The organism is Micromonospora sp. 15K316 (assembly GCF_004348525.1).
GTDB lineage: Bacteria > Actinomycetota > Actinomycetes > Mycobacteriales > Micromonosporaceae > Micromonospora.
Window position 1 is genome coordinate 1 of record NZ_SMKG01000004.1, and the last position, 57,671, is coordinate 57,671.

The window sequence follows — 57,671 nt, forward strand, 5'->3', positions numbered from 1 at the left end:
GGGTCACGGTCTCCACGGCAGCCTCCTCGGTCGATGGACGGCGTTCGAACGTGCGCAGGGCGGATGAGGACACGAGGCGTCACCGATCGCATGGTCCATGGCGATCGGGCTGAGGACGGAGAGGTCGTCGCGGGGGCGGCGGAAGGGGTCCGCGCGCCGGAAAGCCTACGGTCCGCAACCAGATCGAGTCACGCAGTTACGGCGTGTCGAACAGACGTGTCAAATCCGGCCGGGCGTCGATGACCGGAAGGCGACGAACTCGTCGCGCCCGCGAAGGACCGCACCGCAAGTAGACTTGCCGTCTCCGCAACAGAGCAGGTGCAGACGAGATGACCGATGAGGACGTGGATGCCGCGCTGGCCGGGGTCGGGCCGCGCCTGCGACACCTGAGGACCCGACGCCGACTGACCCTCACGGAGGTCAGCGAACGCACCGGCATCTCGGTGAGCACCCTCTCCCGGCTGGAGTCCGGCGTCCGCCGGCCCTCGCTCGACCTGCTCCTACCCCTCGCCAAGGCGTACCGGGTACCGCTCGACGACCTGGTCGGCGCGCCCCAGTCCGGCGATCCGCGGATCCACCCCAAGCCCGTCCGCCGCGACGGGATGATCTACATCCCGTTGACCCGCGACGCCTCGGGCGTGCAGGCGTTCAAGCTCATCCTCCCGCCCCGCAAGGACGAGAAGCGGGTCGGGCAGCGGGTCCACGAGGGCTACGAGTGGATCTACGTGCTCAGCGGGACCCTGCACCTCGCGCTCGGCGACAGCCTCACCACGCTCACGGCGGGCGAGGCGGCGGAGTTCGACACCCGCACCCCACACAGCATCGCCAGCGCCGGCCAGCAGCCCGTCGAGCTCATCGCGCTCTTCAGCCCGCAGGGTGAGCGCATCCACATCCGGGACTCGTAGACCCACCTGCGGTATTTGCAGGATCAGCAAAGCTGTTTGCAAACTCGATCGTCGGCGCGGAGAGTGGGGCCGTGAACAGCGAACGCCGCAACGCCACGCGGCTCCCGGCGCGTCGACGCCGGCGACCCACCGCCGTACCCGCCGGGCCGCCGAGCTGACCGAAACCGCCCGACGGACCGCCACCAACCATCCCGGTCACGTACGGCCGGATCCGGCCGCCGCGACCGCCCGCGCGCCACTGAGACTTCCTCCCGCGCGTCCGCGCTCCGGGTTCCACACCCACGGCCGACCGCCGTCCACTCCACCCCGCTCGTACCCCGAGCCGTCCGACGCTGCGCGCGGTGCGCGTCACGGCCGGTCCTCGTCATCCAGAAGGAACGCTTCCGATGTCCGTGCACCCGACGACAGCGGGCCACGCCCCGCACCCCACCGCCGAGCGACCCGACGCACGCCGATGGCTCGCGCTGGGCGTGATCGCCCTCGCCACCCTCATGGTGGTGCTGGACGCCTCGGTCATCAACATCGCCCTGCCCCAGGCGCAGCACGCACTGCACATCTCCGACGCCAACCGGCACTGGGCCGTCACCGCCTACGCGGTCACCTTCGGCGGCCTGCTCCTGCTCGGTGGCCGCCTCGCCGACGTCGTCGGCCGCAAACGGACCATGCTGATCACCCTCGTCGGCTTCGCCGTCGCCTCCGCCCTCGGCGGGTTCGCGGCCAACCCCGCCATGCTGGTGGGCGCCCGCGCGCTCCAGGGCGTCTTCGCCGCCGCGCTCGCGCCGGCCGCGCTCTCCCTGGTCGCCGTCACCTTCGTCGACCCGGCCGAACGCGCCCGCGCCTTCGGTGTCTACGGGGCCGTACAGGGGCTCGGAGGCGCGATCGGACTGCTGCTCGGCGGCACCCTCACCGAGTACCTCGACTGGCGGTGGTGCCTGTTCATCAACGTCCCGATCGCGGCGTTCGCCGTCCTCGGCGCCGTCCCGACCGTCCGGGAGAGCCGCGTCGCCGGTGCCCGTCGCCACGACATCCCCGGCGCGGTGCTCGCCACGGCCGGCTCGGTCGCCCTGGTGGTCGGCTTCACGATCGCCGGCGACGGCGGTTGGCTCCGTCCCACCACGCTGCTCACCCTCGGCGCCGCACTGGCGCTCCTGATCGGCTTCGTGCTCCGGCAGGCCCGCACCGACCATCCGATGCTGCCGCTTCGCGTGCTGACCGACCGCGACCGCGCCGGCTCGTTCGCCACCGCCGTCCTCGCCGGCGCCGGCATGTTCGGCATGCTGCTGTTCCTGACCTACTACCTGCAGGTCAACCTGGGTTACTCGCCGATCGAGGCCGGCCTGGCCTTCCTGCCCTTCACCGCCGGAATCATCCTCATGGCGCTGGCGATGCCCACCCTCCTGCCCCGCAGCGGCCCGAAATCGCTCATGGTCACCGGCATGGCCCTCGCGACTGTCGGCATGTTCACGCTGACCACGATCGACGGATCGCCCGCCTGGCTGGGCGGCGCGCTGCTGCCCGAACTTCTCCTGGGCGTGGGCCTCGGACTCGTCTTCACCCCGATGAACAGCGCCGCCCTGACCGGCGTCGGCCCGGCCGACGCGGGTGTGGCGAGCGCGGTGCTCAACGCCACGCAGCAGCTCGGCGGGGCGTTCGGGGTGGCGTTGCTCAACACCTTCTACACCACCACCGCCCGGACACACCTCGGCGACGACCCCGCCGATCAGCTCGGCGCGTACCTGGCCGGATACCGGTCCGCGTTCCTCGTCGCCGGGGTCCTCTTCATCGCCGCCACCGCCGTCAGCCTCACCGTCCTGCGCGGCAGGTCCGCCCGGGAAGAGGCATGAACCAGGATGCCGGTGGCTCGACGGCGCCGACGGCCTCCGGACGCCTCGCCAGTGTCGGGTGCCCGCCCGCGGCACCCGGGTGGGCACCGGAGCCGCCCGGCCTCAGCCCTGCCGGTTGCCCTGCTTGAACGCGGCCACGATCCACGCCACGAAGCCGACGGCGGCGAGGACGACCAGCAGAACGGCGATGTGCCAGGGCTTGATGTGCATGGGCCACCCTTCCAGGACGATCTCCGGTCGATCGCTCGGAACGCAGTCTATGGGGCGGCGCACCCCCGGGAATTCCCGCCGAAGGCGTCCGGTCGCGGTCGACGGGGCCTGATGATCGTCGCCCGGTAGGGTGGAGACAGGTGTGCCGGGAAGTCTGGTCGGCGGTTGACTCAGCGACCCCTGACCGAGGAGTTCCCATGGCCCCGCCGCCCACCGAGCGCACACCGAGCCTGCTCAGCCGTGGCAGCTGGCCGGAGGTACGCCGGATCGGCGACATCCTGCGTGCCGAGACCGTGGGCGGGATCCTGCTGCTGGCCGCCGCCGTGATCGCTCTCGCCTGGGCCAACTCGCCCTGGTCGGAGGCGTACCGGCAGATCAGCGCCTTCACGGTCGGCCCCGCCGAGCTGCACCTGGACCTGTCGTTGGCGCAGTGGGCCGCCGACGGCCTCCTGGCGATCTTCTTCTTCGTCGCCGGCTTGGAGCTCAAGCGCGAGTTCGTCGCCGGTGACCTGCGTGAACCTCGACGGGCGGTACTGCCGGTCGCCGCGGCGCTCGGCGGGATGACCCTGCCGGCGGTGATCTACACGGTCTTCAACGCGGGTGCCGGCGGCGGGGCCTTGGCGGGCTGGGCGATCCCGACGGCCACCGACATCGCGTTCGCCCTCGCCGTGCTCGGGGTGATCAACACGCATCTGCCGGCGGCGATGCGGACGTTCCTGCTGACCCTGGCGGTCGTCGACGATCTGCTAGCGATCGTGATCATCGCGGTCTTCTACACCAGTTCGCTGCACTTCGGGCCGCTGCTGCTGGCGCTCGCACCGCTGGCGGCCTTCGGCGTGCTGGTGCAGCGGCGCGTCCGCGCCTGGTGGCTGCTGCTGCCGCTGGCCGTGGTGACCTGGGCCCTCGTGCACGCCTCCGGGGTGCACGCCACGGTCGCCGGGGTGGCGTTGGCGTTCACCGTGCCGGTGCTGCGCCGTAAGCCGGGACCCGGCCCCGGCCTGGCGGAGCACTTCGAGCACCGGTTCCGCCCGCTCTCCGCCGGTGTGGCGGTGCCGGTGTTCGCGTTCTTCGCCGCGGGGGTGTCGATCGCGGGCGCGGGCGGCCTGGGGGCGACCCTGACCGACTCGGTCGCCGTGGGCGTGATCGTCGGCCTGGTCGTCGGCAAGGCCGTCGGCGTCTTCGGCGCCACCTGGCTGGTGCAGCGGTTCAGCCGGGCCCGGCTGGCCGAAGGCCTCGACTGGTGGGACGTGTTCGGGCTCGCGCTGCTGGCCGGGATCGGTTTCACCGTGTCGCTGCTGATCGGCGAGCTCGCCTTCGGCGCGGGTAGCGAGCGCGACGACCACACCAAGATCGGCGTGCTCCTCGGATCGGTGCTGGCGGCCCTGCTGGCCACCGTCGTCCTGCGCGTGCGGAACCGCCACTACCGGCGGCTCTGCACGATCGAGGAGCGCGACAGCGATGCCGACGGCGTGCCGGACGTCTATCAGGAGCGGCCCGGCCTGGCCTGATCGGCGCCGGCCGCTCGGCACGCCGGCCGCCGCCGCTCGGAGTTCCGGCGGAGGTTCCGGCCGCTCCGCCGAGCGTGCTCTTCCTCACCTGGGTGACCCTCGGGGCGGCACGGACGCCGCCGGGAACGTGGGCTACACTCCTTGATTGTTGCTTGCGCAAATATAGCGCTCGCAACTATCCAATGAAAGGACCTTCGATGGCTCAGGCAAAGCTCGCCGTCATCTACTACTCCTCCACCGGCACCATCCACGCCATGGCCAAGCGGCTCGCCGAGGCCGGCGAGAAGGCCGGCGCCGAGGTGCGACTGCGCCAGGTTCCGGAGCTCGCCCCGGCGGAGGCCATCGCCTCCAACGCCGCCTGGAGCCAGCACTTCGACGCCACCAAGAACGAGCCGAAGGCGACCGCCGACGACGTCGTCTGGGCCGACGCCGTGCTCTTCGGCACCCCGACCCGCTACGGCAACGTGGCCAGCCAGCTCAAGCAGCTCATCGACACCCTCGGCCCGCAGTGGGCGCAGGGCCTGCTCGCCAACAAGGTGTACGCCGGCTTCACCGCGTCCATGACCGCGCACGGCGGCCAGGAGTCGACGCTCCTCGCCCTCTACAACACGATCTACCACTTCGGTGGCCTGATCGTTCCCCCGGGCTACACCGACCCGCTGAAGTTCGCCGACGGCAACCCGTACGGCGTCTCGCACATCACCGGCGGCAGCAACGACGCCCCGCTGGGCGACGCGCAGTTCGCCGCGCTCGACCACATGGCCGAGCGGGTCGTCAGCATCGCCAGCAAGCTGAACGCCTGATTTTCACAGACGTGGCGCCCGGCTCGCGGTAACGCGGGCCGGGCGCCACGCGCTGGTCGCGCCCCCGGTACGTCAGGCGGAGATCGACAGTCGCGAAATCCACCGCGCCACCCACGCCTGACAGTGCGGATGCAGACGCCGCCACCGCCGCCGAAAGCCTGGCCTGAGGCGACGCGACACAGACCGATGACGCATGAGCGCTGCGTCCTTCGACAACGGGCTCCGCTCCTCCTACCGCGGGAGGAGGCCGCCTCGTCCCGAGGGTCGGCGGTCGGGACCGCGGGTGGGCGCTCGGCGCCGCCGACTCCGCGACCGTGAGGGCATGACGTACTCACCGATCTCGCTGCGGCGGGCCTACCGCTGGCACCGCCCGCTCATGTTCGTGGCCGCCACGATGGTGGCGCTCGGGCTGGTCTCCCTGATCGGCCTGGCCGTCGACGACCGGGTGCTGGTCGGGGCGCCGATCTGGCTCAAGCCGTTCAAGTTCGCCGTCTCGCTCTTCATCTACCTCGTGACGCTGGCCTGGCTGATCTCGTTGCTGCCGCGCGGCCGGCGGATCGGCTGGTGGGCCGGGACCGTGGTCGCCGTGACCGGCTTCGTCGAGGTGGGGCTGATCGCGGTGCAGGCGGGCCGCGGCCGGCAGAGCCACTTCAACGTCGCCACCACGCTGGACACCGCCGTCTTCGGGATGATGGCTCTGCTGATCGCCGTGCTCTACACCGCCTCGCTGGTCCTCGCCGTCCTGCTGATGTTCCAGCGCCTGCCCGATCCGATGATCACCTGGACCCTGCGCCTCGGCCTGCTCATCGCGCTCGCCGGAATGGGGCTCGGCTACCTGATGGTGATTCCGACACCCGCTCAGGAGGCCGCCGACCCGGTCACCCTCGTGGGGGCGCACAGCGTCGGGGTGCCCGACGGCGGGCCGGGCATGCCGCTGACCGGCTGGAGCACCACCGGCGGGGACCTGCGGATCCCGCACTTCGTGGGGATGCACGCCCTCCAGGTGCTGCCGCTGCTCGCGATCGCCCTCGTCGCGTTGGCGGGGCGGCTCCCCCGGCTGCGCGACGGGCGGGTCCGGCTCCGGTTGATCGTGGTGGCCGCGATCGGGTACGCCGGCCTGCTCGCGCTGGTGACCTGGCAGGCGCTGCGTGGTCAGGCGCTGATCCACCCGGACGGTAAGACGCTGGTCGCGGCCGGGGTGCTCGCCGCGGTCACGGCCGTCGGTGCCCTGCTCGCGCTACGCCGGCCCGCGCCGGCACCGTCGAATCAGGACCAACCACCGAAGGTGTACGCATGAGCCGGGCATCCCTGGCCGCCGTCTCCGGCCGGCCCGGCGTTCTCCCCGCCACCGCCCCGACGGGCCTACCCTGACGTGGTGGTCCTACGCTGGGTGTCGCGGCTCTTCGACGACCGGTACGCCTGGCTGCGGCTGTCCCTGCTGGCCCTGAGCGGCGTCGGTTACCTGCTCTTCCGCCCGGTCGCCGACGGCCCCTACGCCCCTGTCGACTGGACGTTCGCGACCGCCGCGCTCGCGTTGTGCCCGCTCGGCGTGCGCTGGCCGTTCCCCACCGCGCTCGCCGCGGCGCTGGTCTTCGCCGCGGCGGGCTGGCTCGGCCAGGCCGAGCCGATCGTCCCTCAGGTGGGTGCCACCTGGGCGGCCCTGGAGCTGACGCTGCGGGCACCGATGCGACAGGTGGCCGTCGGTGCGGGGGCGCTGCTCGTCGGCTATCTCGTCGACTCGCTGGACGAGCTGCCGTCGGGCCTGCCGACCTGGTTGTACGGCGTGACCGTCGTGGTGGGGGTGCCGCTGCTCGTGGGTCTGAACGTCCGGGCCAGCCACCGGCTCGCCCGGCAGGCCGAGCAGCGGGTGGCCGTCGAGGCGCAGGCGGCGCGGGCCGGTGAACGGGCCGCGATCGCCCGCGAACTGCACGACCTGGTGGCCCACCACGTCGCGTCGATGGTGCTCCGGGTCGGCGTCGCCCGGCACGTCCTGAGCGGCACCGACCCGCGGGTCGCCGAGGTCTTCGACGACCTGCACAGCAGCGGCAGCACCGCCCTCGCCGACCTGCGGCGGTTGGTGGCGGTGCTGCGCAACCCCGCCCTGGCCGGAGACGGCACGGGCTACGTGCCGATCGAGCCGGGTGCGCTGCCCGAGGCGCTCGCGGAGGCGGTGCACCGGGCCGTGAAGGGCGGCCTCGCGGTGGAGGCGACGATCGACCCGGAGGTGGCGACCTTGGACACCGTACGCGGGTTGGCGGTTCTCCGGCTGACGCAGGAGGGGCTGGCCAACGTGGCCCGGCACGCCGGCCCGGCGGCACGGGCACGGGTGTGCGTGCGGATGCACGACGGGAACGTGCACTGGGAGGTCAGCGACGACGGCGGCGGCCGTGGCGAGGACACCGGTCCCCGGCGGGGTGGCGACGAGGGCGCAGCCCGGCGCGGCTCCCGGCGCGCCGAAACCGGCCCGGCGGTGGTCGAGGGCGGGCACGGGCTGATCGGGATGCGGGAGCGGGTCGAGCTGCTCGGCGGCAGACTGGTCGCCGGGCCGGACGGCCCGGGTTGGCGGCTGCGCACGGTCCTGCCGGCGGGGGCGGGCCGATGATCCGGGTCCTGCTCGTCGACGACCAGCGGTTGGTCCGCGCGGGGCTGCGCATGCTCTGCGACTCCGCGCCGGACCTGACGGTGGTGGGTGAGGCGGAGAACGGGCAGCAGGCTATCCGGCTGGTCGAGCAGGTCGCGCCGGACGTGGTGCTGATGGACCTGCGGATGCCGCTGATGGACGGCACCACGGCGACGGCGCGGATCCACGCGAGCCGGCCCGCTGTCCGGGTGCTGGTGCTGACCACCTTCGACGACGACGACCACCTCTTCCCCACGCTCGCCGCCGGCGCCTGCGGTTTCCTCGTGAAGGACGCCTCGCCGGACGAACTGCTCGCCGCGATCCGTCAGGCGGCGGCCGGCGAGACGCCGTTCAGCCCGGCGGTGCTGCGTCGCCTCGTCGACCAGGCGGTACGGGCGCGGCTCGGCGACGCCCCGGCCCCGTCGCTGCCGGCGACCGTGACGGCGCGGGAGCGGGAGGTGCTCGCCTGCATCGGGGCCGGACTGTCCAACCGGGAGATCGCGGATCGGCTGCACCTCGGGGTGACCACCGTGAAGACGCACGTGACAAGCCTGCTGGCCAAGACGGGCGTGACGAACCGGATCCGGCTCGCGCTGCTCGCCGTGCAGTGCGGCCTGGTCGTCGCGGACTGAACCGCCGGGCGGCCGGGGCATCGACCGGCGAGCGGCGGGGCTTCGAGGCGGCGGGGAAACCGGGGCGGCCCGGCTTCGAGAGGCCGGCGTTCGACGGCGGATACCCGACGAATCCGGTTGGTGACAGCGCACATCCCTTCACCTCGACCGCCGGCGCTGACACTCTGCTACCGAGATATCACCGAGCGAATGGGCGGAGCGATGACGAAGCGTTGGTTGGTCACGGGATGCTCGAGCGGACTCGGCCAGGCCCTCGTCGCCCGGCTCGCCGCCGAGGGTGAGCAGGTCGTCGCGACGGCTCGACGGCCCGAGGCCCTGGCCGAGCTGGTCGCACGACACCCCGACAACCTGGCGACGGCGGCGCTGGACGTACGGGATCCGGCGCAGTGCGCCGCGGCGGTCGAGCGGACCGTCGCCGCGTTCGGTGGCGTCGACGTGCTGGTGAACAACGCCGCGTACGGGCAGTTCGGCACCTTCGAGGAGGTCTCCGACGCCGAGCTCGCCGGGCAGTTCGACACCAACCTGTTCGGGCCGTGGCGGTTGACCAGGGCGGTGCTGCCGCTGTGGCGGGCACAGGGCTTCGGGCACGCGATCTTCGTCAGCTCGGTGGCCGGCATGGTGCCCTTCCCCGGCCTCGCCGCGTACAACGCGAGCAAGTTCGCGCTGGAGGGCGCGGCCGAGTCGCTCGCCGCCGAGGCCGGCCACCTCGGGGTGAAGGTGACGATCCTCCAGCCGGGCGGCTTCGCCACCGGTTACAGCGCCAACCTGGTGATGGCGGAGACCCGGATCGCCGACTACACGCCGGCCAGCGACGGCATGCTCGGCGCGCTGCGCGCCATGAACAGCAACGCGGAGATCAATCCGCCGGAGCTCTTCGCCGACGTGGTGTGGCGGCTCAGCCGGATGGAGGCGCCGCCGCTGCGCCTGCCGGTGGGGGTGGATTCGGAGGCCTTCCTGGAGGCGTCGTACAACGCCCGCCGCAGCGAGTACGACCAGGTCGTCAAGGCCGGCCACCACCGGCTCGCCTGACCGCGGGACGCCCGTCGCCGACCCCGACGAGCCACGATCACCGATCGTCGGGGGTACGGCGAGCAAGGAGCTCCGGCGCCAGGCCGCTCTCACGGCGCGCCGCCCGTCCCCGGTGTCGGGATCCGGCCGGGAAGCGGCTCCCGCCCGACGCGCCGTGAGAGCGGCGTAACAGGTGATCATGCGGCGGTTACCGCCGTCGCGGACGTACCGTGAGATCGTGCCGAAAGACGTGATCACGACCGCCGACCTCGCCGAATTCCGCCGTACCGCGCTCGGGGCGGCCGACCCGCTGGGGATCGCCGCCGACCTTGCCGACGCGGTGGAGCAGGGCCGGTTGGCGGAGCCCGACAGCGCCGGGGACGCGCTGACCCTCGCCTCCGAGATCGCCGAGATCCGGTCGCGGCTCGACGCCGCGCTGCGCTACGCGGACCGGGCCGTCGCGGCGTACCCGTCTCCGGACGACCCGAAAGCCGGGATCGCCCGGGCGGTGCGGGCGCGGATCCTGTTCCGCACCGGCGGCCGGGACGACGAGGCGATGGCGGAGTTGACCGCCCTGCGCCCCCTGCTGACCGAGCAGCCCGACGCCCCCGCCTACCTGAGCGCCGCGCTGGAGACCGGCGGCCGGGCCAAGACCTCCGAGGAGTGGCTGAGCGAGGCCCTCGACACCCTGCTCGGCCAGCGCGCCGCGGCGGCCGGGGAGGCGCAGGCCATCACCTCCACCGAACCCGCGGTGGAGGTCGGCCCGCCCGAGGCCCCGGGGGTGACGTTCTTCCTGCTGCAGCAGCGCCACCGCGTGCGCCGCAACCTCAACCTGCCGCACGACCGCAACGACGACCTGGCCGACCGGCTGGAGGCGCAGCTCGTCCGGCGCGCCCAGCAGACCGGGGAGACCGATCTGCTCTTCTTCCCGCAGGCCGAGTTCGACCGCCTGCTCGACGAGCAGGCCGCGCTCACCGAGACGTACGGGCCGGACTGGGACGCGCACCGGGCCCGGCTGGAGAAGGAGCTGGTCCGGCAGGCCGACGCCGGCGGCGCCGGGCTGCACGTGCTGCGCGCGTCGGTGGCCGGGCTGACCGGCTACGCCGACCGGCAGGGCGGCGACCTGACCGACCGGCAGACGCGAATCGGGTACGCCGGTGAGCTCTCGGCCCGCCCGGACGCGCGGATCGCCTGGCCACCGGAGCGCAACGACGCCTGCTGGTGCGGATCCGGCCTCAAGTACAAGAAGTGCTGCCTGCCGCGCTCGCGCGGCTGACGACAGGTCCCACCGCCCCCGCGCTGCGGATCCCGGCTCGGACCCGCAGCGCGGGGGCGGCGACGACGGGGCGTCGGGCCGCAACCTCCCGACCGAGCAGCCCGACGGCCCTACCGCCCCCCCCCCGCGGATCTCGAACTCAGTGCGCTCCCGCGCCGATGCGCGGCGGCGTGGCCGTTCCGTGGACCCGCCGGGCGTGCGCGGCGTAGCGACGACGCCCGATGATCGGCATGAGTAGCCGGATCGGCAGCGGGGCCTCCGCGAGCACCTCGTTGACCACCTCGCGGTCGCCCTCGTACATCGCCATCCCCACGGCCAGCGGGATGTCCTTCTTCGGGGTGCTCGCCATCCCGTGCTCGCCGAGCTTCTTCCACTCGGCCGCGGTCACGTGCTTCTCCGCCAACGGGAGGATCTCCTTCTCCTCCATGGCCATGTGCTCGATCAGCGCGACGCGCAGGCGCTCCAGGGCGTCCGCGAGCGCGCCGCCGCCCTGCGCGGTGGTCCGCCAGCCCGGCAGAAGGGCTACCACCTCCGCGTGAGCCTCCTCGATGGCGTGGTGCTGCGCCTCCATGGTCTCGACGATGGCCTCGGCCTCCGCGCCGGCACGCTCGTGCAGCCGGGGCCACAACTCCAGGTCCTCGCCCTCGTGGTGCCGGTGCAAGATGTGGCACAGCAGCTCGGCGTGTTCGCCGACGACGGCGGCGCGCCGGGTGTCCCCGGCGGCGACACCGCGGACGAGCTGCGGAAGCAGGCTGAACTCGCGACGCAGCATGGCGTGCGCCATGTACATGTCACGGATATCGGCCATGGCTTCGGTGTGGTTCCGGTTCACGGCGACCTTTCGAAAGGGATTCGACTGTCCTCGCCCGTGCCTGCCGCGACCCGCCCGATCCGTGGCACGACCGCACCCCAGGTCGAACACCGCGACAAGCACAGACGAGTTGATCCTCTCCGGCGCCGCTTGCGACCCGCTTGGAATCCACCAACCGGCCGGCATCCAGGGCCGGTGTCAGGCGGTCAACGCGGCCGTCGCCTCCGCCAGCCAGTGCGGCGAGCCCCACCGGCGGGCCACCGCCGCCGCGAGCGTGAAGTGCCGCCGCGCCTCCTCGGCGCGCCCGAGCAGGCGGAACAACTCCCCCAGGGTCAGGGCGACCGGACGCACCACGAAGGTCGTGGTGCTGAAGCCGGCCAGTTGGTCGCGGACCGGGAGCAGGTCCTCGATCACCGACTCCGCGAGATCCCTGCGCTCCAACGCCACCACGACCAGCGCGCGCACCGTGAGCAGGAGGGAACGGAAGTAGTCGGGGCGGTAGGTGTGCTCGCCGATCGGCATCGCCCGCGCCTCGTCGGCCCGCCCGTTCTCGATCAGGGCCAACGCCAGCAGGTCGTCGAGGATCGGCCCGAACATCTCCCGGGCCCGCCGGGTCGCCTCCAGATGCTCGCCGAGGCGCCGCTGACTGAGCAGCAGGATCGCCCCGGCGAAGTAGTCGAGGCTGTCGCCGTGCAGCGAGCCCTGCCGCCGCATCTCGGTCGCGGCCTCGGCGTAGTACCGCTGCGCCGCCGCGAAGTCACCGGCCACGTGCGCGAGACCGGCCCGGGAGCTCAGGTGGATCGCCCACGCCTCGTTGAGCTGGTACGCGCGGGCCATCGTCCCCTGCCGGGCGACGCTGGCGCGCACCTCCGCCGGCTCGTTCAGCGCGGCGGCTGCCTGGCCGATCACCTGCTCGGCGAGCCAGCGGTAGGCCACGAGGCCGTGTTCGTCGGCGAGATCGCGCAGCTCCAGGGCCAGTTCCCGCCGCTGCGCCGCCTCCAGCTCGTACGACAGGGTGCGGACCCGGGCGGCCAGCCCGAGGGCGCGCAGCTCCGGGTCGGCCAGTCCACGCGAGATCGCCAACGCCTCCCGGCCGGCCTGCGGACCACGCGGGTCCGCCTCGCCGTCGAGCTCGACGGTCAGCGCCTCGAGGAGCCGACAGCGCACCGTCGGCGCCACGTCGCGCCGGCGCAACAGGCGAGCCAGCAGGTCGACCATCCGCCCGTCCACCACGCCGTACGGGCGGGTCAGCCACGGCGTGGGCACCGTCCACGCGGTGAACGCCGCCACGAGCAGTTCGTCACGGCCGGAGGCCACGGCGACGTCGACCACGTCGGCCCGGGTCTGGCGGGCGGCGGTCAACGCACCGGCCCGCGCCTGCGCGCGCAGCAGCCGGCCCCGCAGGTCGACCCGCAGCGCGTCCCGATCGCCGGTGATCGCCTCGGCGACGTCCACCGCGTGGGTGAGCAGCTCCACCGCCGCGTCGTGGGCGAACCGCCGCTCCGCCAGCTCGGCCGCGCGGACCGCGTAGTCGATGGCGAGCGGCGCGGTCTCGGGCGAGGCGGCGCGGGCGTAGTGGTGGGCCAGGGCGGGGTAGTCGTCCGGACGCAGCCGGCGGATGGCGGCCGCGACCCGGGCGTGCATCCGAACGCGACGCAGCTGGGACAGGTCCTGGTAGATGGTGTCCCGGACCAGACCGTGCACGAACCGCACCCGCCCGGGCGCCGGTTCGGCGAGCAGCCCGGCGGCCAGCCCGGCCTCCAACGCGTCGACGACGTCGGCCTCGTCGGTGTCGGCGGTCTCCACGAGCGTCGCCACGTCCACCTCCCGCCCGGCGACCGCGGCGAGCCGCAGCACGGCCACCGCCGCCGGCGGTAGCCGGTTGAGGCGCCGACGCAGCACGTCGCGCACGCCCTCCGGCACCTCGGAGGTCGCCACGAGCGTGCCCTCGGCGGCGAGCAACCGCGCCGACTCGCGGACGTAGAACGGGTTGCCGCCGGTCCGCTCCGTCAGCGCGGCGACCGTGTCCGCGTCGACGGTCGTCCGGGCGACGCAGCCGACGAGCCGCTCGACCTCGGCCGGCGACAGACCACCCAGGTGGATCCGACGTGGCATCCGGCGGGCCAGCGCGGCCATGGTCTCGGCGAGCCGCTCGCGATTGTCGGCGGGCCGCGAGGCCGCCACGAACAGGACGGCGCCGTCGGCCAGCTCGATGACGCTGCGCACCAGCAGCAACGTCTCGTCGTCGGCGGCGTGCAGGTCGTCGAGGACGACGGCGATCGGGCGACCGGTCGCCGCGACGCGCAGCCAGGCGACGACCGCCTGATGCAGCCGGAACCGACCGGCGGCCACGTCCCCACCCAGCTCACCCTCGCCCAGCAGCGGGGCGAGGGTCGGCGCGAGGTCGCCCGGCGGCGCCTCTCCGGCGAGCTGCCGCAGCGCCTCGACCCACGCCCAGGCCGGGGGCGCACCCTCGACCTCCGGGCAGCGGCCCACCACGACCAGCCAACCCTGGGCGGCCAGCTCGGCCCGGAAGTGGGCGAGCAGGCTCGTCTTGCCGACGCCGGCCTCCCCGCTGACCAACGCGATCCGTGGTCCGGCGACCGTCGCCTCGGCGGCGGTCCGCCGCAGGGTGGCCAGCTCCGCCTCCCGCCCGATGAACAGCTCGTCGGACGCTGCCTCGGGGCAGAACTCCGGCGGACCCGGACGAGTGGAACCGGCCGGTCCCGGCTGCGCCTCGGCCGGCGCGCCGCCGGGTGGCGGCACCAGTGTTCCGGGGACCGGCGCGGGCGGGGCGTCGCCGGGTGGCGGCACCGATGTTCCGGCGACCGGCGCGGGCGGCGGCAGGAGGTCGACCCGCTGGCCCAGGATCGCCAGCTCCACCTCGACCAGCGCCGGCCCCGGATCCAGGCCCAGCTCCTCCGCCAGTACCGCCCGGGCCCGCCGCAGCGCGGCGAGCGCGTCCCCCTGCCGACCCGCGCGCCACAACGCCAACGCCAACAGCCGCCAGCTCTCCTCGCGCAGCGGCGCCTGCCTCGTCAACACCTCCGCCTCCGCGGCCGCCTCGGCCGCCGCGCCGGAGCGCAGCGTCGCGTCGAGCAGCAGCTCCCGAGCGGCGAGACGCAGCTCCTCCAGCCGGGTCACCTCCGGCTGCGCCCACGGTTCCCCGGCGAACTCGGCGTACGCCGGGCCACGCCACAGGTCGAGAGCCCCGCTCAGCAGCAGGCGGGCCCGGCCCGGATCCGACGAGCCGACCGAACGCGCCTGCCCGAGCATCGCCTCGAACCGCTCCGCGTCGACGGCGTCGGCGCTCGCCCGCAGCGCGTACCCGGGCGGGGCGGTCACCAGCACCCGGGCCGGCATCCGACGCTCCCGATCCGGCTCCAGCAGGCGACGCAGGTTCGACACGTACGCCTGGAGGGAGGCGATCGCCCGGGGCGGCGCCGCACCCCGCCACAGGTCGTTGATCATCCGCCCGACGGGGACGACCTCACCACGAGCCGAGAGCAGCAGCGCGAGTACGGCACGCTGGCGGGGGCCACCGAGGTCGACCGTTCCGCCCGTGCCGACCTCGACCTCGAGAGGCCCGAGCACTCGCAGCAGCATGACGGGGTCGATCGTATCGGCGGCGTACCGGGTCCAGGACCTTCCCGCCGGGGAGGTCACCCACGTCACCGAAGGTGCGACCCGACAGCGGGGCATTCACCGCGCCGCTGCGAGCGGCGCACGGTCACCGTTCGTCGATCAGCTCCGCCAGGGCGGCGTCGCCCTGCGCCGGCACCGAACCGTCGCCCCGGACCACCATGACCCGGTGGCAGCCGTCGAGCTCGACGTACGTCTGCGGGTCCTCCCCGGTCGTGGCCCATAGCAGCGCGAAACGGCTGGCCTGCTCCGTGCAGACCCTCACCGGCCCGGCCTCCCGCAGCGCCCGCCCGATCGCTGCGCTGCGCTGCGGCGTCAACACCGTCCCGTGTACGAAGCTGCCGGTGCCCGGCTCGCTCTTGCGCACCTCGTAGACGCAGAGGCGGATCTGCCGGCCGGTGGGGAGGGGAGCCGGGAGCGCCTCGCGCGGGACGCCGGGGTTCACCGTCGTCTCCGTCTCCAGCGCGATCGTGTCCTTCCAGTCCTGGCTGCAACCCGCCGCGGCAGCCTCGGCCGACACCAGCTCGGCGACCGTCCGCGTCGAGACGGTGGTCATCGGCAGCGCGGCGAGCGCGTCGCGTACCTCGGACCGGAGCTTGCCGCACCGGTCGAGCGGCAGGCCGGGACGGACCCAGCGGCCGTCGGCGTCGACCAGCACGAGCCAGGGAGCGACCGACAGCTCCCTGGTGCAGAGCCCATTGGTGGGCGGCTCGTCCGCCAGCCGGAGCGCGGCGGTGAGGCCGTCCACCTCCTCGGCACGACGTTCCGTGAGAACCCGGTCCTGACCGCCGTCGGGACGCTGCTGCGTCTCCTGCCCGCACACGACCACCGCGACCGGGGTGAAGCCGTCGTCGAGTCGGGGCAGCGCTCCCCCGTCCGGGGCCGTGACCATGAAGCCCACCGTCGTCGTCTCCGGCGCGACCTCGACACACGAGCTCCAGCGCCCACCCGGAGCACCCGCCGCCCGGCCCTCGGCCGCGCCCTCCTCGACAGGGGCACAGCCGACCAGCGCCAACCCGACAAGTACGACCGCTATCCGGCCACCAACCGCCCGCACGAACATCTCGCCCCCTCGTGATCCATGACTGAGACGGGCGACGGCTCGCTTCGGATCCCGTGCGCCGGCCACCCGGATCCGAGCCGTGACGCGACTCCACTCCCGCAGCCTCGGCGGCCGATCCGGCATGCCGCCGGGCGCGGCCCGACCAGGTCACCGGCGGGCGGTAGGGTCACGGTGGCCGGCAACCCGGCGACCGGGCCACCCGGCGGGGCGGCCACCCGAACCGGCCGACCAGGCTCGAAGGGAAGGCACCGCAACGATGGCGATTCCGCATCTCACCGCCGCCGACGGCACCGCATTGCCGGCGATCGGCTTGGGCACGTACCGGCTGACCGGTTCCGACGGGGTCGAGTCGATCGGTCAGGCGATCCAGGCCGGCTACCGGCTCCTCGACTCCGCCGTCAACTACGAGAACGAGGGTGCGGTGGGCCGGGCGGCGCGCGCCGCCGGTGTACGCGACGAGCTGATCGTCACCTCGAAGCTGCCGGGACGGCACCACCGCTACGCCGAGGCGTTGACCACGATCGAGGAGAGCGTCTACCGCACCGGCCGCGACCAGATCGACCTGTACCTGATCCACTGGCCCAACCCGAAGGTCGACCTCTACGTGGAGGCGTGGCGAGCCCTGATCGAGGCGCGCGAGCGGGGGCTCGTCCGGCACATCGGCCTGTCGAACTTCCTGCCCGAGCACATCGACCGGCTGCTGTCGGAGACCGGCGTCGCGCCGGCCGTGAACCAGATCGAGATCCACCCCTACTTCCCGCAGCAGGAGGCCCTCGACTACCACCGCGCGCACGGGATCCTCGTGCAGGGGTGGAGTCCACTCGGTCGCGGCAACGACCTGCAGGACAACCAGACCATCGCCGAGGTCGCGGCCGCGCACGGCATCACGCCCGCGCAGGCCATCCTCGCCTGGCACGTGGCCCGTGGGGTGATCCCGCTGCCCAAGGCGGCGTCACCGAAGCGGCAGCAGGAGAACCTCGACATCTTCGGCATCGAGCTCACCGAGGCCGAGATCGCGGCCATCACCGCGCTGGGCCGCCCCGACGGGCGCCTCGCGGGTCAGGATCCGGCGGTGTACGAGGAGTTCTGACGGCAGGATGTCCCTGCCGGTGCTGCCTGGCGACGACGACGGCGGCCGTTTCAGTAGTAGCTCCACCAGCTGCACGATCGATCAAGGCCGTGACCCGTGGCTCCACGGGTCACGGCCTTGATCGCTCGCGTGCCCTAAGGGGTTCGAAGCCCTACGAGGCAGTCTTGTCAGCCGATGTAGCCGTTCTCCGTCAGCCAGGTCTTGGCGACGTCCGCCGGATCCTCACCGTCCACGTCGACCTTCGCGTTGAGCCCGACCATCGTGGCGTCGTCGAGCGCCGCCGCGATCGGAGCGAAGATCTCCTTGATCTCGGGGTGCTCGGCGAGCACCTCGGTCCGGACGTTCACGGAACCGTTGAAGGGCGGGAAGAACTGCTTGTCGTCGGTCAACACGGTGAGACCGAGAGAACTCACCCGGCCGTCCGTGGAGGTGATCGAGCCGAAGGCGCAGTCGCCCTTGTCGACCTGGTTGTAGACGAGGGCGTCCTGCACGTTCGAGACGTTGGCCGGCGCGACCTTGAAGCCGTAGGCCTTCTCGAGCCCAGGCAGACCGTCGGGCCGGGTGGAGAACTCTCCGCCGACGCAGAAGGTCGCATCCGCCGGTTTGCGCGCGATCAACGCGGCGAGGTCGGAGATCGAGGCGACGCCGAGCCGCTCGGCAGTCTCGCTGCTCGCCGCGATCGCGTAGGTGTCGTTGAATGGGGCCGGCTCGAGCCAGACGACACCGTTGGCGGCGTCGGCGTCGCGGACAGCTTCGAACTGCGCCTTGGCCCCGGGGATGCCCTTCTCCTTCTGCAGGTAGGTGACCCAGCCCGTGCCGAGATACTCCCAGTACAGGTCGATCTCGCCGGAGGTGAGCGCGTCGCGGACGGTCGTACTGCCCTGCAACCCGATCTGGTCCTTCACCTCAGCACCAGCGGCGGTGAGCGCGAGCTTGGTCAGGTTCCCGAGGATGAGTTGCTCGGTGAATTCCTTGGAACCGACAGTGACCGTCGCGCCGGCGAGGTCGAACTTCTCGCCGATGCTTCCGCTACCCGCGACATCGTCGTTGCCGTCGCTGCTGCACGAGGCGACGAGCATCACCAGCGCGAGTGCGCCGGCGAGCACCGGCCACCGTCCTCGTTTCTTCGTGTTGCTCATGTTTCCTCCTTTGATACCCAACGACATCGGACGAAGCCGCGGTGGGTCAAAGCCCCTTCGGGCGCAGAGCGTCCTCGACGATGCCGGCCACCCAGTCAAGGAGCAGCGCCAGAACGGCGGTGAGGACGCTTCCGGTGATGAGAACGGGCATCCGGTCGAAACGGATCCCCTGGTCGATCAGGAAGCCGAGACCTCCGGCACCGACGAAGGTCGCCAGGGTGCCGGTGCCGACGTTGATGATGAGTGCCGTACGGATGCCGGCGAGCAGAACCGGCACGCTCAGCGGTAGCTCGACGCGGCGAAGCACCTGCCAGCCACTCAGTCCCATCCCCCGACTCGCCTCGACCAGCATGCGATCGACCTGGTTGAGACCGACGATGGTGTTACGGAGGACCGGCAGCGCGGCGTAGATGACCAGCGCGTAGACAGCCTGGTCGAAGCCGATGCCGACGGTGATCGCCATCAACACCAGAACCCCGATCGACGGCGTCGCCTGACCGATGTTGGCGACGGCGAGCACTACCGGGGAGAACCTGCGGACCGCCGGCCGGGTCAGCACCACCCCCAACGGCACCGCCAGAAGGACGACGATCAGCGTCGAGACGAAGGTGAGCTCCACATGTTCGACCAGCTTCTCGCGAATCGTCTCGGCGTTGAGGCTCGCCTGGGAGATCCGATCGAGATCCTGGTTGCGCACGTAGAAGTAGAGCGCCACGCAGACGGCGGCGATCAGCGCCGGAGTGCCCAACCGACGCCAGAACCGCGGCGGTCCGCCAAGCTCGGTGAGGAGGTCGTCGGCGTCGGGCGCGGCACCGCGGGTCCTGCCCCCGAGTGCTGGGATGGCCATCTAACCAGCCTCCGTCGGCCGGCCTGCCGCGTCCCGGTCCCGGGCCTGGACGCTCCCCCGCATCTCGTCGATGGCCCGCATCACTGTGCGCATGTCGACGACGCCCTGGTACCGCCGCTGGTCATCGACGACGATGGCGCATCCGACCCGCGAGGTGACCATCTCGTTCAGTGCGTCGTGCAGCGTGGCGTGCGGCTCCACAGTGGCCGCCGCGGGAAGTCCTACCCGGTCGAGGGATTCGTCCGAACGGACGAGGTCGTGGCCGGTGATCCAGCGAACCGGCCGCTGGTTCTCGTCGAGCAGCAGCAGCGACCCGTGATCACTGCCGGTGAGCGCCTGGCGCAGGTGTGCCCGATCGTCGTCGAGCCGGCCGACCGCCCACTGGTTCAGCTCCACGTCCCGGACACGGCTCAGACTCAGGCGCTTGAGCGAGGCGCCCGAGCCGATGAAATCCGCGACGAAGTCGTCGGCCGGAGCCGTCAAGATCGCCTCTGGAGTGTCGTACTGTGCGATCTTCGACCCCTTCGTGAGGATCGCGATCCGGTCGCCGAGCTTGATCGCCTCGTCGATGTCGTGCGTCACGAAGACGATGGTCTTCCGAAGGTCGTTCTGGAGGCGGAGGAACTCGTTCTGGAGGCGCTCGCGTGTGATCGGGTCGATGGCGCCGAACGGCTCGTCCATCAGCAGCACCGGGGGATCGGCGCTCATCGCCCGGGCGACACCGACCCGTTGGCGCTGGCCGCCTGACAGCTCCTTCGGATACCGCGTGCGGTAGGCCGTAGGTTCCATACCCACCAGGTCCAGCAGTTCGTCGACGCGCTGGGAGATCCGGTCCCGGCTCCACCCGAGCAGCCTGGGCACCATGCCGATGTTCTCGGCAATCGTCATGTGCGGGAACAGGCCGATCTGTTGGATGACGTAGCCGATCCGGCGGCGTAGCTGATCGGCGTTGACGTCGGTCACGTCCTCGCCGTCGATGAAGATGCGTCCGGAGGTCGGCTCGATGATCCGGTTGATCATCTTCAGGCTGGTGGTCTTGCCACAGCCGGAGGGTCCCACCAGAACCACGATCTCGCCGGCTGGTATGTCCATGGTGAGGTTGTCCACGGCCGGTTCGGCCTGACCCGGATAGCGTTTGACCAACGACTCGAGGCGGATGGGTGCTGCCGCGGCGGTCCCTTGTTCATGCTCAGTCATCACAACCCCTTCGATGTCGTCAACCTGGAGACCACGGCGAGGACCCCGTCCAGCAGCAGCGCCAGCGTCGCGACGAAGAGGGTTCCGCTGAAGGCAAGGTTGAATCCGCGCTGGGTGCCGATCGCCGAGAGTCCCTGGAAGATCGGACCACCGAGGCCGGGCCCGTTGACGATGGCCGCGATGGCGGCGATCCCGACGATCATCAGTGTGGAAACGCGTATGCCGGCCATGATGACCGGCCAGGCGAGTGGTAGCTCGACGCGGAGCAGCCGCTGGCGGCGGGAGAGTCCCATGCCCTGTGCCGATTCGACAACAGCTGGATCGACCGAACGCAGGCCGGTGATCGTGTTGCGCGCGATGGGAAGCAGTGCGTACAGCACCAACGCGACGACTGTGGGCACGGCCCCGAGGCCAAAGATCGGTATGAACAGTCCAAACAGGGCGAACGACGGAATGGTCAGGAAGGTGCCGGTCACCGTGAGTACGGTTCTGGCTCCGCTCCGATTTCGATAAGTTGCCAGGCCCAACCCGAGTGCGATCACAGTCGCCAGCACTATCGTGACGAACACCACAAGCAAATGCTCGAAGCTCAGCTCGAGCAGGTCAGACCACTCTCGTTCCAGATATGCGGGCACGCCGGAGATGTAGTCGAGGAAGGTCATTGGCGAATCAGCTTAACGGATGGCGATTCACGTTTGAACAGGGGGCCCCGGCCCGGCCCGGCGGCTCATCACGTGACCGGTCTACCCGGGTTGACGACGGCGGCGGGTGCCTGGAGTGAATACACCAGTTGCCGTCGCGGCTCCGGCGTGGTGAGTACCTCGTGCTCAGCAGGCGAGGGTCGCCATTGGACCTCGTGTCTCGCGCCGGCAGTAGCCTCAATTCACGCATTCGGATGAGTCAGAGCGAGCGGTCGAACACCCCGTGCTGTTGAGGAAATCGGACATCCAATAGCAGGCGATCGCTCCAGCGCATTCGGCAATCGACATCAGTCGACAGCGGCCATGGTCATACCAGAAACCCCTTCGGGTGCGCCGCCGAAAGGGGTGCGGCCCGTACCTCACGGCGTCCGGGCCGGCCCCTCGTGAGGCCGGCCCGGACTGTCAGAAGGTTCAGACGAGGTCGAACCGGTCCAGGTTCATGACCTTGACCCACGCCCGCACGAAGTCGTGCACGAACGTCTCCCGAGCGTCGTCGCTCGCGTAGACCTCCGCGAGCGCCCGCAGCTCCGAGTTGGAGCCGAAGACGAGGTCGGCCCGGCTACCGGTCCACTTGACCTCGCCGGTGGCGGCGTCGCGGCCCTCGAAGGTGTTCGCGTCCGCGGAGGTCGCCTTCCACGTCGTACCCAGGTCCAGCAGGTTGACGAAGAAGTCGTTGGTCAGCGTGCCGGGGGTGTCGGTGAACACGCCCAGCGGCGACTGCCGGTGGTTCGCACCCAGGACGCGCAGACCTCCGACGAGGACTGTCATCTCGGGCGCGCTCAGGGTCAGCAGGTTCGCCCGGTCGACGAGCAGGAACTCGGCCGGCAGGCGGTGGCCCTTGCCGAGGTAGTTGCGGAACCCGTCGACGGTCGGCTCCATCGCGGCGAACGACTCGACGTCGGTCTGCTCCTGCGAGGCGTCGGTACGTCCCGGCGTGAACGGCACCTCGACGTCGACGCCGGCGGCACGGGCGGCCCGCTCGACGGCGGCGCCACCGGCGAGGACGATCAGGTCGGCCAGCGAGATCTTCTTCCCACCGGTCTGGGCGGCGTTGAACGCCTCCTGGATCCCCTCCAGGGTGCCCAGCACCCGCGCCAGCTCGTCCGGGTTGTTGACCTCCCAGCTGTTCTGCGGCTCCAGCCGGATGCGGGCGCCGTTGGCGCCGCCGCGCTTGTCGCCGCCGCGGAACGTCGACGCGGACGCCCACGCGGTGGAGACCAGCTGGGACACGGAGAGGCCGGAGGCGAGGACCTGCGCCTTGAGGGCGGCGACGTCCTCGGCGTCGACGAGCTCGTGATCCACGGCCGGGATGGGGTCCTGCCAGATCAGCGTCTCGGCGGGGACCTCCGAGCCGAGGTAGCGGACGACCGGGCCCATGTCGCGGTGGGTGAGCTTGAACCAGGCCCGGGCGAACGCGTCGGCGAACTCGTCGGGGTTCTCCATGAAGCGCCGCGAGATCTGCTCGTAGACCGGGTCGACGCGGAGCGCGATGTCGGTCGTCAGCATGCCGGGGGCGTGCCGCTTCGACGGGTCGTGGGCGTCAGGCACGGTCCCGGCGCCGCCGTTGTGCTTGGGCGTCCACTGGTGTGCGCCGGCCGGGCTCTTGGTCAGCTCCCACTCGTAGCCGAAGAGGTTCCAGAAGAAGTTGTTGGTCCACTTCGTCGGCGTCGTGGTCCAGATGACCTCCAGGCCACTGGTGATCGTGTCCGCGCCCTTGCCGGTGCCGAAGCTGTTCTTCCAGCCGAGGCCCTGCTCCTCGATGGGGGCGCCCTCGGGCTCGGGGCCGACGTGGTCGGTCGGGCCCGCACCGTGGGTCTTGCCGAAGGTGTGGCCGCCCGCGATCAGCGCGACGGTCTCCTCGTCGTTCATCCCCATCCGGCCGAACGTCTCGCGGATGTCCCGGGCCGAGGCGAGCGGGTCCGGGTTGCCGTTCGGGCCCTCCGGGTTGACGTAGATGAGGCCCATCTGCACCGCGGCGAGCGGCTGCTCGAGGTCCCGGTCGCCGGTGTAGCGCTCGTCGCCGAGCCAGGTGGTCTCGGGGCCCCAGTAGACGTCCTCGTCGGGCTCCCAGACGTCCTCCCGGCCACCGGCGTAGCCGAAGGTCTTGAAGCCCATCGACTCCAGGGCGACGTTGCCGGCGAGGATCATGAGGTCGGCCCAGGAGAGGCTCTTGCCGTACTTCATCTTGACCGGCCACAGCAGGCGGCGGGCCTTGTCGAGGTTGCCGTTGTCCGGCCAGCTGTTCAGGGGTGCGAAGCGCTGCTGGCCGGCACCCGCGCCGCCACGGCCGTCGCTGATGCGGTAGGTGCCCGCACTGTGCCACGCCATACGGATGATGAACGGGCCGTAGTGGCCGAAGTCGGCCGGCCACCAGTCCTGCGAGGTGGTCAGGGCCTGTGCGATGTCCTGCTTGACGGCGGCCAGGTCGAGGGACTTGAACGCCTCGGCGTAGTTGAACTCCACCCCGAGCGGGTTCGTCACCGCGGGGTTCTTGGCGAGGATCTTCAGGTTGAGCCGGTTCGGCCACCAGCCGCGGCTACCGCCGCCCTGCGTGGGGTGGGGGGCGCGTCCGTGCGCGACCGGGCAGCGTGACTCGCTGCCCGCCTCCGCGTCGTGGACGACGGCGTCGTGGTTCTCGGACATCGGGTTCCTTCCGTGCTTACGTGTCAGGGGGATCAGGAGTTGCAGGTGACGGAGCAGCCGGGGCAGAGGCCCCAGTAGACGACCTCGGCCTCGTCGATGGTGAAGCCGTGGTCGTCGGACGCGGTCAGGCAGGGCGACGGCGCAGTCGACGTCGGCGATCAGACCGCAGTTCCGGCACACGAGGTGGTGGTGCGGAAGATCGTTACGGACGGCACCGATGATCGAATCCGTGTCCGCGTGCGGATGCGTGTGCACCGCGCTCAGCACCGCCACGCGCGGACGGGTCACGCGCAACGCGGCCCCGCGCAGCATCTGCTGAAAGTCCGGAGTCGTGGACACGGCGCGGAGTCTTCTTCGTTTTTTGGAATCAGTCAAGATAATGGGCTGGAGGTCACGCCTCGCCGACCGAGGTCAGCAGTAATGCGCGGCGACCGCCGTGGCCCAGATCACTTCCGAGCGCCGCCCGCGCCGACGCCGGCGGCGCGAGGGCCCGCCCTCGCAGTGCCGGCCGGGGCCGGCAGAGAGTTCTTCCGGATCTTCGACGACCGGCATAGGGTGAGGTCCCGTCGAGAGGATCACGGATGGACGCGGCGCAAGCCATCTCGTTGGCGGCGAACTGGATCCGCTCCCACGGCGTGGACTACCCCACCGACGGGCTGGTGGCGGATCGCTTCGAGGCGGGCTGGAGCGTGTACGCGCCGGTGACCGTCGACGAGAGTGATCCCATGGCGTTCCTGGACATGCCGGTGGGACGGTCGGTCTTCCTGGTGGGAGATTCCGGGCGCATCGAGGAGGTGTCCTCCTCGGTCCCTCCACAGCAGGCACAGGACCGGTTCACCACGCAGGAGATCGCGGACGCGCACGCCGCCGGGTCGGACGAGGCACAGTTCATGGCCGAGTTCGAGCGCGCCTTCCAGCAGGCGGCGGCGGAACATCCACCGGCCGCCAGCAGCTTCACCGTCGTCGACGCCCCGTCCGATGAGGCCAGAACCGCCGCCGAGGCGTCCCGGCTGCTCGAACCGATCGCGCAACGGCTGGCCCAGCTCGGACCTCCTGGTTGGGAGCGACTCTCGGCCGAATTCGCGTTCACCGTCTCCGCCGAGGTCGCCCAGCTCTGGTTCTGGTCCGGGGACAGATCGATGCCGGCGCCCGTGCCGTTGAGCATCGGCGAACTGGTCCGCCACCAACGCAACGTCGCCGCACGGATGCCGGCCGGGCCGTGGTGGCGGCTGCTGCTGACCGTCACGAACCACGGCGTGATGACCGTGGAGTACGACTACGGCGACCAGCCGTTCCCCGACGGCCAACTGTTGGCCGCCGAGCACTACCGCAACGACCTGGCCGTCCATCCCCGCTCGCACGTACCGGTGTGGCTCGCCGGGTACGTCGCCGGGCCCGCCGCACAGGGACGCGACCCGCAGCGGGCGGCGGCCGCCGCAGCCGCCGACGCCGCCGTCGGAAGGACGGCCGTCCCGGTCGACGGTGTTCCCTCGCTGGCCGAGGTCTGGGCGCGGTGGGCCGCGCTCTCCGCCGTGTACGTCGGCGTCAGATCGGAGTGGGGGCCGCGGATCCTCCCCGGCCACGCCTGGTACGAGAGCGACAGGCGCAGCGGCTCGGTCCTCTTCGTACTCCCCGGTGAACGCGCGGTCCTCTCCGGCGGGAAGTGGGACTCCCCGCTGCTCGAAGCCGCCTACAACGGCGGCCGGCCGCTGCCCGACCTCTACTCCGGGGCACCCGCCTGGGTCACGGACAGCGTCCTCAACACCCGTAACCGCAACGGCCTGTTGACGTTCTGCCTCTGGTGGACCGACGGCCGCTGGCATCGGGGAGCCACCGACACGTCCGGGGAACTCGACGTTCCCCTGCCCCCGATCCGGACCCCGGGCGAGACGGTACGCGCGATGACCAGCCTGACCGGCCCCGGCACCGATCCCGCCTGCGCGGCTCTGCTGACCGCGATCGGGGACCGGAAGGCCAGCGCGCACCACGTGGCGGCGCTCTTCGCCCGCGTGCCCGGGGCCGACGTCGGCGCCGCCGTCAACCAGCTCAGCCTCGCCGGACTGCTGACCGCCTGAGCGCCACCCACCACCCGCGACCCGCCGCCCGGACGGTTCGGCGCCCGACGGTTCGACGCCGGGCGGCCCGACGATTCGACGCCGCGCGCCCGGACGGTTCGGGATCGGCCGGGCGGCCGGTGCGCGGGCGGCGGTGACGGAGCGACGAAGGTCGCCGGGACCGGTCTGGCACGAACCGGTCCCGACCACCTCGCACCGGCGCGCGGCCGGCGACCCGGATCCGTGGATCAGGAGTCCGGTGGAGTGCCCCGGCCGCGCTCAGACGGCGAGACGCTGGCCCGGGAAGATCAATCCCGGGTCGTCGCCGATCACGCGCTTGTTGCGCTCGTACAGGGTGTGCCAGCCGCCGGCCACGTGGTGCGCCTGGGCGATCTCCGACAGGGTGTCCCCCGGCTTCACCACGTACGTCCCGGCCGCGGACGTCGACGTGTCGTGCCGCCGGGTGGACTTCGTCTCGCCGCCGGTGGAGTGCTTCGACGCGCCGGTGGAGTTCGATCCGCCGGTAGGCTCGGACGACGTCGAGCCACCCTGCTTGCCGCAGGTCGGCCACGCGCCGATGCCCTGACCGTCGAGCACCTTCTCGGCGATCGCGATCTGCTCCTCGCGGGTGGCGAGGTCGGCGCGGGCGGCATACTTCGTGCCCCCGTACCCCTCCCAGGTGCTCTGGGAGAACTGGAGGCCGCCGAAGTAGCCGTTGCCGGTGTTGATGTGCCAGTCGCCGCTGGACTCGCACTGGGCGATGGCGTCCCAGTTGACCGCCGCCTGGGCGGGGGCGGCGCCGAAGAGCGCGACGGCGCCGGTGATCGCGCCGGCGGCCAGGGTGCCGACGGCGACGCGACGGGCGGTCACGGCACGGTGACGGGCATGGTAGGTAGCTGCCATTGGTTTCCTCCACGCCGACGAGGTGAGCTGTCGGGTTCGGACTGAGGAGCCCGGCCGCACGATGGGCGGCTTCACCCCGAGGCGCCCCGACATGGAAAGGCCGGCGGCGCCGGGAAACGGTGGGTCCCCCGCTCCTGCCCGGGTGGACGTTCCGACGACCGGCGGCAGGATTTGGCGTTACCGGTCGCGGTGTTCGCGTCGGCGAACTCGACCGACGCTATGCAGCATTCGCGACGATTGCCCACTTCCTGTGACGTTCTTCACCGGGCCACGCGCGGCGGTCCGCGTTCGACTTGCGCGCCTCGCCGGATCGTGCGGCGGCGACGAACCGACGCTCCTTTCGCCGGGACCGAACCGTCCGACAGGGAGGATGGTCACGATCTGCGGACGCAACGACTACCGCGGGCGACCGCCGGTCGCGCCCGCCGTGAGAGTCGGATCGGCGGCGGCCGACCAGCTCCCGACAACCCCGACAAGGGCAAGCACACATGCCCATGCTCTGATGTCTTCATGATCAGTCCAACTCCCCTGATGAGTCTCGTCGCCGGCGTCTGGGGCTTCAAGACCCTTGCCGTCGGCGTCGAACTCGGCCTGTTCACCCGACTCGCGAACGGGCGCACCATCACCGTCGGCGAGGCAGCCACCGAGTTCGATCTGGCCGAGCGCCCGACGGACATGCTGCTGGCGGCCAGCGCTTCGCTCGGCCTGCTGGAGCGGGTCGGCACGGGCTACCGCAACTCCGAACTCGCCGAGCAGTTTCTGGTCGAGGGGCGCCCGTACTACTTCGGCGGCCAGATCCGCTACTCCGACCTGCGCACGTACCTGCCGTGGCACCGGATCTCGGAGGCGCTGCGCACGGACCGGCCGCTGACCTGGGACCCGCAGAGCCAGCAGTCGATGTTCGACACCAGCGACCCGGAAATGATCAGCCAGTTCTGGGACGCGATGTACTCCACGTCCAGCTTCACCGCCCGGGCCCTGGCCGGCGCGTACGACTTCGGCACGCACCGGGCGCTGCTCGACGTCGGCGGCGGGGCGGCGGCGTTCCCGATCGAGCTGTGCCGGCGCCTGCCGGAGCTGCGGGCGACCGTGCTCGATCTGCCGCACGTCTGCGTGCGGGCCGAGGAGCGGATTGCGGCCGCCGACCTGACCGGCCGGATCGGCACCGTCGCCGGTGACTTCCTCACCGACCCCGCACTGCCGCAGGGATACGACGTCATCCTGCTGAGCATGATCCTGCATGACTGGGACGAGCCCACGAACCGGGCGCTGCTGGCGAAGTGCCACGCCGCGCTGCCACCCGGCGGGACTGTCGTCATCTGCGAGCTGCTGCTCAATGACGAGCGCACCGGCCCACCGGAGGCGGCGCTGATGGGCATGAACATGGTGGTCGAGACGGAAGGCGGCCGGAACTACTCCCGCGCCGAGTACGCGACCTGGCTCGCCGACGCCGACTTCGTCGACATCCGTACGGTGCTGTTCGACGCCCCGGGCGCCAACGGCGCGGTGGTGGCCCGCCGGGCCTGACCACCGGGCGAGGGTACGGCGGCCGGGGCGATCGGTGCGCCCGGCCGCCGCGGGGCCCACGCGTCGCGACCGGGCAGCCGCAGAGACGATGACCGTACGGCGTCGAGACATTGCGGACGGTGATCCGCGAGGGCTATGGGGGCGTACGTCCCGTGATGACTGCGACACGTGGACGGGCGGGGCTGGGGCGGAGCGGGCCACGTCGGCAACAATCCGGAGCGGAGACCCCGGCAGCTCAGCCGCCTAGCCACCGGGGTTTACCGGGGGGAGGCAGTGGTGAAGGTAGGGCGGCACACGAACCCGAGGGGGGACAGCCATGTCCGAAACAAGTCGTAGCGAGGCCGTCACAGAGCGCCCGGACGAGGTGACCGACCCGCTTCTGTGGAAGCTCGCGCTCGAGGTGGCCGACGCGCACGAGCCCGACGGGGAGGGCGGCTGCCGCAACCTGCTGTGCGCCGGTGAGCCGTGGCCGTGCACGGCGTGGAACAACGCCCAGCGGGCGCTGCGCGCGGCGCAGGGCGGCCCGGCCACTGACCCCGTGGTCACTGTTGAGTACGACTCCCCCGCCGACTGGCCCGCCGTTCCGATGGTGCCGGCGGCCCGCCGCACGGCGGCGTGACGCGCAACCGCAGAACCCGGTAGCGCACGACCCGCGAGCGCACCGCGCGCCGGTGCGGCCACCCGCGCGGCTGACCGGTCGCCCGATCCGGGGACGGGCCTGCGTGAACGCCGCTGGTGGGCGCGGCCACGAGTGGACCGGTGCGGCAGGATCTGGGCGCCGCCGGCCACCGTGGCCCGCCCGGGCGCGACCACGGACCATGGACCCGGAGTCGGGGCGTCCGCGAAGGCCGCGAATATGGGATGCGGACGCCGGGCGAGGCCCCTACCGTGCGGCGGTGACCATCGACATCGCCAGCCTCGCCGAGCGTCCCGACCTCGCTCCTCTGCTCGACGAGGACTTCGCCGGGGCGTGGCCGCCGTTCATGCTCTGGGATCCGATGGGCTCGGTGTACTACAGCGTCGCCCACGACCTGTATCCCGAGTTCGTGTTCGCCGCCGTCGATCCGGCGGAGCCGGGACGGGCGATCGCCCGGGCGTACGCCGTGCCGCTGCGGTGGACGGAGCCGGAGCTGCCGGACGGTGGCTGGGACCGGATGATCCAGCGGGCCACCATCGACCGGCTCACCGGCGCCGAGACCACCATCGTCTCCGCGCTGGAGATCTGCGTTCGGCCCGAGCGGCGCGGCGGCGGGCTCTCCGCGCTGATGCTGGACGCCATGCGGCGGGCCGCCGCGAAGCAGGGGTACGACACGTTGGTCGCGCCGGTGCGGCCGAACGGCAAGCACACCCAGCCCGACCTGTCGATGACCGAGTACGCGGCGCGGGTCCGCGCGGACGGCCTGCCGGTCGACCCGTGGCTGCGGGTGCACGTGCGCGCCGGTGGACGCATCGAACGGGTGGCGACGCGGTCGATGACGATCGCCGGCACGCTCGCCGACTGGCGGCGCTGGACCGGCCTGCCCTTCGACGTGAGCGGGCCGGTGCGGGTGCCGGGTGCGCTGGTGCCGGTGCACTGCGACGTGGCGCACGACCACGCGGTCTACGTGGAGCCCAACGTCTGGGTCCGGCACCGCCTCTAGCTCGGCGGAAATGTGGCACAGACGTGGCGGCACGGCCTCGTCGGGCCGCACCGCCGGTGTTTGCTCCGTGCTGTCACCGCAGTGCGGACGCCTCCGGCAGGCCGTCGCCGGACCATCGCGCCGCGACCACCGCGGTCCGGCTTGTCGGGTTGCCTTCTGCTGACCGAGCCGGCCCCGCCCGCTGTGCCAGTCGAGCGCTGCCGCGGGAGCGTGGAGTGCGGGAACGGGGAGATCCCTAGGCCCGGTTGAAACGGGCTGCCCAGTTCCGCAGCAGTTCGCGCAGCTCGGGCGGGTCGAGGACGCGGAAGTCGGCGTCGAGCGTGCCCAGTGCCATGGCCGGCCAGTCCAGGGAGTCGGCGGTCATGAGTACCCGGCAGTGCTCGGCGTCGAGCTCCTCGACCCTGCTCCACCGGCCGATCCGCGATCTCACGGCCGCGGCCGGGGCGTCGACCAGGGCCTCCACCCGGTACGGGTGGGGCATGCCGCCCAGACTGGCGCGGACGAACTCGGCGGCGTCGGCGGCGGGCAGCTCGCGGGGTCGGAACCGGGAGCCGGTGCCGTGTGGCGCGGTGAGGCGGTCGACCCGGAAGCTGCGCCATTGATGCCGGGTGAGGTCGTAGGCGACCAGATACCAGCGTCGGCCCAGGGAGACCAGTCGATGTGGTTCGACGTGCCGGTCGGTGTGCTGGCCGTCGGCGGCGGTGTAGGAGAATCGCAGGTGCTCGCTGTCCCGGCAGGCCAACGCGACAGCGGTGAGCATTCCCGGGTCTACCGCCGGCCTGGTCGGGCCGTCCCAGCCGGCGGGCAGGGTCATGGCGCGCAACGCCTCGACCTGGCGCCGTAGCCGGGTCGGCATCACCTGCACCACCTTGGCCAGAACGCGCACCGAGGACTCGGCGAGGCCCTCCACCGCGCTCTGCGCGGCGGCCTGCAGCCCCACGGCCAGGGCGACCGCCTCCTCGTCGTCGACCACCAGCGGCGGCAGTGCCGCACCGGCGGTGAGCTGGTAGCCGCCGTCCACCCCGCGCTGCGACTCGACTGGATAGCCCAGCTCGCGCAGCCGGTCGATGTCCCTGCGCAGGGTACGGACGGAGATTCCCAGGCGCTCGGCCAGTTGGGTGCCCGGCCAGTACCGGTGGTTCTGCAGCAGGGACAGCAGCCGCAGCATCCGGGTGCTGGTGTTCGCCATGTCGGTGATTCTTCCGCGATAGAGGTCAGGAAGTGTCCGCAGTGCGCCCTAGCGTGGGTCCTGATCCGGAACAGGACAACGGAAGGTGAGACCATGAGCGAGACCACGACCGCCGCCGAGCGGGCCACCGGTGACCGGGCAGACGAGCCGGCCGTCACGGGTGAGCGAGCCGATCTGCTGGCGATGCTGGCCAAAACTCGGCACTTCCTGCGCTTCACCACTCGCGACCTCACTGACGAGCAGGCCGGGCGGCGGACCACCGTCAGCGAGCTCTGCCTGGGTGGCCTGATCAAGCACGTCACTGCGACCGAGCGGGGCTGGACGGACTTCATCGTGGCCGGCCCGTCGGCGATGGACGACTTCACCGCCATGACCGAGGCCGACTGGGCCCGACGGGCCGACGAGTTCCGGCTGCTACCCGGCGAGACGCTGGCCGGTGTGCTGGCCGACTACGCCGAGGTGGCCCGCCGGACCGACGAGCTGCTCACCACCCTGCCCGACCTGGACGCCACCCACCCGCTACCGAACGCCCCGTGGTTCGAGCCGGGCGCGCGGTGGTCGGCCCGCCGGGTGCTGATGCACGTCATCGCCGAGACCGCTCAACACGCCGGCCACGCCGACATCATCCGCGAGTCCCTGGACGGGGCAAAGAGCATGGGCTGACCCACGGCACGGTGTGGGGGCGTAGTGAGCCGCGCCCCCACACCACCGATGAAGGACACGGACGAGTGACTGGCCTTGGTGTTCACGGTGACCGCTCAGGCGGCTGCGGCGGCGTTCCGACGCCGGTACGGTGAACGCCGTCCGTCCGGCGCAGCGCGCCGCCACCGTGGGGAGGAACAAATGATCTTCATTACCGCGAAGTTCCGCGTGCTGCCGGAGTACGCCGACCGGTGGCCCGAGATCGTCAAGGAGTTCACCGACGCGACCCGAGCCGAGCCGGGTTGCCTCTGGTTCGAGTGGTCCCGCAGCCTCGCCGACCCGACGGAGTACGTCCTGGTCGAGGCGTTCCGCGACGGGGACGCCGGCGGGGCGCACGTGCAGTCGGAGCACTTCCGCACCGCGCAGCGCACCCTGCCGCCGCACCTGGCCGAGACGCCGAGGATCGTCAACGCGACGGTCCCGCAGGACGACTGGTCCTCGCTCGGCGAGATGGCGGTGCCGGAGCGTCCCTGACCGTCCGCGAACGCGGCAACGGCCTCCGCGGGCGGCGATTACGCCGAAAGCCGACTCCGCCGCAACCCGGGATGGACAATGGCCTCGGGGACTGAGGTGCGTGCGACGGGGGTCCAGGCGTGCTCGGAAGCGGCCTCCTGGCCTGGGTGCGTCGCCGGGACCCGGGGTACGTCGTCCTCCGACGTGCCGCCCGGCTGACCCTCGTCGCCTCCGCCGTCTTCTACGGCGGACGGTACGGCCTCGGCAACCCGACGCTGGCCACGTACGGGCTCTTCGGCGCGGTCGCCATGGGCGCGTTCACCCAGCTCCCGGGCGCACCCCGCGAGCGCGCCCGGATCCTGCTCGTCGCGCTCCCGGTCGGCTGGGTGCTGATCTCTCTGGGCACCGTGCTGGCCGGGAACGTCTGGGCCGCGGCCGGCGGGATGCTGGTCGTCGGATTCGTGGTGGCGTTCGCCGGCACCGGGGGCCCCCGCCTGGTCGGCCTGGTCGGCGCCTTGCAACTGTTCTACATCCTCGCCTCCTTCCCGCCGTATCAGCCGGACACCCTGCCGCAACGGCTTCTCGGCGTGACTATCGCCGTGCTGTTGCTCGCCGTCACCGAGGTGCTGCTCTTCCCGGACCCACCCCCGGTCTCGTACCCTCAGCGGCTCGTCTCCGCGGCGGACCGTCTCGCGGTGCTGCTCGACGTCGCCGCGGAGATGCTCGCCGGCACCGAAGGCGACCAGCGCGAGCGGCTGTCACGCCAGGAAGAGGCCGCCGCGGCGGTGGCCCGGCTCAGGCTGGCGGAGTTCCCCGCGGCGGAGCGGCCGACCAGTGCCGTCGTGCGGGACCGCGCGCTGCGCGCGTGCGAGGCGGCGCTGCAGGGCGTGCTCGTCAAGGTGACGCGGATCCTGGCGGAGGCCCCGCCGCAGCCGCCCCCCGGCCTGGCGGCGGCGCGGCTGTTCCGGGCATGTGCCGAGACGACCCGCGCCAGCGGCCGGACCCTGCGGCACGGCGGACCGCCGGTCTCCCTGGACGACCTGGATGCGGCCATCGACGCCTCCGAGCGGGCGTTCGCCGCCCCGACCGGTCCGGTCGGCCCGGCGGACCTGTCGCGGCTGTGCCTGGATGCGGGGGCGCTGAGCCTCGCCAACCAGGTGAGCGTTCTCGCCGTCTCGGCCCGGGCCGCCGTCGGGTTACCGACCACCGACACGAATCCCGCGGTCGCCGGCTACCGGAGCGTGGTCGGCGACGTGCGGCAGCCTCGGTGGCGGCTGTACTGGCGACAGTTCCGGGCGCACCTGACGGTCCGCTCCGCCCTGTTCCAGTCGGCGGTACGGCTCGCCGTGGCGCTGTCCGCCGCCCGGGTGGTCGCCGGTTTCCTGCCCCTCCAGCACGGCTTCTGGGTGCTGCTGGCGACGCTGACCGTGCTGCGCACCTCGGCCATGGACACGCGCACGGCACTGAAGCCGGCGGTGTTGGGCACCATCGGCGGGGCGGCCGCCAGTGGCGTACTGATGCTCTTCGTCAACCGCTCGATCGTCTACGTCGTCGCGCTGCCGGTCACCATGGTGCTGGCCTTCACCCTCGGCCGGTTGCTCGGGCCGTCCTGGGCGCAGGCGCTCTTCACGCTGCTGCTCACCTTCGTCTTCGCCCAGCTCGCGCCCGCAGGCCCGCAACTCGCCGAGACCCGCCTGGTGAACGTCCTGATCGGCGCGGCGGTCGGCATCCTGGCCGGCGTGCTCCTGTGGCCACGAGGCGCCCGGCACGACCTACGGAAGAACACCGCCGGCTACCTACGCGCGGTCGGGGGGCTGATCGAAGAGGCCGTGGCGGCGACGCTCGGCGGCCCGCGACCGGACGAGGCGCTGCACCGGGCGCGCCGGGCGGTCGCGTTGGCGGACGCCTCCTACGCCCAATACCACGGTGAACGCCACGATCCGCCGGCGGGCCAGGTGGACTGGCAGGCGGTCCTCTCCGCGGGGCACCACGCGCTGCACGCCGTGCCGGCGATGCTCTTCCGTTACCAGTCCGGGCGCCTGGCCGACTGGCCGGAGGCGGCCGCGCAGCTACGCGAGACCGCCGGCCGGATCCGCTCGGCGTACGACGAGGTCGCCGACCAGATCACTCGCGGCGAGGCGCCGCACCCGGTGGTCAGCGCGACCCGTTGTATCGACGAGCTGAACCGGTTCCGCCCGTTGCTCGACGAACGCAGTGCGGCCCCACAGGTCCGGCACCTCGTCGAGGTGAACTTCCTGCTCGCCAACCTCGCCGACCACATCGCGCACACCGGCCCGTCCACCGCCCCTCGCCGTGACGGGCCGCCCCGCAATCGGCCGTGATGACCGGCGCGGACAGGTCGGCCGCGGCGTCGAGGACGTCCCGGTGGCCGGTGACGAACAGGTCGAGCAGGAGGCCACGGGTCGCGGCCAGGAGCGCGGGTGCGAGGCGGCTCGGCTCCTACTCGAAGCGGGCGGTGTCCCCGGCCCCCCGCCGCAGGATCTCCGGCTCGTCCTCGGAGAGATCGATCACGGTGGTCGGCTCCTTGCCGCACTCGCCGGCGTCGAGCACCGCGTCGACGAGATGATCGAGCCGCTCCTTGATCTCCCAGCCCTGGGTCATCGGCTCCTCCTCGCCCGGCAGGATCAGGGTGCTCGAGACCAGCGGCTCCCCGAGTTCGGCGAGCAGCGCCTGGACGACGGTGTGGTCCGGTACGCGAACCCCGACGGTGCGCTTGCGGGGATGCAGCATCCGGCGCGGCACCTCCCGGGTGGCCGGCAGGATGAACGTGTAACTGCCCGGGGTCGACGCCTTCACCAGCCGGAAGACCGAGTTGCTGACCTTCACGAACTGGCCGAGCTGCGCGAAGTCCCGGCACACCAGCGTGAAGTGGTGCCGCTCGTCGAGCTGCCGGATCTGACGGATCCGGTCGAGACCGTCCTCGTCGCCGAGGCGGCAACCGAGGGCGTAACACGAGTCCGTCGGGTAGGCGATCAGGCCGCCGCCGCGGACCAGGTCGACGACCTGGCCGATGGCCCGGGGCTGCGGGTTGTCCGGATGCACGTCGTAGTACCTCGCCATGCGTCGAGACTAGTGGCCAGGAAAGCCCGCAGCCCACGCGCCGTCGTCAGGCCACGGTGACCTCGCGGGAGGCGTACCGGTTCCGGGCCGAGCCGAGCCCGCAGGCGATCGTGGGCACGCCGAGGGCGACCAGCACCGCCAGCGGAACCGCCCAGCTGCCGGTGGCGTCGTGCAGCGCACCGAGGGCGAAGGGACCGACGGCCGCGAGGATGTATCCGGAGCACTGCGCCATGCTCGACAGTTGTGCGGCGTGCCGGGCGTCCGGGGCGCGCAGCACGATGAACATCACCGACAGGCTCAGACCGGCGCCCTGCCCCACGCCCATCAGCGCCATCCACAGGTAGGTGTTCGCTCCCGGCGCCGCCAGGAGGCCGGCGAAAGCGATCATGGTCAGCAGGGCGCTCAGCAGCACCAGCACGCCGGGGTGGAGCCGACGGTTGGCCAGCATCGGCGTGAACAACGCTCCGACGATGGCGGCCAGGCTGGAGAAGGAGAGCATCCACCCGGCCGCACCGGACGACATCCCCGTGCCGGTGAGGACGGTCGGCAGCCACGCCGCCGCGGAATAGAAGACCAACGACTGCGCGGCGAAGTAGAACGCCACGAACCACGCCACGGGGTGCGTCCAAAGCCCCCGTACCAGCTGGTCACTGACGTCGCCACCGCGCGACCGGGACATCCCCGCGCTCTTGCCGGCCGTCCGGCGCCGCAGCTGCGGCAGCCACACGAACACGGCGAGTACGGCGAGCAGACCCCACATCGCCAGGGCCGCCCGCCAGCCGAAGTGCAGGGCGTTCTGGATCGGCAGGGTCACGCCGGCCGCGAGCGCCGCGCCGAGGAACAACGACATGCTGTAGATGCCCGACATGAGGGCGACCCGGGACCGGAACTCCTGCTTGATCACGCCGGGGAGCAGCACGTTCGCCACGGCGATCGCCGCACCGACGACCAGGGTCCCGATCAGCAGCATGCTCGTGGGGTGAAGCAGCCGCAGGACGGTTCCGGCGGCCAGCAGCACCATCATGACCAGAAGTACGGGGTTCACCCCGAACCGGCGTCCGATGCGGGGCGCGAACGGGGCGAGGAGGCCGAAACAGAGCAGGGGAAGCGTGGTGAGCAGGCCGGCCATCGCGGTCGACATGCCGGTATCGGCACGCATGGCGTCGAGCAGCGGCGAGACCGCCACCACCCCGGGACGGAGGTTCATCGCCAGCAGCACCAGGCCGATCGCGAGAAGCGCGGCCGATCCCTTCCGTGCGGCCCGGTGTTCACCGGGAGCGGAACCGGCGTCGGCCGCCGGCTCACCCCGGGTGAGCGGCGTACCGCGCTCGGCGGTCGCTGGTGGGTTGATGGTCATTGTTTCTCCTCGAGGTATGGCCGCCGGCCGGCAGACCGGACATCTGATCGACATTCGTGGATTTGTTTGGTCGGACCGACCCCGGCGCGCGGCGCTTTCCAGGGAAGATCCGACCGGCCCGGCGTCACGATTCCGGGCACGGCGACGCGCGGCGCGTCCACGACGGCAGGACGCGCCGGAAGGGAGCGGGTGCGGACACGCGCGTCCGCGGAGTTGTCGAGCGAAGGCCGACGGAGAGCAGCCGGACGCGCCCCGGCTACCTCCGGGGCCGCCTCAGCGCAACTGGCGGCTCAGCCGGCGCTCGGCGTGGCGGCCCTGAGCAACGCCAGCGCCCCCCGGACAGCTCGGTCGTACGGCACGACCGACTGCTCCGCCCGGGCCAGGGCGTAGCCACCCTGCACCACGGCCGCCAGCGCGGAGGCCGTCTCGTCGGCGTCGAGCTCCGGGCTGAACTCACCGGCCGCCTTGCCCTCATCGATCACCTCGACGAGGAACCGGTGCAGGAGCGCGAAGGTCTCCCGGACGGGCTCGCGGAGCTGGTCGTTGACCACCACCTCCGGGTCGGCGACGAGCCGGCCCACCCGGCACCCGCGGAGCGCGTCGCGCTCGCGCAGCAGGTACGCCGAGATCCGCTCGAACGCCGTCCCGTCGCCGGTGAGGACGGATCTCAGCTCGTCCTGCATCAACGCGGCGCTGCGTCGCTCGGCGGCCAGAACGAGGTCTCCCTTGCCCTGGAAGTGGTGGTACATGCTGCCCTGCCCGACTCCGGAGCGGCGCAGGATGGCCGCCGGACTGACTCCCACGTACCCGCGCTCCCAGAGCAGCTCGGAGGTTCCCTCGATCAGACGCTCACGCGCGTCGTCCTGTTGCTTCGCCACTCCACGACCATACCTACTAGTACGTATGTCGACCACGTGACCTACCTCGCGGCCGCGCCGACCCCCGCCCCTACCCCGCGTACCGGCGGATCGACGGAGTGTCGTTGACGTCCGGGCCGAAGAACTTGAAGATCACCAGTTCGCCGTCCCCGGTGTTCTCCACCGTGTGCGCGGCGGTCGCCGCGGCGTGGCTCACCAACAGCTCGTCCCGGTCGGCGTCGCCGCCACGCACGTCGTGCCCGCAGTACCGGCCGGAACCCGACCAGACCAGGATCGAGTACACCCCGTTCTCGGCCGCGGTGTGCCGCCCCCCGGGCGGCACCACGAGCTTCTTCCCGCTGAACTTCGGGGTGTTGTAGAAGATCCACCACTCGGCGCCGCCGCCGTCGGTGTCGATCGGCTGCGGGCTCAGATGGTTGTTCTCGTAGAAGAACGGATCACCGTTGAGCTCCCACTCCACGAAGTCGAGCGGGAAACGCTCGCCGTGCGCCGCCCGGTCGGCCGGGCGTACGTCGTGGAAGAGCAACTCCTTGTCGATGATCCGACCGGCGTTGAGCGCCTGGAACATCGCGAAGACGTCCGAATCCTCCTGCAACTCCACGGTCAGCGCCGTACCCGGCCCGTGCAGCACCCCCGACGGCACCTGGAAACCCTCGTCCGGCACCTGCACCTCGGCCCGTGAGTGCCGCAGGATCAGGTCGCTGTCCCAGTCGACCAGGTACGGCAGGAGCACGTCGTACGCGCGCTCCCGGACGATCCACGGGTGCACGCCGAAGAACGTCTCCGGGTGCGGGCCGGCCTCGACGCCCGCCGGGAAGTAGTACGCCTCGTCCTTCGACCGTCGGCCCAGCAGCTCCGCGAAGCGCTGCGGCGGGTGGATGTGGTACGGGATCCGCGCCCCGTAGTCGAGCAGCTTCGCCAGCCGCCCCAGACCCTGCGGATGGCTCGCCGCGTACGCCGCGCCCATGACCGCTGCGGGATCCGCGGCCACGGCGTCCCGCAACGTCATCCGGGGCCGGCCCGACGAGTCGACGACCCGGCTGAGCCCCTCGTCGTCCGGCCCGATCCGGTTGTCCGCCTTCGTGGTCGAGCCCAGCCACCGCTCGCAGAGGTAGCCCCGCTCGCCCAGGTCGTAGGCCTCCTCCGGCAGGCCGAACCGCCGTCCGGGCGGCACCAGATCCCGCGCGACGAAGGCCGGTGCCAGACGCAGCACTCCCCCGCCGTCGTTCAGCAGCTCCTCGACCAGCTCGCGGGGCGAGTCGGCGGTCATCCCTTGAGCCCACTCATCGAGATGCCCTGGATGAACCGGCGCTGGAACACCAGGAACGCGACGATCATGGGAAGGGTGGCGACGACCGAACCGGCCATCAGCAGGTTCCAGGACGTCCGATTCTTGACCACGAACAATGCTAGGCCGAGCGGCGCGGTGAATTTGTCGGAACTGGAGATCACGATGAGCGGCCAGAGAAAGTCCTCCCACGCGTAGGTGAAGGTGAAGATCGCGGTGGCCGCGAGCGCGGGCGTGCACAGCGGTAGGACGACCCGCCAGAAGACCCGGAACTCGCCGGCGCCGTCGATCCGCGCGGCGTCGAGCAGCTCGTCGGGAATCGACATCATGTACTGCCGGAGCAGGAAGATGCCGAAGGCGCTCACCGCCCCCGGCAGGATGAGCCCCCAGTACGAGTCGAGCCAGCCGTGGCCGCCGTTGCCGAGCGCGTCGTTGCCCCCGAAGAACGGGATGTGCTTGAGCACCAGGTAGTTCGGGATGAGCGTCACCTGCGGCGGCACCATCATGGTGGCCAGGAAGAGCAGGAAGATGATGTCCCGGCCGGGAAAGCGGCGCTTGGCGAACGTGTAGGCGGCCAGCGCGTTGAAGAACAGCTGGAGCACCGTCACCGAGGTGGCCACGAAGGCGCTGTTGAGGAACCAGCGCCAGGCGCCCTCACTGCCCTGGGCGTGCTCTCCGGCCTCACCGATGCCGAAGAAACCCCGGTATCCGTCGAGGGTGGGGTTCTTCGGGATCCACTGGGGTGGCCAGGAGAAGATGTCGCCCATGTGCTGGAACGAGGCGCTCACCAGCCAGGCGAACGGGGCGACGAACAGGATGGCGCCCGGTACCAGGATCGCGTAGCAGGTGGCGAGCCAGAGCCGCCGGGGCCACACCGGGCGGCGCGATCCGGGCGACGCCGGCGGTGGAGGCGCGGGAGGCCGGGTACGGGTCGCGGTGGACTGGCTCACAGGTCCGCCTTTCGGTACAGCCTCAGCTGGAACGCCGTGAAGACCAGCAGGAGGACGAACAGGCCGTAGGCGAGGGTGCTCGCGTACCCCATGTCGTAGAACTTGAAGGCCGCCTCGTAGATGTAATAGACCATCGTCGTGGTCCGGTTGACCGGCCCGCCGCCGGTCATGACGTAGATCTGGGTGAACACCTGGAACGAGCCGATGATGCCCATCACCGCGAGGAAGAGCGTCGACGGCGCGAGCATCGGCAGGGTGACGTACCGGAACCGGGCCCACGGCCCCGCCCCGTCGAGGCGCGCCGACTCGTAGAGCTGCTCAGGGACCGCCTGTAGAGCCGCGAGGTACACCACCATCGAGAACCCGACGCTGGCCCACACACTCATGAGCACGACGGCCGGCATCGCGAGGTTCTTGTTCGACAACCAGACCAGCGGCTCGCTGATCAGGTGCGTCTTGAGCAGGTAGAAGTTGAACAGCCCGAAGTCGCCGTTGTAGAGCCACTTCCACACGATGGCCGACACCACGAACGGCGTGACCGTCGGGAGGAAGTAGAGGGTGCGCAGCAGCCCCCGACCCCGGATCGGCTGGTTCAGCAGGAGGGCGACGCCGAGTCCGATGGCCATGCCCAACGGAACCGATGCCCCGGTGAAGTAGGCGGTGTTGATGATCGACCGGCGGAAGTCCTCGTCCTGCACCATGTCCCGGTAGTTCTCCAGGCCGACGAAGGGCTTCTCCGGTTCCAGGATGTTCCACTCCCGGAAGGTCAGGTAGAACGCGAAGAGCAGCGCGAACACCGTGAAGACCGAGAAGACGATCAGGCCGGGCGCGAGGAAGGCGTACGCGGAACGTTCACGCCACATCAGCCGTGCCGTGCCGCGTACGCCGCGGCGCCGGGGCCGACCACCCCTGCGGGAGGCGGGCTGCCGGGTCCCGTCTCCCCCACCCGGCGCCGGGGGCTGCGTCGTCGCCACCGCGGTCATCTCCTCATCACCGAAGCACCTGCCGCCCGCCACGGCCCGACCGACGGCTCACCGGAGGATCTTCTCCGCCTCGGACGCCGCGTTGTCGAGCGCCTGCGCGGCGGTCTGCTCCCCGTAGATCGCCTTGGCCAACTGCTCGTTCAGTCCTTCCTCGATCTTGGGCCAGTCGGGGTGGACGATCACATTGCTGACACCGCACTTCATGGCCTCCGCGAAGCCCTTCAGGACCGGCTTCGTCGCCACGAGGTCGGGCGAGTCGAGCAGGCTGGTGATCGGGGGCAGGGTCGTGCCGTCCTTGGACTTGTAGGTCCAGAAGGCGACGTTGTCCGGCTTGGACAGGAACTCGATGAACTTCCACGCGGCATCGGAGTTCCTGCTCTGGCTGAAGATGACCAGGGCGTCGCCGGCGATCGTCGTGCCGCAGCCCGCCGAACCCTGCGGCAGCGGAGCGGTGGCCCACTTGCCGTTGATGGCCGGGAACTCGTCGGTGAGGGTGCCGGCGAACCATGAGCCCGCGACGTACATGCCGACCTGACCGTTGGCGAACGCCTGGCGGCCGTCGTACGAGTTGGAGGTGAGGTAGTCCTTGGGGGCGTACTTCGCGAGGTTCACGTAGAACTCGGCGGCCCGCTTCGCCTCGGCACTGTTGAACAGCACCTCCTTGCCGTCGTCGGAGAGCACCTTGCCGCCGGCCTGCCAGAGCCAGGGGTACCAGTAGTAGGCGGCCTCCGGCGAGCTGGTGAACATGGCGTGTCCGTAGGTCCGCTCAGCGGGGTCGGTCAACGCCTTCGCGGCGGCCTCGTACTCCTCCCAGGTCGTGGGGGGCTTGGTCAGGCCGGCGGCGGAGAACATGTCGGTCCGGTAGAACAGCGCTGTCGATTCGCCGTCGAACGGCAGCCCGTACATGCCGTTCTCGAAGGTGGTGAAGGTCTTGAACGCGGGCACGTAGGCGTCTGCCTTCACCACCTCGCTGCGGCGGATGTAGTTGTCGAGGTTCACGAGGGCCTTGCGGGAGGCGAACGCGGCGACCGTGCTGGCGTCGAGGTAGGCGACGTCCGGCGGGTTGCCGCCCGCGACCTGCGCGGTGAGCTTCTCGTTCGCCTCCTCGGCCGGTACGTTCTGTGCCTGGATCTTGATGTTGGGGTGCTCGGTCTCGAACTTCTGGATCAGCTCCTTCATCTCCGGGATCGCGGCCACCCAGGAGGCGAACGAGATGGTCACCTGTGCCGTGGGCTCGGGAACCGGCCCCTCGCCGGCGCCTCGGTCCGTCGAGGAGGACCCCCCGCTGGAGCAGGCCACGAGGGCCAACAGGGCGGCGCTCGCCGCCGCCGTCATCGCCAGGGACCTACGGGATGCGCGATGTTTCATCGGATCAGCCCCCAATGTCGTTGCCGGCAGGTGATGCGCGGATCACACTGTGGATGCCCGGTGCAAAACGTTTGGCATGCTGCGGCTAGCGTCTTCCGACCGCCTTGGCCTTGTCAAGGGATCGTGGGTAACGAACGCAACGGGTTCGTCATGCGCCGTTCTTCTATCTCCGGTCCGTGACCACCCCGTCGCCAGCCGTACGCCCCGTCGACGGCGAACGCCCGTACCGACGCCGGTACGCCCGTCCGAAGTGCGACGGACTGTTGAAACCGGCCGCGTGGCAGATCTCGGTGACCCCGAGCCCCGTCGAGGCGAGCAACGACCGCGCGAACCGCAACCGCCGGTTCTGCAGGTACGTCTGGAAGGACACCCCGACCAGGCGGCCGAAGCGCTCGCTGAGGTAGTTCGGAGACAGGTGCACGTGCGCCGCCACCTCCGCCAACGTCAGCGGCTCCCGGAAGTGCCGCTCGATGTACTGCACGGCCCGTCGAACGTCGACCGCCACGTCGCGCGGCACGCCCGGCTGGTCACCGCCGCCGGCCGGATCCGCCCGCCGACCCAACTCGATGAGCAGGCATCCGAGCACCGCGTCCGACAGCGCCCGCGCTCCCGGACGCCGACCGTCGGACTCCCGCCACAGCCGATCGAAGTCGGCTCCGAGGTCGGCGCAGTCGTCGGCCAGCCACGGCGGCCCGCCCGCCGCGGCCGGCCCGATCCCCGCCACGTCCAACCACCGCTCCACCACGCCGGGGTCGAGTACCACGTTGTAGCAGACCAACGGCCCGTCCGAGGTGGGCACCAGCTCGTGGAAATCGGTCGGGGTCAGCAGGAAGACGCCGCCGGGTCCGAGCGGACGGGGCACGCCGTTCACCACGTGCCGTGCCGACCCGTCGAGCACGTACCCGAGCTCGTAGTAGTCGTGCCAATGGGCCGGCACGTGCCGCAGCTGCGGACGCATCACCCGGACTCGCGCCTCGCCCGCGACCAGCCCGTCGATCATGTATCGGTCGAGTAGCCGCGTCATCCCGTCTCCCACGGTGATCGGGGTGATGAAAACGTTTTGCTACCGTACGAACTCGAATTCCGGCGGTCAACGGTGCGAGAGGTCGAGGTCGATGCCCGACAAACGGTCGCCGGCGGCACCCGACGAGTCACGGGTGACGCTGGTGCAGGTGGCGAAGCTCGCCGGGGTGAGCCCCACGACCGTCTCGCACGTCCTCTCCGGCAAGCGCTGGGTCGCCGAGGCCACCCGGGAGACCGTCCGCAACGTCATCCGCGAACTCGGCTACCGCCCCAACAACGTGGCGCGGAGCCTGCGCACCCGCCGGTCGCGGATGGTCGCCGTCGTCGTGCCCGACATCACCAACAGTTTCTACGCCGTACTCACCAGGGGCCTCGCCGACGCCGTCGACGCCGCCGGCTACGGCACCTACGTCTGCAACACCGACGCCATCCCCGAGCGCGAGGAGGCGTTCCTCGCCGACGTCCTCGACCGCGGCGTCGACGGCGTCGTGATGGCCTCCGGACCCACCGACGCCCGGGCCCGCAGCGGCTCACCGGCGCCCGGCGTCCCCGCTGTCTGCATCGGCGGCTCCCACGACGACGCTCCCCGCCTCGACCTGGTGACCCCGGACGACACCGTGGGGTCACACGCCGCCGTCACGCACCTGATCCGCCGCGGCGCGCGCCGCATCGCGATGATCGAAGGGCCGTTGCCGTCCGGCTCGGCGCGGGAGGACGGATACCGGCAGGCACTCACCGAACACGGCATTTCCGTCGACCCCGATCTCATGGTGCGCGGCGATTGGACCCGTCCCGGTGGCCACGCCGCCATGCACCAGCTGTTGACGCTGCCCGAACGCCCCGACGCGGTGTTCTGCGCCAACGACCTCGCCGCGATCGGTGCCATCGACGCCGCGCACGAGCAGCGGCTCGTCGTGCCCGACGACGTCGCCGTCGTCGGCTTCGACGACGTCGACGCCGCCACCATCGTCAACCCGCCCCTCACCACGGTGCGCAACCCCGCGTACGACATCGGCCGCACCGCCGGTGAACTGCTGCTCAGCCGGATGGACGGCAGCTACGACGGCGACGGGCGGACCGTCGTCCTGCCCTGCCCGCTGATCGTCCGCGGGTCCGCCTGACCGCGCTCCGGCCGGGCACGTCCGCCGCCCGCACCGGCCGGAGGTGTCGCGATCAGTCCAGCGTCACCGTCGCCTTCACGAATCCCGTCGGCTTGTCCTGCACGGCCCGGAAGGCGGCGTCGATCTCCTCCAGCGGGAACCGGTGCGTCACCAGCGTGTCCAGCGACAGGACCCCGGAGGCGAGCAGACGCATTCCCACAGTCATGCCCCGCATGATGGTGTCGATGTCGCGGTAGTGCGCGTTGACGATGTCGAACGCCATCCAGTTCCAGTACGCCAGGTTGACGGAACGCGGCCCGCCCTGGTGGAACCCGACGAGCACGATCTTCCCGCTCATCCGGGTCACGTCGCCGGCCACGTCGAGCGCGGCCTGACCGCCGGTGCACTCGAACGTCACGTCCGCACCCCGGCCACCGGTAAGTTCACCGACCACGTCCGGCAGTGACTCGACGCGCACGTCGACCACCCGCGTCGTGCCGAGGTCCCGCGCCCGCTCCAGCGCGTCGGGGCGGGTGTCGGCCACCACGAGGTGCCGGACACCCCGCAGGCGCACCAGTTTCTGCACCAGATTTCCCATGAACCCCGCGCCGATCAGCACCACGTCGTCACCGAGCCGGACGTCGGTCTCCTCCACCGCGTTGACCGCGCACGCGAGCGGTTCGGCGAGGGCCTCGTCGAGCGGGACGTCACCGGCCGGCCGGCAGTGCGCCGCCTTCACGGCCACATACTCCGCGAAGCCGTGCGAGGTCACCCAGACGCCTACCGGGTCGCCGGCCGTGAACGATCCGGCCTCGGCGCCGACCAGCGTGATCGTTCCGCTGACCTCGTGCCCGAGGTGACGCGGATAGTCACCGGCCGGGTCGCCGCGCCACGCCGGAAGCTCGGACGTGCAGACCCCGCAGGCCCGCACCCGGACGAGGACCTGGTCCGGCGCGATCTCCGGCGGCGGCACCTGCGCGATCTCGAACCGCTCCGGCCCGGTCAACACCGCGATCCTCATCCCGTCCCGCCTTCCACTCGCCGCGTCCGCACGCTCACGACCGCTCACCGTCGCCCGCCGCGGGTCCTCCGGAGAAGACCACGATCGCGTACGGGCCCAGCGCGTCGAGCGTCACCGCATGGATCCCGCCGTCGACGCGCACGTCGAGCGCGGTCACCTTCCCGTCGCAGGAGTACGCGATCGCCTCCGGGCGAGTTTCGGGCAGCCGGACACGCACCTCGAGGTCCGGGACCGGACGTACCTCGTCCCGCTCCGGGCGGTAGTCGTAGTTGACCAGGTGAACGGCGACCGAACCGTCCGCGAGCCGGCAGGTGTTCGCCGCGACGCTCGACGCGCCGACCGCGGTGAGTTCGACCTGCCGGCCGTTGGGCAGCAACTCCGACAGCTCCGTCGGCTCGGCGGTACTCAGGCCCGGCCGGGCGAGCAGATCGGCCCGCTCGCCGTCGGCGAGGTTCGCACCGAGCCCACCGGTGCGTACCACCCGCCCGCCGGCGTCGAGGTGGTCGCGCAGGGCCACGACCTGCGCCGGACTCAGATACGTGCAGGCGGGAAGGATGACGGTGTCGTAGCGGCGCAGGCTCTCGACCGTGACCCGGTCCGGTGCCGTACGCGGATCCGGGAAGACGATCACGTCGAACGGCACCGCGGCGCCGGCGAGCGCCTCGGTGACCTCGCGGTACGGAACACGGACGCTGTCGTCACGTGCGTTGCGCAGGTTGTCCCCGAGGTCCTGCCGGGAGACGAGCTCCCGGTTGCTCTCCACGCTGTAGACGACCGCGACCTCATTGCTGCTGCGCCGGTCGAAGAGCCGCTCGTTGTCGGCGAGGAACGCCTGCACCTCGGCGGCGAGGTCGTGCGGGGCGTAGAACGAATCCTGGATCGTCGCGCCCATCCACGCCCCGTACGGCACCGCCATGTTGACGCCGAAGGCCGCCGCCTCGTAACAGGACAGCCGCAGCAGGTCGTGTCCCCTACCGGCGCGCAGCAGCTCGACCAGTTCGGGCACGACCCCGCCGTACGGGTTCTCCACGACGATGACGTCCTTGTCACCGGCGAACCCGGCCACGTAGCGGTACCACTCCGGCTGCCGGTAGGTGGTGTTCCGCATCTCGGTCACGATGACGTCCACGTCGTCGGCGAGGCCCAGGTACTGGGGGTCCATGTTGAAGAAGTTTCCCGAGACCAGCACCTCGCGACCCCGGGATCGGGCGTACTCACGCGCGTAGGCGGCGAGCTCACCGAAGTGCCGCCGGATGGCCGCGCACTGGAACCGGTAGTACTCGGGGAAGAGCGGTGTGCCGTGCTGCGCGCCCTTGAAGTCGTATCCCCGCTCGAGGAGCCACTGCCCGTAGTGGAACGTCTCCAGGTCGACGCCGCTGAGTTCCGGGCCTCGCTCGTCCTCCGGCAGACCTCTGAGGTACGCGCGGAAGCCCTTCATGCAGTCCTTGCAGAAGCATCCGCCGTACTGGAGCGAGCCCAACGGCAGTTCCGTCTCGTCGAGCTGCACGCCGTCGACGCCGGCGTCGATCTGGATGCGGATGACCGCCTTCAGGTACTCCCGCCAGACCGGATTGTTCCGGTCCATGTAGTAACAACGGTGATCGCGGTCGGGGCACTCGACCCACCGCGCGTGCAACGCCGTCTGGTGGATGTCACGCGCACAGCACTCCTCGATGAGGTCGGTGACCCGCTCACCGTCGCTGTTGACCAGACCGTCGGGGAAGTAGTGCTCGAACGGCTTCCACAGCTTCGGGTAGCGGTTGCCACTGAACTCCCGCAACCCGATCCAGTCGCGCCGGCCGGCACCCCGCAGTTCGTTGACCGCGAGGATCTCGTCCTCGTCGGCGGAGAGTTCCACCGGGAACTCCCAGCCCTGGGCCTCGAAGACGATGCCGAACACCTTGATGCCGCGCTGCTGCGCGGCGGCGACGAACTCGCTGTCGTTGACGAAACCGTAGAAGCGCGACCGGGCGTCGACCCGGCCGAACGCCTCCTGTTCGAGGTAGGGCAGCGAGATCGAGCCCCCGCCCAGCGACGCCCAGACCAGGGCGGTGGCGCGGTAGTCGACGAGGTCGTCGATCATGCGAAGCCGCCGGGGCGGGAGGCTCGGGTGATAACAGTGCTGCCGGGGAAACCACGCATCGAAGTACACGCCACGTTGCATGCCTCGGGCTCCTTGTCTCACGAGACGATCAGCGGGCCGAGCGTGCGCTCGGCCAGGAGCAGCCCCTGCCGAACGCGCTCCGGCGAGCCGGACCACACCGGGTCCTCGTGCTCCACCGACACGAAACCGTCGTACCCGCCCTCGTAGAGCACGTCGACAAGCCGCCGCCAGTCCACGTCCCCCAGGCCGGGCACCCGGTAGCGCCACCATCCGCTGACCCACGGCGATTCCCGCCCGATCACCTGGCCGAAGACTCCGAACCGGTTCCGGGCACGCGGGTCGACCTGCGCGTCCTTGGCTTGGACGTGCCGCACCAGGTCCAGGTGCTCGGCCAGCGCGGCCACCGGGTCGATGCCGAGCCAGACCAGGTGCGACGGGTCGAAGTTCAGATAAAGGCCGAGCCCCGCGAGCCACCGCCAGAGTTCCGGCGAGTACGCGAGGTTCGCCGGATAACCGTCGGGGTGCCACCCCTCCATGGGGCAGTTCTCGACCACCAGCCGCACCCCACGCTCCTGGGCGTACTCGACGAGGGGCGGAAGGACCTCCTCGGCCAGCCGCAGGTTCGCCGCGACCGGCAGCGTGACGTCGCGGCCGATGAAGGTCCCGACGTGTTCGCAGCCGAGCAGCGCGGCGGCGTCGACGCAGCGGCGCAGGTGGTGATGGATCCGTTCCCGCGTCGGCCGGTCGGCGTGCAGGTTGTTCTCGTAGTACGCCAGGGCCGACAGGGCCAGGCCGTGCCGGTCGAACAGGTCCCGCAACCGGCGGGCGGCGGGCTCGTCGAAACCGTCCACGTCGAGGTGGCTCGCCTCCCAGGGGCGTCCGGGGTCGCGTGGCCAGGCGGCCACCTCGAGACCTCGATAACCATGGGCGGCCGCCCACCCGGCGATCTCGTCGAGTGACTCGCCGGGCAGGCAGGCCGTCAGGAGGCCGAGCTTCACCGCGGGTCCGGCTGGTAGGTGTTGCCGGCGCTGTCGCGGCCACGGGCCAGCCAGATCTTCCACCCGTCGTTGGCCGGCACGGGAAGCACCTTCACCGACGCGGGGAAGTACCGCATGGTGTACCCGGTGCGTCGCAGGTCGCTGGTGTTCGGCTCCGCACCGTGGATGATCCGCCCGTCGTGCAGGGAGCACTGCCCGCGTTCGAGCTCGAAGTAGACCGCCCTGCTCTCGTCCACCCCGGGGATCTCGGCGTGGAAGGTCTGCTTGGTCTTGTCCGTCGGCACGTAGTCGGAGAAGCCGTTGTCGTGCGTGCCGGGAACGACCCGCATGCACCCGTTGCTCCGGTTGCTCGGCCCGAGCGCGAGCCACACGGTGACGATCCGGTCGTACTCGCTGAGCCGGCCGTTCCAGTACGCGCTGTCCTCGTGCCAGGGCGTGGCCCGGCCGACCTTCGGGTCCTTCGAGATGAAGTGACTGGTCCACAGTGCGATGTCCGGCCCGACCAGTGGCTCGACCAGATCGAGCACCTCGTCGGAGAGGAGGAAGTCCAGCAGCCGCGGATCCCGGAAGTGCGGGGTGTCCAGCTCGTCGGAGAGCTTGTCGCCCTTGTCGGCGAGGTGCTCGTCGAAGATCTGCTCCAGGGTGTCGAGCTTCTCGGGCGAGAAGAGCTGGTCCCGCTGGAGGTAGTAGCCGTTGGTCCGGTAGAAGTCGATGGCCTGTTGGTCCAGCACCGGTGCACCTCCTGCTCTCGGTGGCCGCCGCGCTCGTGGCGACGTGGTGGGTTCGAAGCTAGTTGCGGTCGCGTCGCCGCGGCGGCACCTATCTCCGGCGGGACTCGACGTATCTTCCGGTCCGGGTCAGATCCGGGCGCCCGAGTCGGTCGCCATCGCCCGAATCAACTCGGCGAACAGGTCGAGATCCTCGACGAAGTCCTCCGGATCCGTCTTCGGCCGGCCGCCCTCGGTGACCGTCCGGTGGAAGTACTCCAGCTCATGGGTGTAGGGGTCCTTCAGGTGCGGACGTGAGACGACCCGATGCAGCGCGTCGCCCCGGGTCTCCTCGCTGATCAGCAGGGTCGGCAGGTGCCGGATGTACGGGGTGTCGTACTGCACCCGCATGGTCGCGTGATCCCCGTACACCTCGATGTGCGCGTCGAACCGCAACTGCTCGTCGACGCCGGTCTCGTAGGTGACCAGGAAGTCGTCGTACTCCAGCAGGGCGGTTATGAACCGGCCGTCGCGCCACTGCCGTGCGGCGGCGACGCCACGCGGGCGTCCGAGCAACTCCCGCATCGCCGACAGGTCGTGGCTGCCGAGTCCGCAGAGCAGCCGGTACGCGCCGGCCAGGACGTCCGGCACGTCGCCGAGAGCATCCGCCACCAGGGCACGTCCCCTCGCCCAGCGCGCCTCGACCGCGGAGCGGGGCACGTCGGAGGGCCGGTCCACGAAGATGGTCTGGTCGATCATCAGTTGGTTGCGGCCGATGATGTCATGGACCCGCGCGTAGTTGACCCGGCCGAGCGCGCCGATCTGCTGGCCGGCCTCGACGAACGCCGGGGCGAAGCGACGCATGTAGCCGACCATGACGGTGGCGCCCGAGCGGTCCCGCGCCCCGATGATGGCCTCCGCCTCCCGGGGGCTCAGGCACATCGGCTTCTCCACCAGCACGTGTACGCCCCGGTCGAGCGCGGCGATCACCGCGTCGGCGTGGTACTCGTCGCTGTTGAGCACGAGCACGCAGTCGAGCTCGTTCTCGTCGAGCATCTGGGTGAACTCCGCGTAGCGGCGCTCGACGCCGTAGGCGCCGCCGACCCGCTCGAGCAGCCCCGGGGAGATGTCGCAGACGGCGGTGACGCGGAAGAGGTCGGGCAGCGACCGCAGGGCCGGCAGGTGCACCACCTGAGCCACCTCACCCAGTCCGATGATGCCCATGGATAGCCGGTGCATGGTGGAACCCCCCAATGCAAAACGTTTGGCAGCGGGTCGCGGGCAGCGTAACCGCCGCAAAACGCGAGAGGCAACCATGTCTTGTCGGGCCGAGGGAGGGGGCCGTACGCTGCTCAGCAGCGACATGGCAAAACGTTTTGCAATATCGCGATCCGAAGGAGGCGGCACCATGCGTGACGTCCACCCCGTGTCCCGCCGGGCCCTGCTCCTCGGCGTGGCCGGCCTCGCCACCGCCGGCGCCCTGAGCATCCCGCGCAACGCCCACGCCGCACCGTCCGCGGCCACACGTCCACCACTGTGGAGATTTGCCAGACCGAACGGCCTCGCCTTCGGCACCTCCGCAGCCACCTGGCAGCTCACCGACACCACCTACCGGCAACTCGTCAACCGGGAAGCGGCCCTGCTCTTCACCGAGGACGACCTGCTCTGGTACCGGCTCAAGCCGACGCCCGACGCCGAGCTCGACTTCACCTACGCCGACGAGGTCATCGCCTACGCCGAAGCGCAGCAGATGGCCGTCTTCGGCGCCCACCTCGTGTGGGACGAGGGCTTCGGCGAGGGATGGACCGAGGACGACCTGTGGGGCCTGGGCGAACAGGAGGCCCGCGAGCTGCTCTACGGCACCGTCGACGCGGTCGTCCGCCGCTACCGCGGCCGGGTCGGCACCTGGAGCGTGGCCAACGAGGTCACCAGCCCGGAAGGCCGGCGCGGTTACCGCACCGACGTGCCCTGGTGGCAGACGATCGGCCGCCCCTACGTGGCCGACACCTTCCACGTCGCCCACGCCGCCGACCCCGAGGCCACGCTCGTGCTCAACGAGTTCGGCTTCGAGACCGTGAACGAGTGGGGCGACGAGCCCGGCCCCCGCCGCCGCGCCACTCTCCAGGTCATCGACGACCTGATCGGTCAGGGCGTACCCGTGCACGCGCTCGGCGTACAGGCCCACCTGCTCGCCGACCAGTTCGCCGACCGGTTCCACGCCAAGGCGTACCTCAACTGGTTCTCCCAGGTGGCCGACCGGGGCCTGGACATCCTCATCACCGAACTCGACGTGCTCGACGACGGCCTGCCCGCCGACATCGCCACCCGTGACGCCGCCGTCGCCGACGTCTACCGCCGCTATCTCGACGTCGCGCTCTCCCACCGGGCCGTGAAGTCCGTGATCGCGTTCGGCCTCTCCGACCGCTACACCTGGCTCGAAGAGGACTATCCGCGCGAGGACGGCGCGCCCCGGCGCCCGCTCGCCTTCGACGCCGAGCTCGCACCCAAGCCCGCCCACCGCGCGATCGCCACGCAACTCGGCGACGCGCCGCGCCGCGCACCCCTACGGAGCCTGCTGCCATGACCACCGACCGACACGCCCTCGTCGTGCGGGGCGGCTGGGACGGGCACCAACCGGTCGAGGCCACCGACCGGTTCGTGCCCTTCCTCCGCGATCACGGGTTCGCCGTCGAGGTCAGCGACGACCTCGCCGTCTACGCCGACACCGACCGGATGGCCCGGCTCGACCTCGTCGTGCACTGCTGGACCATGGGCACCGCCACCGACGAGCAGATCGCCGGGCTCACCGCCGCCGTGCGCGCCGGCACCGGCTTCGCCGGCTGGCACGGCGGCATCGTCGACTCGTTCCGCACCTCGACCCCGTACCTGCAGATGACCGGCGGTCAGTTCGCCGAACATCCAGGAGGCTTCGTCGACCACGAGATCGAGGTCGTACCGGAACGCGCGGACCACCCCGTTGTGCGCGGCCTGCACCGATGGACCCAGCACACCGAGCAGTACTGGATGCTCACCGACTCCGGCAACGACGTGCTGGCCACCACCCGCTTCCGCGCCACCCCCGACACGCCGTGGCGGCAGGACGTCGTCTCCCCTGCGGTCTGGACCCGTCAGTGGGGGCAGGGCCGGGTGTTCGTCTCCACCATCGGCCACCGGGTCGAGGACCTCGACCGCGCAGAGGTACGCACGCTGACCGAACGCGGCCTGCTCTGGGCCAGCCGCTAGCCGGTGACCGGGCGCGGACCGGTCAACGACGACCGATCCGCGCCCCGGACGGCGCCGCGTCGAGGATCGTCAGGTAGTGGTCGAGGAAGGCCTCCGGGCGTACGCCGACCGCCACCTCGTGCGGCCCGGCCCCGCCCTCGTCCGCGGCGCGCCAGGTCGTCACGCCCGCCGCCGACCCGTCGACAGTCACCTCGCCGGCGGCGAACACGCAGAGCGCCGGGTCGAACAGCGTCGCCGCGGCCAGCGGGTCATGGAACGTGATCTCGGGACGCTCCGCGAACCAGGACGCCGCCATGTCCGCCACCGGCCGCAGCAGCGGACTGGCGCAGTGCTCCAGGAAGGACTCGGCCTCCATCCGCACCCGCGTGGTCACGTCCAGGCCGACCGAACGGTGCACCGGCACCCGGGCCGCGTACACGCGGGCCGCCGCGTGCGGGTCGCAGCGCACGTTCCACTCCGGGCCCGGCACCGTGCCGAACGCCCCACCCATCAGCACCAGCGACCCCAGCAGCGACGGGATCTCCGGATCCACGGCGAACAACAGCGCCACGTTCGTCAACGGGCCGATCGCCAGCAGGGTGACCTCGCCCGGACGCGCCCGGATCGTCCGCCGCAGGAACTCCACCGCCTCCCCGGACGGGAAGGAGGTCTCGTGCTCCCACCGGGCGAGCGCGGCCGCCTGCGGCGGCGGCCCCTGCACCGACGGCCCGGCCAGCGGCTCGGCGGCTCCGGGGTGGATCGGCACCGTCCGCCCCGCCGCCCGGCACAGCACGCTCGCCAGCGCGGCCCGCTGCTCGGGCTCGGCGGTGACCGTGGTGATGCCCAGCAGCTCGCACCGGGGCTGCGCGAGCAGGTACGCGAGGCAGGCGGCATCGTCGATGTCGTTACCGATATCGGTGTCCAACAGGACCGGGGTGCTCTCCATGGCGGCATCGATTATCCGAACGCCCGGCCCGGGAAGCAGCAGAACCGCCCGACGCCACGGCCCGCTCGGCCAACGTACGAGCCGATGCGGTGAACGGGCGGTTCCGGACGGTGAGCGGCGCGCCACCACGACCCGACCTGCCCGCGCCGCGACCCGTCCGGGCGAGAGGTCAGCCGCCGCACCGGGCCACCAGACCCGATTCGTACGCGAGCACCACGAGCTGCGCCCGGTCACGGGCGTGCAGTTCGGTCATGGCACGGTTGACGTGGCTCTTCGCGGTCCCCGGACTGATCACCATGCGGTCGGCGATCTCGTCGTTGGACAGGCCCCGCGCGACGAGGGCGACGGCCTCGCGTTCAGGGGTGGTCAGCCGCGCCAGCACGTCGGCATTCCGGGGCGGCGGCTGGGCGACGTACCGTCGATCAGCTTCCGGGTGATCGACGGGGCGAGCAGCGCGTCGCCGCGCGCCTCGGCGAGCAGCCGACCGCCGCGTCGTCTGACCGCCGGGCCCCGCACTGCGCGGGACCCGGCGTGGACCCGGACGATCAGCCCTCGGCGCAGCACGAGTGGCGTCCCGCCTCGACGTAGTGCGGGTCGTGCCACCAGTACCGGGCGTTCTCCGGATGCGCCGGCAGCGGCGGCAGCACCCTGCTCGCCGCCGCGGCAACCGCACTGTTGACAGTGAACGGCGCGAGCAGCTCGTCCACCCCGTGCGGCACCCCGTTGACCATGGTCAACCGCACGTTCGCCGCCTGGTCGATGTCGGTGAGCGGGTCACCGCCGAGCACCACCAGGTCCGCGTACATGCCGGGCGCGATCCGCCCGATCGGTTCCTCCAGGAACTCCCCCGGCGCCCGGGTGGCGGTGGTCAACGCCTCGTACGGCGTGAGCCCGTACTTCACCATGGCCCGCAGGTTGAGGTGCAGGCTGACGGCGTTGAACGCGATAGGTGAGTCCGTACCGGTGAGCACGCGACCACCACCTCGGATCATCGCTGCGGCCTGCGCGACCTGCCGGGCCAGATTCTCCCGGTTGGCGGTCTGGTCGGTGGTCCGCGCGGCGGTGACCGCGGCCTGCAGCGCGGCGTACTGCCAGGACGGGTAGAGCGTGCGCACGCGCCGGTCGGTGACGAGCGAGGTGTCCTCGCGCAGCAGCGTGTTCGCGCCGAACAGGGTGGGTGTGCGAGCGGCCCGCGACGTGGTGAAGATGTCGATGACGTCCTGGTAACCGGCCCCGATCGCGGTGACGGTGCGGGAGTAGCCGAACCGGTTCGTCGCGCCGGTGTGCTCCATGCCGTCGCTGCCGAACGCGAACGCCGGATAGTGGTAATGCGACGTGGAGTGCACGCCCCGCCGGTGCGCCCACGCGACCACCGCCCGCTGCCACGCGACCGGCAGCCGGACGTACGCCTTCATCAGGTCGTAGTCGAGCGCGCCGGCCCGTTCCAGCTCCCGTTCCAGCTGCCGCTCGTCGAAGGTCGGGCGCATGAAGTTGTAGTAGATCCGGGACCCGTCCACCGCCTCGCCCGTGGCGAAGTACCGCGGCCCGATCCGGGCGCCGGACTGGATCGACTCCCGCTCCTCGACCATGTGGTAGGCGGGGCTGCCGGGCGAGCGCGTGGTGGTCACGCCGAGGGAGAGCCAGAGGCCGTTCTGCCGGGCGCCGTAGGCGTAGCCCTGCATCTCCCGGTGGTGGTGCATGTCGATCAGGCCGGGGGCCACCACCGCGTCGCGGGCGTCGACGACCCGGCCGTCCCGCCCCGGTCGGGACGGCTCGACGGCGGCGATCCGATGCCCCTCGACCACCACGTCCACGTCCGCGCGCAACCGCCGGTCGACGCCGTCCCAGAGGCGTCCGGCGCGGATCACCGTACGCCCACGCGGCCGGCTGTTGGCCCAGCTCAGACCGACCGACACGGTACGAGGTGAGCCGCCGTCGGCCGACACCAGCCGCAGCCGCCCGTTGTTCAGGTAGAGCAGCCGCGTCGAGTCGCCGCTCCAGCTCGGCGCGTCGGTCACCTCGTCGGTGACCTGCCGGGGCGTGCCGGCGAAGGTGCCGTCGGGGTGGACGTCGACCACCCACAGGACGCTGGCCACCACGAAGGCCATCCGCCGGCCGTCGGGCGACCAGACGGGCCCGTCGTCGCCTCGGGTCTGGATCGACCGGTGCGGCATCGGATCGACGTACCGGGCGGCGCCGGAGATCCGGTCGACCAGCAGGATCTTGCTGAGCCCCTCCCGGTAGCGGGCGGAGTAGGGCACGACCGCGGCGAGGGCGATCACCTGCCCGTCGGCCGACCAGGTGGGGCGGCCGGGTTCGAAGGTGGCACCGAAGACCGGCTGCACCTGCCCCGTCTCGACCTCGACGGTGTAGAGCGCGCCGTTCTGGTCCAGGAACGCCAGGCGGTCGCTCTGCGGCGACCAGGTTCCGGAGACGGCGGCGGCGGCCGGCAGATTGGTCAGCTGGCGTTCCGTGCCGGTGCGCAGATCACGCAGCCAGATGTCCAGCTTCCCGCCCCGGTCGGTGGAGTACGACAGGTACCGCCCGTCGGGCGACCACGCCGGGTCACACTTCCACCACTGGTCGCGGGTGAGCGGGCGGGGCGGCTGCCCGATCGTCAGCAGGTAGATGTCGTTGAGCGCGCGGAAGGCCACCCGCCGGCCGTCCGGGGAGAGCACCGGGCTGCCGATGCCGACCACCGGCCTGCGGGTGGTCGAGTCGAAGTCGCGCCGCCGCTTGCGGTAGCGGGGCGTGGCGACGGTCACCGGGGCGACGAAGCCGATGTCGTGGCGGCGGTCGTTGTCGAGCCGGCGACGCCGGATCCGGCCGTCCGCCGTGTAGACGAACTCGCGGTCCGAGCGCCAGGAGACCCGGAACGGGTAGGCGTCCTCCCCGGTGACCAGCGGCGCGTCGCCCCGCCACAGCTCGCTGCGGCCGTCGAGCAGCCGGTGGTAGACGAGGTCACGGCCGTCCGGGGTCCAGGCCGGGCTGTGCAGCACCGCGCCGGTCGGCGCGGTGACCGCGGTGCTCCGCGCGCCGCTGGCGACGTCGACCACGTCGATGCGGGTGTTCGCGACCACGAACGCGATGCGGGTGCCGTCCGGCGACCAGGCCGGCTCGTACTCCTCCAGACCGCTGTCGGCGACGACCCTGCTCTGCCCGCTGTCGAGGTCGAGCAGGTGGATCCCGTAGCTGCCGGATCGGTCGGAGGAGAAGGCGATGCGTCGCCCGTCGGGGGAGAAGCGCGGCTCGCGGTGGTCGTACGGGCCGTGGGTGAGCTGCCGGAGACCGGAGCCGTCGGGCCGGATCAGCCACAGGTTGAAGTTCCCGTCCCGGTAGGACTGGAAGGTGATCGTCGAGCTGTCCGGCGCCCATTCGGGCTGCGCGATGTCGAACAGGTCGCTCGTGAGCCGGCGCGCCGGGCCGCCCGACGCCGGCAACACCCACAGCACGCTGACCAGGTCCATCGCGATCGTCCGGCCGTCCGGGGAGAGCTGGGCCGCGACGTCGGTGCCCTGCCGCAGCGAGATCCGGCGTTCCCGGTCCGCCGCCTCGTCGTGCCGTCCGGCCAGAGCCGGGCCCGCGACCCCGCTCCCGGCCAGTGCCGCCGCGCCGGCCGTGCCCGCCAGCAGATCCCGCCTCCGTACGCCCGTCATGATGCCTCCCCGGCGAAGCTTCCATCGAACCTCTCCGATGGTTCTCCTGCCCGCGATCGTGGCGCAGCTCCCCTGCGCCGGCCTGCGGCCAGCGGGCCGGCAGCTGCGGCGATCGGCGCGTTTCCGGCGTTCAGCGGTGTGCCGCTATTCGGTCCGCCGGCGCGACCACCCGACCCCCGGCCACCACTCGTGCCGCTCGGCCTGCTCGTCGCGGTGACCGCACCGCTCTACGTCGAGTCGGCGGAACCGGCCCTCCTGCCCTCCTTATGGGTGCCATAAGCGCGCGAATAACCGCGTCTCGCGAATGGCGACTAGCGTGAACCGGGCATTCGACCAGGTGACGGCCGGTGCAGTTCGCCGATGTGACGCACCAGGCGCACCCCGGCCGGCGTCCCCGACCAGACCCTCGTCATCCCGAGGTCGTCCCACGCCCGCACCACCCGCGCCGCCGACCGAACACCGCCCGAGGAACCGGAGCCATGAGTACCCCAGACCGCACGCTGCAGGCAGACGTCCTCGTCATCGGCTTCGGAAAGGGCGGTAAGACCGCAGCCGCCACCTTGGGCCGGGCCGGCAAGCGAG

General features: G+C 71.5%; 46 protein-coding genes, 2 pseudogenes and 1 riboswitch (1 of these 49 running past the window's edge). Of the genes and pseudogenes, 21 read left to right on the top strand and 27 right to left on the bottom strand.

Going from position 1 to position 57,671, the window contains the following annotated elements; all coding sequences use genetic code 11:
• Window positions 1–329: 329 nt before the first annotated feature.
• From E1211_RS01990 to E1211_RS02030, 9 genes are all read left to right on the top strand, one after another.
• Complete coding sequence (locus E1211_RS01990) at window positions 330–905, top strand: helix-turn-helix domain-containing protein (protein WP_132344751.1); 576 nt, start codon at window positions 330–332, stop codon at window positions 903–905.
• Between the two features lie 386 nt (window positions 906–1,291).
• Window positions 1,292–2,749 (top strand): MFS transporter, encoded by a 1,458-nt coding sequence (locus E1211_RS01995; RefSeq protein ID WP_132344753.1) that lies wholly within the window; start codon window positions 1,292–1,294, stop codon window positions 2,747–2,749.
• 407 nt (window positions 2,750–3,156) lie between these two features.
• On the top strand, window positions 3,157–4,467 hold the full coding sequence (gene nhaA, locus E1211_RS02000; RefSeq protein ID WP_132344755.1) for a Na+/H+ antiporter NhaA: 1,311 nt from the start codon (window positions 3,157–3,159) through the stop codon (window positions 4,465–4,467).
• A gap of 197 nt (window positions 4,468–4,664) precedes the next feature.
• Complete coding sequence (wrbA, locus tag E1211_RS02005) at window positions 4,665–5,270, top strand: NAD(P)H:quinone oxidoreductase (protein ID WP_132344757.1); 606 nt, start codon at window positions 4,665–4,667, stop codon at window positions 5,268–5,270.
• Window positions 5,271–5,592: 322 nt separating this feature from the next.
• Window positions 5,593–6,567 carry a hypothetical protein gene (locus E1211_RS02010; RefSeq protein ID WP_243709295.1) on the top strand — a complete coding sequence of 325 codons (975 nt, stop codon included), beginning with the start codon at window positions 5,593–5,595 and terminating at the stop codon, window positions 6,565–6,567.
• 78 nt (window positions 6,568–6,645) lie between these two features.
• Window positions 6,646–7,872, top strand: a complete 1,227-nt coding sequence (locus E1211_RS02015; RefSeq protein WP_371686111.1) for a sensor histidine kinase — start codon at window positions 6,646–6,648, stop codon at window positions 7,870–7,872.
• Entirely contained in the window at window positions 7,869–8,522 is a 654-nt protein-coding gene (locus E1211_RS02020) for a response regulator transcription factor (RefSeq protein ID WP_132344759.1), read from the top strand. The genes E1211_RS02015 and E1211_RS02020 overlap by 4 nt, the downstream gene beginning before the upstream one ends.
• Before the next feature lie 201 nt (window positions 8,523–8,723).
• Window positions 8,724–9,551 carry an SDR family oxidoreductase gene (locus E1211_RS02025; RefSeq protein ID WP_132344761.1) on the top strand — a complete coding sequence of 276 codons (828 nt, stop codon included), beginning with the start codon at window positions 8,724–8,726 and terminating at the stop codon, window positions 9,549–9,551.
• Window positions 9,552–9,768: 217 nt separating this feature from the next.
• A complete protein-coding gene (locus E1211_RS02030) occupies window positions 9,769–10,806 on the top strand; it encodes an SEC-C domain-containing protein (protein WP_243709296.1) in 1,038 nt (345 codons plus the stop codon).
• A gap of 139 nt (window positions 10,807–10,945) precedes the next feature.
• On the opposite strand, the gene E1211_RS02035 is transcribed toward E1211_RS02030, so the two are convergent.
• From E1211_RS02035 to E1211_RS02045, 3 genes are all read right to left on the bottom strand, one after another.
• Window positions 10,946–11,614 carry a hemerythrin domain-containing protein gene (locus E1211_RS02035; RefSeq protein ID WP_132344765.1) on the bottom strand — a complete coding sequence of 223 codons (669 nt, stop codon included), beginning with the start codon at window positions 11,612–11,614 and terminating at the stop codon, window positions 10,946–10,948.
• A 201-nt stretch (window positions 11,615–11,815) separates the two neighbouring features.
• A complete protein-coding gene (locus tag E1211_RS02040) occupies window positions 11,816–15,223 on the bottom strand; it encodes a BTAD domain-containing putative transcriptional regulator (RefSeq protein ID WP_207915161.1) in 3,408 nt (1,135 codons plus the stop codon).
• Between the two features lie 124 nt (window positions 15,224–15,347).
• Entirely contained in the window at window positions 15,348–16,322 is a 975-nt protein-coding gene (locus E1211_RS02045) for a hypothetical protein (protein ID WP_132344767.1), read from the bottom strand.
• 256 nt (window positions 16,323–16,578) lie between these two features.
• Here E1211_RS02045 and E1211_RS02050 point away from each other — a divergent pair, with 256 nt between their 5' ends.
• Window positions 16,579–17,412, top strand: a complete 834-nt coding sequence (locus tag E1211_RS02050) for an aldo/keto reductase (protein WP_132344769.1) — start codon at window positions 16,579–16,581, stop codon at window positions 17,410–17,412.
• 167 nt (window positions 17,413–17,579) lie between these two features.
• Here E1211_RS02050 and E1211_RS02055 read toward each other — a convergent pair whose 3' ends face one another.
• The 6 genes and pseudogenes from E1211_RS02055 to E1211_RS02080 all read right to left on the bottom strand — a co-directional run bounded on the left by E1211_RS02055 (window position 17,580) and on the right by E1211_RS02080 (window position 24,251).
• Window positions 17,580–18,551, bottom strand: coding sequence for a glycine betaine ABC transporter substrate-binding protein (locus E1211_RS02055; protein ID WP_165947135.1), 972 nt, complete (start codon window positions 18,549–18,551; stop codon window positions 17,580–17,582).
• Window positions 18,552–18,597: 46 nt separating this feature from the next.
• Window positions 18,598–19,398: an ABC transporter permease gene (locus tag E1211_RS02060; RefSeq protein WP_132344773.1), complete on the bottom strand. Its 801-nt coding sequence runs from the start codon at window positions 19,396–19,398 to the stop codon at window positions 18,598–18,600.
• Complete coding sequence (locus E1211_RS02065; protein WP_132344775.1) at window positions 19,399–20,595, bottom strand: betaine/proline/choline family ABC transporter ATP-binding protein; 1,197 nt, start codon at window positions 20,593–20,595, stop codon at window positions 19,399–19,401.
• Complete coding sequence (locus E1211_RS02070; protein WP_132344777.1) at window positions 20,595–21,257, bottom strand: ABC transporter permease; 663 nt, start codon at window positions 21,255–21,257, stop codon at window positions 20,595–20,597. Before E1211_RS02070 ends, E1211_RS02065 begins: the two co-directional genes overlap by 1 nt.
• 450 nt (window positions 21,258–21,707) lie before the next feature.
• Window positions 21,708–23,939, bottom strand: a complete 2,232-nt coding sequence (gene katG / locus E1211_RS02075) for a catalase/peroxidase HPI (protein ID WP_132344779.1) — start codon at window positions 23,937–23,939, stop codon at window positions 21,708–21,710.
• 32 nt (window positions 23,940–23,971) lie between these two features.
• Window positions 23,972–24,251: pseudogene (locus tag E1211_RS02080) on the bottom strand (Fur family transcriptional regulator).
• A gap of 269 nt (window positions 24,252–24,520) precedes the next feature.
• Here E1211_RS02080 and E1211_RS32895 point away from each other — a divergent pair.
• Window positions 24,521–26,014: a hypothetical protein gene (locus E1211_RS32895; protein ID WP_207915163.1), complete on the top strand. Its 1,494-nt coding sequence runs from the start codon at window positions 24,521–24,523 to the stop codon at window positions 26,012–26,014.
• Window positions 26,015–26,272: 258 nt separating this feature from the next.
• Here the strand turns inward: E1211_RS32895 and E1211_RS02090 are convergent, their stop codons facing one another.
• The gene (locus tag E1211_RS02090; RefSeq protein ID WP_132344781.1) at window positions 26,273–26,896 is read right to left on the bottom strand and encodes a transglycosylase family protein; all 624 of its coding nucleotides are present in this window, start codon (window positions 26,894–26,896) and stop codon (window positions 26,273–26,275) included.
• Window positions 26,894–27,083, bottom strand: a riboswitch (cyclic di-AMP (ydaO/yuaA leader). (Overlaps the previous gene by 3 nt.)
• Before the next feature lie 323 nt (window positions 27,084–27,406).
• Here E1211_RS02090 and E1211_RS02095 point away from each other — a divergent pair.
• The 3 genes from E1211_RS02095 to E1211_RS02105 all read left to right on the top strand — a co-directional run bounded on the left by E1211_RS02095 (window position 27,407) and on the right by E1211_RS02105 (window position 30,063).
• Window positions 27,407–28,423, top strand: a complete 1,017-nt coding sequence (locus E1211_RS02095) for a methyltransferase (RefSeq protein ID WP_132344783.1) — start codon at window positions 27,407–27,409, stop codon at window positions 28,421–28,423.
• 316 nt (window positions 28,424–28,739) lie between these two features.
• Window positions 28,740–29,042, top strand: coding sequence for a hypothetical protein (locus E1211_RS02100; protein WP_165947134.1), 303 nt, complete (start codon window positions 28,740–28,742; stop codon window positions 29,040–29,042).
• A gap of 277 nt (window positions 29,043–29,319) precedes the next feature.
• Window positions 29,320–30,063: an N-acetyltransferase gene (locus tag E1211_RS02105; RefSeq protein WP_165947137.1), complete on the top strand. Its 744-nt coding sequence runs from the start codon at window positions 29,320–29,322 to the stop codon at window positions 30,061–30,063.
• A gap of 235 nt (window positions 30,064–30,298) precedes the next feature.
• On the opposite strand, the gene E1211_RS02110 is transcribed toward E1211_RS02105, so the two are convergent.
• Window positions 30,299–31,252, bottom strand: a complete 954-nt coding sequence (locus E1211_RS02110; protein WP_132344787.1) for a YafY family protein — start codon at window positions 31,250–31,252, stop codon at window positions 30,299–30,301.
• Window positions 31,253–31,345: 93 nt separating this feature from the next.
• Here E1211_RS02110 and E1211_RS02115 point away from each other — a divergent pair, with 93 nt between their 5' ends.
• The 3 genes from E1211_RS02115 to E1211_RS02125 all read left to right on the top strand — a co-directional run bounded on the left by E1211_RS02115 (window position 31,346) and on the right by E1211_RS02125 (window position 34,749).
• On the top strand, window positions 31,346–31,915 hold the full coding sequence (locus E1211_RS02115) for a DinB family protein (RefSeq protein WP_132344789.1): 570 nt from the start codon (window positions 31,346–31,348) through the stop codon (window positions 31,913–31,915).
• 180 nt (window positions 31,916–32,095) lie between these two features.
• Window positions 32,096–32,428, top strand: a complete 333-nt coding sequence (locus E1211_RS02120; protein ID WP_132344791.1) for a putative quinol monooxygenase — start codon at window positions 32,096–32,098, stop codon at window positions 32,426–32,428.
• Window positions 32,429–32,547: 119 nt separating this feature from the next.
• Entirely contained in the window at window positions 32,548–34,749 is a 2,202-nt protein-coding gene (locus E1211_RS02125; RefSeq protein WP_132344793.1) for an FUSC family protein, read from the top strand.
• A 118-nt stretch (window positions 34,750–34,867) separates the two neighbouring features.
• Here the strand turns inward: E1211_RS02125 and E1211_RS02130 are convergent, their stop codons facing one another.
• The 8 genes from E1211_RS02130 to E1211_RS02165 all read right to left on the bottom strand — a co-directional run bounded on the left by E1211_RS02130 (window position 34,868) and on the right by E1211_RS02165 (window position 43,336).
• On the bottom strand, window positions 34,868–35,488 hold the full coding sequence (locus tag E1211_RS02130) for an L-threonylcarbamoyladenylate synthase (protein ID WP_132344795.1): 621 nt from the start codon (window positions 35,486–35,488) through the stop codon (window positions 34,868–34,870).
• Window positions 35,489–35,534: 46 nt separating this feature from the next.
• Window positions 35,535–36,845 carry an MFS transporter gene (locus E1211_RS02135; protein ID WP_132344797.1) on the bottom strand — a complete coding sequence of 437 codons (1,311 nt, stop codon included), beginning with the start codon at window positions 36,843–36,845 and terminating at the stop codon, window positions 35,535–35,537.
• A gap of 290 nt (window positions 36,846–37,135) precedes the next feature.
• Window positions 37,136–37,723, bottom strand: coding sequence for a TetR/AcrR family transcriptional regulator (locus E1211_RS02140; protein WP_132344799.1), 588 nt, complete (start codon window positions 37,721–37,723; stop codon window positions 37,136–37,138).
• A gap of 70 nt (window positions 37,724–37,793) precedes the next feature.
• Window positions 37,794–38,993 (bottom strand): hypothetical protein, encoded by a 1,200-nt coding sequence (locus E1211_RS02145; protein ID WP_132344801.1) that lies wholly within the window; start codon window positions 38,991–38,993, stop codon window positions 37,794–37,796.
• The gene (locus E1211_RS02150) at window positions 38,990–39,961 is read right to left on the bottom strand and encodes a carbohydrate ABC transporter permease (RefSeq protein ID WP_243709297.1); all 972 of its coding nucleotides are present in this window, start codon (window positions 39,959–39,961) and stop codon (window positions 38,990–38,992) included. The genes E1211_RS02145 and E1211_RS02150 overlap by 4 nt, the downstream gene beginning before the upstream one ends.
• The gene (locus E1211_RS02155; protein ID WP_165947138.1) at window positions 39,958–40,824 is read right to left on the bottom strand and encodes a carbohydrate ABC transporter permease; all 867 of its coding nucleotides are present in this window, start codon (window positions 40,822–40,824) and stop codon (window positions 39,958–39,960) included. The genes E1211_RS02150 and E1211_RS02155 overlap by 4 nt, the downstream gene beginning before the upstream one ends.
• 168 nt (window positions 40,825–40,992) lie before the next feature.
• Window positions 40,993–42,279, bottom strand: coding sequence for a sugar ABC transporter substrate-binding protein (locus E1211_RS02160; protein ID WP_165947139.1), 1,287 nt, complete (start codon window positions 42,277–42,279; stop codon window positions 40,993–40,995).
• A gap of 196 nt (window positions 42,280–42,475) precedes the next feature.
• On the bottom strand, window positions 42,476–43,336 hold the full coding sequence (locus E1211_RS02165) for an AraC family transcriptional regulator (protein ID WP_132344807.1): 861 nt from the start codon (window positions 43,334–43,336) through the stop codon (window positions 42,476–42,478).
• Between the two features lie 91 nt (window positions 43,337–43,427).
• On the opposite strand from E1211_RS02165, the gene E1211_RS02170 reads away from it, so the two are divergent.
• Window positions 43,428–44,456: a LacI family DNA-binding transcriptional regulator gene (locus E1211_RS02170; protein WP_165947140.1), complete on the top strand. Its 1,029-nt coding sequence runs from the start codon at window positions 43,428–43,430 to the stop codon at window positions 44,454–44,456.
• Window positions 44,457–44,508: 52 nt separating this feature from the next.
• On the opposite strand, the gene E1211_RS02175 is transcribed toward E1211_RS02170, so the two are convergent.
• The 5 genes from E1211_RS02175 to E1211_RS02195 form a co-directional block, all read right to left on the bottom strand.
• A complete protein-coding gene (locus E1211_RS02175) occupies window positions 44,509–45,456 on the bottom strand; it encodes a zinc-binding dehydrogenase (RefSeq protein WP_132344811.1) in 948 nt (315 codons plus the stop codon).
• A gap of 34 nt (window positions 45,457–45,490) precedes the next feature.
• Entirely contained in the window at window positions 45,491–47,620 is a 2,130-nt protein-coding gene (locus tag E1211_RS02180) for a hypothetical protein (RefSeq protein WP_132344813.1), read from the bottom strand.
• A gap of 17 nt (window positions 47,621–47,637) precedes the next feature.
• Window positions 47,638–48,558: a sugar phosphate isomerase/epimerase gene (locus E1211_RS02185; RefSeq protein WP_132344815.1), complete on the bottom strand. Its 921-nt coding sequence runs from the start codon at window positions 48,556–48,558 to the stop codon at window positions 47,638–47,640.
• Complete coding sequence (locus E1211_RS02190) at window positions 48,555–49,289, bottom strand: phytanoyl-CoA dioxygenase family protein (protein ID WP_132344817.1); 735 nt, start codon at window positions 49,287–49,289, stop codon at window positions 48,555–48,557. The genes E1211_RS02185 and E1211_RS02190 overlap by 4 nt, the downstream gene beginning before the upstream one ends.
• A gap of 126 nt (window positions 49,290–49,415) precedes the next feature.
• Window positions 49,416–50,489, bottom strand: coding sequence for a Gfo/Idh/MocA family protein (locus tag E1211_RS02195; protein ID WP_207915165.1), 1,074 nt, complete (start codon window positions 50,487–50,489; stop codon window positions 49,416–49,418).
• Window positions 50,490–50,673: 184 nt separating this feature from the next.
• On the opposite strand from E1211_RS02195, the gene E1211_RS02200 reads away from it, so the two are divergent.
• Together E1211_RS02200 and E1211_RS02205 are read left to right on the top strand one after the other, a co-directional pair.
• The gene (locus tag E1211_RS02200; protein ID WP_165947141.1) at window positions 50,674–51,849 is read left to right on the top strand and encodes an endo-1,4-beta-xylanase; all 1,176 of its coding nucleotides are present in this window, start codon (window positions 50,674–50,676) and stop codon (window positions 51,847–51,849) included.
• On the top strand, window positions 51,846–52,508 hold the full coding sequence (locus E1211_RS02205; RefSeq protein WP_132344823.1) for a ThuA domain-containing protein: 663 nt from the start codon (window positions 51,846–51,848) through the stop codon (window positions 52,506–52,508). The genes E1211_RS02200 and E1211_RS02205 overlap by 4 nt, the downstream gene beginning before the upstream one ends.
• Window positions 52,509–52,530: 22 nt before the next feature.
• Here E1211_RS02205 and E1211_RS02210 read toward each other — a convergent pair whose 3' ends face one another.
• The 3 genes and pseudogenes from E1211_RS02210 to E1211_RS02220 all read right to left on the bottom strand — a co-directional run bounded on the left by E1211_RS02210 (window position 52,531) and on the right by E1211_RS02220 (window position 57,089).
• A complete protein-coding gene (locus E1211_RS02210; RefSeq protein ID WP_132344825.1) occupies window positions 52,531–53,433 on the bottom strand; it encodes a nucleoside hydrolase in 903 nt (300 codons plus the stop codon).
• A gap of 169 nt (window positions 53,434–53,602) precedes the next feature.
• Window positions 53,603–53,901 (bottom strand): annotated as a pseudogene (locus E1211_RS02215) (response regulator transcription factor); the annotation flags it as partial.
• A gap of 77 nt (window positions 53,902–53,978) precedes the next feature.
• Window positions 53,979–57,089 carry an amidohydrolase family protein gene (locus tag E1211_RS02220; protein ID WP_132344827.1) on the bottom strand — a complete coding sequence of 1,037 codons (3,111 nt, stop codon included), beginning with the start codon at window positions 57,087–57,089 and terminating at the stop codon, window positions 53,979–53,981.
• Window positions 57,090–57,568: 479 nt separating this feature from the next.
• Between E1211_RS02220 and E1211_RS02225 the strand changes: the two genes are divergently transcribed.
• Window positions 57,569–57,671, top strand: the 5' end (the start) of a protein-coding gene (locus tag E1211_RS02225; protein ID WP_132344829.1) for an FAD-dependent oxidoreductase. 1,295 nt of this gene lie beyond the right edge of the window; only the first 103 of its 1,398 coding nucleotides appear in the window; its start codon is at window positions 57,569–57,571; its stop codon lies beyond the right edge, outside the window.

Excerpts from the sequence above, each read along its gene's own strand:
- E1211_RS01990 (WP_132344751.1), top strand. The coding sequence starts at position 330 with ATGACCGATGAGGACGTGGATGCCGCGCTGGCCGGGGTCGGGCCGCGC.
- E1211_RS01995 (WP_132344753.1), top strand. The coding sequence starts at position 1,292 with ATGTCCGTGCACCCGACGACAGCGGGCCACGCCCCGCACCCCACCGCC.
- nhaA (WP_132344755.1), top strand. The coding sequence starts at position 3,157 with ATGGCCCCGCCGCCCACCGAGCGCACACCGAGCCTGCTCAGCCGTGGC.
- wrbA (WP_132344757.1), top strand. The coding sequence starts at position 4,665 with ATGGCTCAGGCAAAGCTCGCCGTCATCTACTACTCCTCCACCGGCACC.
- E1211_RS02010 (WP_243709295.1), top strand. The coding sequence starts at position 5,593 with ATGACGTACTCACCGATCTCGCTGCGGCGGGCCTACCGCTGGCACCGC.
- E1211_RS02020 (WP_132344759.1), top strand. The coding sequence starts at position 7,869 with ATGATCCGGGTCCTGCTCGTCGACGACCAGCGGTTGGTCCGCGCGGGG.
- E1211_RS02025 (WP_132344761.1), top strand. The coding sequence starts at position 8,724 with ATGACGAAGCGTTGGTTGGTCACGGGATGCTCGAGCGGACTCGGCCAG.
- E1211_RS02035 (WP_132344765.1), bottom strand. The coding sequence starts at position 11,614 with ATGGCCGATATCCGTGACATGTACATGGCGCACGCCATGCTGCGTCGC.
- E1211_RS02040 (WP_207915161.1), bottom strand. The coding sequence starts at position 15,223 with ATGCTGCTGCGAGTGCTCGGGCCTCTCGAGGTCGAGGTCGGCACGGGC.
- E1211_RS02045 (WP_132344767.1), bottom strand. The coding sequence starts at position 16,322 with ATGTTCGTGCGGGCGGTTGGTGGCCGGATAGCGGTCGTACTTGTCGGG.
- E1211_RS02050 (WP_132344769.1), top strand. The coding sequence starts at position 16,579 with ATGGCGATTCCGCATCTCACCGCCGCCGACGGCACCGCATTGCCGGCG.
- E1211_RS02055 (WP_165947135.1), bottom strand. The coding sequence starts at position 18,551 with ATGAGCAACACGAAGAAACGAGGACGGTGGCCGGTGCTCGCCGGCGCA.
- E1211_RS02060 (WP_132344773.1), bottom strand. The coding sequence starts at position 19,398 with ATGGCCATCCCAGCACTCGGGGGCAGGACCCGCGGTGCCGCGCCCGAC.
- E1211_RS02065 (WP_132344775.1), bottom strand. The coding sequence starts at position 20,595 with ATGACTGAGCATGAACAAGGGACCGCCGCGGCAGCACCCATCCGCCTC.
- E1211_RS02070 (WP_132344777.1), bottom strand. The coding sequence starts at position 21,257 with ATGACCTTCCTCGACTACATCTCCGGCGTGCCCGCATATCTGGAACGA.
- katG (WP_132344779.1), bottom strand. The coding sequence starts at position 23,939 with ATGTCCGAGAACCACGACGCCGTCGTCCACGACGCGGAGGCGGGCAGC.
- E1211_RS32895 (WP_207915163.1), top strand. The coding sequence starts at position 24,521 with ATGGACGCGGCGCAAGCCATCTCGTTGGCGGCGAACTGGATCCGCTCC.
- E1211_RS02090 (WP_132344781.1), bottom strand. The coding sequence starts at position 26,896 with ATGGCAGCTACCTACCATGCCCGTCACCGTGCCGTGACCGCCCGTCGC.
- E1211_RS02095 (WP_132344783.1), top strand. The coding sequence starts at position 27,407 with ATGATCAGTCCAACTCCCCTGATGAGTCTCGTCGCCGGCGTCTGGGGC.
- E1211_RS02100 (WP_165947134.1), top strand. The coding sequence starts at position 28,740 with ATGTCCGAAACAAGTCGTAGCGAGGCCGTCACAGAGCGCCCGGACGAG.
- E1211_RS02110 (WP_132344787.1), bottom strand. The coding sequence starts at position 31,252 with ATGGCGAACACCAGCACCCGGATGCTGCGGCTGCTGTCCCTGCTGCAG.
- E1211_RS02115 (WP_132344789.1), top strand. The coding sequence starts at position 31,346 with ATGAGCGAGACCACGACCGCCGCCGAGCGGGCCACCGGTGACCGGGCA.
- E1211_RS02120 (WP_132344791.1), top strand. The coding sequence starts at position 32,096 with ATGATCTTCATTACCGCGAAGTTCCGCGTGCTGCCGGAGTACGCCGAC.
- E1211_RS02130 (WP_132344795.1), bottom strand. The coding sequence starts at position 35,488 with ATGGCGAGGTACTACGACGTGCATCCGGACAACCCGCAGCCCCGGGCC.
- E1211_RS02135 (WP_132344797.1), bottom strand. The coding sequence starts at position 36,845 with ATGACCATCAACCCACCAGCGACCGCCGAGCGCGGTACGCCGCTCACC.
- E1211_RS02145 (WP_132344801.1), bottom strand. The coding sequence starts at position 38,993 with ATGACCGCCGACTCGCCCCGCGAGCTGGTCGAGGAGCTGCTGAACGAC.
- E1211_RS02155 (WP_165947138.1), bottom strand. The coding sequence starts at position 40,824 with ATGTGGCGTGAACGTTCCGCGTACGCCTTCCTCGCGCCCGGCCTGATC.
- E1211_RS02160 (WP_165947139.1), bottom strand. The coding sequence starts at position 42,279 with ATGACGGCGGCGGCGAGCGCCGCCCTGTTGGCCCTCGTGGCCTGCTCC.
- E1211_RS02165 (WP_132344807.1), bottom strand. The coding sequence starts at position 43,336 with ATGACGCGGCTACTCGACCGATACATGATCGACGGGCTGGTCGCGGGC.
- E1211_RS02170 (WP_165947140.1), top strand. The coding sequence starts at position 43,428 with ATGCCCGACAAACGGTCGCCGGCGGCACCCGACGAGTCACGGGTGACG.
- E1211_RS02175 (WP_132344811.1), bottom strand. The coding sequence starts at position 45,456 with ATGAGGATCGCGGTGTTGACCGGGCCGGAGCGGTTCGAGATCGCGCAG.
- E1211_RS02180 (WP_132344813.1), bottom strand. The coding sequence starts at position 47,620 with ATGCAACGTGGCGTGTACTTCGATGCGTGGTTTCCCCGGCAGCACTGT.
- E1211_RS02195 (WP_207915165.1), bottom strand. The coding sequence starts at position 50,489 with ATGGGCATCATCGGACTGGGTGAGGTGGCTCAGGTGGTGCACCTGCCG.
- E1211_RS02200 (WP_165947141.1), top strand. The coding sequence starts at position 50,674 with ATGCGTGACGTCCACCCCGTGTCCCGCCGGGCCCTGCTCCTCGGCGTG.
- E1211_RS02205 (WP_132344823.1), top strand. The coding sequence starts at position 51,846 with ATGACCACCGACCGACACGCCCTCGTCGTGCGGGGCGGCTGGGACGGG.
- E1211_RS02210 (WP_132344825.1), bottom strand. The coding sequence starts at position 53,433 with ATGGAGAGCACCCCGGTCCTGTTGGACACCGATATCGGTAACGACATC.
- E1211_RS02220 (WP_132344827.1), bottom strand. The coding sequence starts at position 57,089 with ATGACGGGCGTACGGAGGCGGGATCTGCTGGCGGGCACGGCCGGCGCG.